This window comes from Antiquaquibacter metalliresistens (assembly GCF_029211225.1).
Lineage (GTDB): Bacteria > Actinomycetota > Actinomycetes > Actinomycetales > Microbacteriaceae > Rhodoglobus > Rhodoglobus metalliresistens.
In genome coordinates, this window is sequence record NZ_JARGEM010000002.1 from 57,672 (window position 1) to 115,342 (window position 57,671).

Annotated in this window: 43 protein-coding genes, 2 tRNA genes and 1 pseudogene (1 of these 46 only partly in view); 18 read left to right on the forward strand and 28 right to left on the reverse strand. The window is 70.4% G+C overall.

Annotation, left to right across the window (positions count from 1 at the left end; translation table 11 throughout):
* Together PYV02_RS03175 and PYV02_RS03180 are read left to right on the forward strand one after the other, a co-directional pair.
* Positions 1-531, forward strand: partial view of a 3-oxoacid CoA-transferase subunit B gene (locus tag PYV02_RS03175; RefSeq protein WP_275756135.1) — the 3' portion only. Its footprint begins 120 nt before the window's first position; 531 of the gene's 651 nt are visible here — the last part of the coding sequence; its start codon lies off the left edge, out of view; it ends in the stop codon at positions 529-531.
* Positions 528-1,697 (forward strand): acetyl-CoA C-acyltransferase, encoded by a 1,170-nt coding sequence (locus PYV02_RS03180; RefSeq protein WP_275756137.1) that lies wholly within the window; start codon positions 528-530, stop codon positions 1,695-1,697. Before PYV02_RS03175 ends, PYV02_RS03180 begins: the two co-directional genes overlap by 4 nt.
* A 250-nt stretch (positions 1,698-1,947) precedes the next feature.
* On the opposite strand, the gene PYV02_RS03185 is transcribed toward PYV02_RS03180, so the two are convergent.
* The 7 genes from PYV02_RS03185 to PYV02_RS03215 all read right to left on the reverse strand — a co-directional run bounded on the left by PYV02_RS03185 (position 1,948) and on the right by PYV02_RS03215 (position 11,108).
* Positions 1,948-2,979 carry an LLM class flavin-dependent oxidoreductase gene (locus PYV02_RS03185; RefSeq protein ID WP_275756139.1) on the reverse strand — a complete coding sequence of 344 codons (1,032 nt, stop codon included), beginning with the start codon at positions 2,977-2,979 and terminating at the stop codon, positions 1,948-1,950.
* A gap of 125 nt (positions 2,980-3,104) precedes the next feature.
* Positions 3,105-3,821 (reverse strand): DNA alkylation repair protein, encoded by a 717-nt coding sequence (locus tag PYV02_RS03190; protein ID WP_275756141.1) that lies wholly within the window; start codon positions 3,819-3,821, stop codon positions 3,105-3,107.
* Positions 3,818-4,513: an ABC transporter ATP-binding protein gene (locus tag PYV02_RS03195; protein WP_275756143.1), complete on the reverse strand. Its 696-nt coding sequence runs from the start codon at positions 4,511-4,513 to the stop codon at positions 3,818-3,820. The genes PYV02_RS03190 and PYV02_RS03195 overlap by 4 nt, the downstream gene beginning before the upstream one ends.
* On the reverse strand, positions 4,510-5,382 hold the full coding sequence (locus tag PYV02_RS03200; protein WP_275756145.1) for an ABC transporter ATP-binding protein: 873 nt from the start codon (positions 5,380-5,382) through the stop codon (positions 4,510-4,512). The genes PYV02_RS03195 and PYV02_RS03200 overlap by 4 nt, the downstream gene beginning before the upstream one ends.
* Positions 5,382-8,072, reverse strand: a complete 2,691-nt coding sequence (locus PYV02_RS03205) for an FtsX-like permease family protein (RefSeq protein ID WP_275756146.1) — start codon at positions 8,070-8,072, stop codon at positions 5,382-5,384. The genes PYV02_RS03200 and PYV02_RS03205 overlap by 1 nt, the downstream gene beginning before the upstream one ends.
* Positions 8,069-10,864 carry a hypothetical protein gene (locus PYV02_RS03210; protein ID WP_275756149.1) on the reverse strand — a complete coding sequence of 932 codons (2,796 nt, stop codon included), beginning with the start codon at positions 10,862-10,864 and terminating at the stop codon, positions 8,069-8,071. The genes PYV02_RS03205 and PYV02_RS03210 overlap by 4 nt, the downstream gene beginning before the upstream one ends.
* Positions 10,865-10,913: 49 nt before the next feature.
* Positions 10,914-11,108 carry a hypothetical protein gene (locus PYV02_RS03215; protein WP_275756151.1) on the reverse strand — a complete coding sequence of 65 codons (195 nt, stop codon included), beginning with the start codon at positions 11,106-11,108 and terminating at the stop codon, positions 10,914-10,916.
* Between the two features lie 127 nt (positions 11,109-11,235).
* Between PYV02_RS03215 and PYV02_RS03220 the strand changes: the two genes are divergently transcribed.
* Positions 11,236-12,438, forward strand: a complete 1,203-nt coding sequence (locus PYV02_RS03220) for a GAF domain-containing protein (RefSeq protein WP_275756153.1) — start codon at positions 11,236-11,238, stop codon at positions 12,436-12,438.
* Positions 12,439-12,574: 136 nt separating this feature from the next.
* Here the strand turns inward: PYV02_RS03220 and PYV02_RS03225 are convergent.
* From PYV02_RS03225 to galU, 4 genes are all read right to left on the reverse strand, one after another.
* Positions 12,575-12,647, reverse strand: a tRNA-Ala gene (locus tag PYV02_RS03225).
* Positions 12,648-12,677: 30 nt separating this feature from the next.
* A complete protein-coding gene (locus PYV02_RS03230) occupies positions 12,678-13,484 on the reverse strand; it encodes a hypothetical protein (protein ID WP_275756155.1) in 807 nt (268 codons plus the stop codon).
* A 49-nt stretch (positions 13,485-13,533) separates the two neighbouring features.
* Positions 13,534-14,178, reverse strand: coding sequence for a GNAT family N-acetyltransferase (locus tag PYV02_RS03235; RefSeq protein WP_275756157.1), 645 nt, complete (start codon positions 14,176-14,178; stop codon positions 13,534-13,536).
* A gap of 1 nt (position 14,179) precedes the next feature.
* On the reverse strand, positions 14,180-15,070 hold the full coding sequence (galU, locus tag PYV02_RS03240) for a UTP--glucose-1-phosphate uridylyltransferase GalU (RefSeq protein ID WP_275756158.1): 891 nt from the start codon (positions 15,068-15,070) through the stop codon (positions 14,180-14,182).
* Positions 15,071-15,110: 40 nt separating this feature from the next.
* Between galU and PYV02_RS03245 the strand changes: the two genes are divergently transcribed.
* Genes PYV02_RS03245 through mscL form a run of 3 tightly spaced genes read left to right on the forward strand, consistent with a single transcriptional unit; the run spans position 15,111 to position 16,479 of the window.
* Entirely contained in the window at positions 15,111-15,689 is a 579-nt protein-coding gene (locus PYV02_RS03245) for a 5-formyltetrahydrofolate cyclo-ligase (RefSeq protein WP_275756160.1), read from the forward strand.
* Positions 15,690-15,708: 19 nt separating this feature from the next.
* Positions 15,709-16,020, forward strand: a complete 312-nt coding sequence (locus PYV02_RS03250) for an FmdB family zinc ribbon protein (RefSeq protein WP_275756161.1) — start codon at positions 15,709-15,711, stop codon at positions 16,018-16,020.
* Positions 16,021-16,029: 9 nt separating this feature from the next.
* Positions 16,030-16,479: a large conductance mechanosensitive channel protein MscL gene (mscL, locus tag PYV02_RS03255; protein ID WP_275756163.1), complete on the forward strand. Its 450-nt coding sequence runs from the start codon at positions 16,030-16,032 to the stop codon at positions 16,477-16,479.
* A gap of 11 nt (positions 16,480-16,490) precedes the next feature.
* Here the strand turns inward: mscL and PYV02_RS03260 are convergent, their stop codons facing one another.
* From PYV02_RS03260 to PYV02_RS03295, 8 genes are all read right to left on the reverse strand, one after another.
* Positions 16,491-17,726, reverse strand: coding sequence for an ROK family transcriptional regulator (locus PYV02_RS03260; RefSeq protein WP_275756165.1), 1,236 nt, complete (start codon positions 17,724-17,726; stop codon positions 16,491-16,493).
* Positions 17,727-17,737: 11 nt separating this feature from the next.
* On the reverse strand, positions 17,738-19,291 hold the full coding sequence (locus PYV02_RS03265) for a glycoside hydrolase family 5 protein (RefSeq protein ID WP_275756167.1): 1,554 nt from the start codon (positions 19,289-19,291) through the stop codon (positions 17,738-17,740).
* Between the two features lie 8 nt (positions 19,292-19,299).
* On the reverse strand, positions 19,300-20,139 hold the full coding sequence (locus tag PYV02_RS03270) for a carbohydrate ABC transporter permease (protein ID WP_275756169.1): 840 nt from the start codon (positions 20,137-20,139) through the stop codon (positions 19,300-19,302).
* Positions 20,129-21,007, reverse strand: a complete 879-nt coding sequence (locus PYV02_RS03275; protein ID WP_275756171.1) for a carbohydrate ABC transporter permease — start codon at positions 21,005-21,007, stop codon at positions 20,129-20,131. Before PYV02_RS03275 ends, PYV02_RS03270 begins: the two co-directional genes overlap by 11 nt.
* 77 nt (positions 21,008-21,084) lie before the next feature.
* On the reverse strand, positions 21,085-22,317 hold the full coding sequence (locus PYV02_RS03280; protein WP_275756174.1) for an extracellular solute-binding protein: 1,233 nt from the start codon (positions 22,315-22,317) through the stop codon (positions 21,085-21,087).
* A gap of 71 nt (positions 22,318-22,388) precedes the next feature.
* Complete coding sequence (locus PYV02_RS03285; RefSeq protein WP_275756176.1) at positions 22,389-23,789, reverse strand: GH1 family beta-glucosidase; 1,401 nt, start codon at positions 23,787-23,789, stop codon at positions 22,389-22,391.
* A 243-nt stretch (positions 23,790-24,032) separates the two neighbouring features.
* Positions 24,033-24,236: a hypothetical protein gene (locus PYV02_RS03290; RefSeq protein ID WP_275756177.1), complete on the reverse strand. Its 204-nt coding sequence runs from the start codon at positions 24,234-24,236 to the stop codon at positions 24,033-24,035.
* Complete coding sequence (locus PYV02_RS03295) at positions 24,229-28,011, reverse strand: DEAD/DEAH box helicase (RefSeq protein WP_275756179.1); 3,783 nt, start codon at positions 28,009-28,011, stop codon at positions 24,229-24,231. The genes PYV02_RS03290 and PYV02_RS03295 overlap by 8 nt, the downstream gene beginning before the upstream one ends.
* Positions 28,012-28,087: 76 nt before the next feature.
* On the opposite strand from PYV02_RS03295, the gene PYV02_RS03300 reads away from it, so the two are divergent.
* Positions 28,088-29,347 (forward strand): coiled-coil domain-containing protein, encoded by a 1,260-nt coding sequence (locus tag PYV02_RS03300; protein WP_275756181.1) that lies wholly within the window; start codon positions 28,088-28,090, stop codon positions 29,345-29,347.
* On the opposite strand, the gene PYV02_RS03305 is transcribed toward PYV02_RS03300, so the two are convergent.
* A complete protein-coding gene (locus PYV02_RS03305; RefSeq protein WP_275756183.1) occupies positions 29,332-30,207 on the reverse strand; it encodes a ribokinase in 876 nt (291 codons plus the stop codon). The two genes, PYV02_RS03300 and PYV02_RS03305, sit on opposite strands and share 16 nt — an antisense overlap.
* A 47-nt stretch (positions 30,208-30,254) precedes the next feature.
* Positions 30,255-31,583 (reverse strand): hypothetical protein, encoded by a 1,329-nt coding sequence (locus tag PYV02_RS03310; protein WP_275756185.1) that lies wholly within the window; start codon positions 31,581-31,583, stop codon positions 30,255-30,257.
* A gap of 239 nt (positions 31,584-31,822) precedes the next feature.
* Here PYV02_RS03310 and PYV02_RS03315 point away from each other — a divergent pair, with 239 nt between their 5' ends.
* Positions 31,823-31,966: a hypothetical protein gene (locus PYV02_RS03315; protein ID WP_275756187.1), complete on the forward strand. Its 144-nt coding sequence runs from the start codon at positions 31,823-31,825 to the stop codon at positions 31,964-31,966.
* Between the two features lie 61 nt (positions 31,967-32,027).
* On the opposite strand, the gene PYV02_RS03320 is transcribed toward PYV02_RS03315, so the two are convergent.
* Positions 32,028-32,933 carry an AraC family transcriptional regulator gene (locus tag PYV02_RS03320; protein ID WP_275756189.1) on the reverse strand — a complete coding sequence of 302 codons (906 nt, stop codon included), beginning with the start codon at positions 32,931-32,933 and terminating at the stop codon, positions 32,028-32,030.
* 123 nt (positions 32,934-33,056) lie between these two features.
* Here PYV02_RS03320 and PYV02_RS03325 point away from each other — a divergent pair, with 123 nt between their 5' ends.
* The 7 genes from PYV02_RS03325 to PYV02_RS03355 all read left to right on the forward strand — a co-directional run bounded on the left by PYV02_RS03325 (position 33,057) and on the right by PYV02_RS03355 (position 39,940).
* A complete protein-coding gene (locus PYV02_RS03325) occupies positions 33,057-33,839 on the forward strand; it encodes an SDR family NAD(P)-dependent oxidoreductase (protein WP_275756191.1) in 783 nt (260 codons plus the stop codon).
* Positions 33,836-34,669, forward strand: a complete 834-nt coding sequence (locus tag PYV02_RS03330) for an SDR family NAD(P)-dependent oxidoreductase (protein WP_275756193.1) — start codon at positions 33,836-33,838, stop codon at positions 34,667-34,669. The genes PYV02_RS03325 and PYV02_RS03330 overlap by 4 nt, the downstream gene beginning before the upstream one ends.
* Positions 34,666-35,391: an SDR family oxidoreductase gene (locus PYV02_RS03335; RefSeq protein WP_275756195.1), complete on the forward strand. Its 726-nt coding sequence runs from the start codon at positions 34,666-34,668 to the stop codon at positions 35,389-35,391. The genes PYV02_RS03330 and PYV02_RS03335 overlap by 4 nt, the downstream gene beginning before the upstream one ends.
* 2 nt (positions 35,392-35,393) lie before the next feature.
* Complete coding sequence (gene nhaA / locus PYV02_RS03340) at positions 35,394-37,256, forward strand: Na+/H+ antiporter NhaA (RefSeq protein ID WP_275756196.1); 1,863 nt, start codon at positions 35,394-35,396, stop codon at positions 37,254-37,256.
* Positions 37,257-37,288: 32 nt separating this feature from the next.
* Positions 37,289-37,645, forward strand: a complete 357-nt coding sequence (locus tag PYV02_RS03345) for a hypothetical protein (RefSeq protein ID WP_275756198.1) — start codon at positions 37,289-37,291, stop codon at positions 37,643-37,645.
* Between the two features lie 77 nt (positions 37,646-37,722).
* A complete protein-coding gene (locus PYV02_RS03350; protein WP_275756200.1) occupies positions 37,723-38,247 on the forward strand; it encodes a PadR family transcriptional regulator in 525 nt (174 codons plus the stop codon).
* A gap of 4 nt (positions 38,248-38,251) precedes the next feature.
* The gene (locus PYV02_RS03355; protein WP_275756202.1) at positions 38,252-39,940 is read left to right on the forward strand and encodes an ABC1 kinase family protein; all 1,689 of its coding nucleotides are present in this window, start codon (positions 38,252-38,254) and stop codon (positions 39,938-39,940) included.
* Between the two features lie 6 nt (positions 39,941-39,946).
* Here the strand turns inward: PYV02_RS03355 and PYV02_RS03360 are convergent, their stop codons facing one another.
* The gene (locus PYV02_RS03360; RefSeq protein ID WP_275756204.1) at positions 39,947-40,741 is read right to left on the reverse strand and encodes a CE1 family esterase; all 795 of its coding nucleotides are present in this window, start codon (positions 40,739-40,741) and stop codon (positions 39,947-39,949) included.
* Positions 40,742-40,815: 74 nt separating this feature from the next.
* On the opposite strand from PYV02_RS03360, the gene PYV02_RS03365 reads away from it, so the two are divergent.
* The 3 genes from PYV02_RS03365 to PYV02_RS03375 all read left to right on the forward strand — a co-directional run bounded on the left by PYV02_RS03365 (position 40,816) and on the right by PYV02_RS03375 (position 43,252).
* Entirely contained in the window at positions 40,816-41,373 is a 558-nt protein-coding gene (locus PYV02_RS03365) for a TetR/AcrR family transcriptional regulator (RefSeq protein ID WP_275756206.1), read from the forward strand.
* A gap of 107 nt (positions 41,374-41,480) precedes the next feature.
* Positions 41,481-41,765 (forward strand): hypothetical protein, encoded by a 285-nt coding sequence (locus PYV02_RS03370; protein WP_275756208.1) that lies wholly within the window; start codon positions 41,481-41,483, stop codon positions 41,763-41,765.
* 269 nt (positions 41,766-42,034) lie between these two features.
* A complete protein-coding gene (locus tag PYV02_RS03375; RefSeq protein ID WP_275756210.1) occupies positions 42,035-43,252 on the forward strand; it encodes a Fic family protein in 1,218 nt (405 codons plus the stop codon).
* A gap of 571 nt (positions 43,253-43,823) precedes the next feature.
* Here the strand turns inward: PYV02_RS03375 and PYV02_RS03380 are convergent.
* The 5 genes and pseudogenes from PYV02_RS03380 to PYV02_RS03400 form a co-directional block, all read right to left on the reverse strand.
* Positions 43,824-43,895: transfer RNA gene (locus PYV02_RS03380), tRNA-Arg, on the reverse strand.
* 1,775 nt (positions 43,896-45,670) lie between these two features.
* Positions 45,671-46,090 (reverse strand): annotated as a pseudogene (locus PYV02_RS15370) (relaxase domain-containing protein); the annotation flags it as partial.
* A 110-nt stretch (positions 46,091-46,200) separates the two neighbouring features.
* A complete protein-coding gene (locus PYV02_RS03390) occupies positions 46,201-46,512 on the reverse strand; it encodes a hypothetical protein (protein WP_275756212.1) in 312 nt (103 codons plus the stop codon).
* A 460-nt stretch (positions 46,513-46,972) separates the two neighbouring features.
* Positions 46,973-55,543: a DUF7927 domain-containing protein gene (locus PYV02_RS03395; RefSeq protein WP_275756214.1), complete on the reverse strand. Its 8,571-nt coding sequence runs from the start codon at positions 55,541-55,543 to the stop codon at positions 46,973-46,975.
* A 183-nt stretch (positions 55,544-55,726) separates the two neighbouring features.
* Positions 55,727-57,568: a putative Ig domain-containing protein gene (locus PYV02_RS03400; protein ID WP_275756216.1), complete on the reverse strand. Its 1,842-nt coding sequence runs from the start codon at positions 57,566-57,568 to the stop codon at positions 55,727-55,729.
* Positions 57,569-57,671: the final 103 nt, after the last annotated feature.

Here is a 57,671-nt window from a genome sequence, read left to right on the forward strand (position 1 = left end):
AACGTCACGCTGCAGTCCGAGAACGGGCTGCTGGGCATGGGTCCGTTCCCCTACGAGGGCGAGGAGGACGCCGACCTCATCAACGCCGGCAAGCAGACCGTGACCATCCTGCCCGGCGGCAGCATCTTCGACTCCGCGACCTCGTTCGGGATGATCCGGGGCGGCCACGTGGCGATCGCGATCCTCGGGGCGCTCGAGGTCGCGGGCAACGGCGACCTCGCCAACTGGACCATCCCGGGCAAGCTCGTCAAGGGCATGGGCGGGGCGATGGACCTCGTCGCGGGCACCCCCCGGGTGGTCGTGCTCACCGACCACGTGTCGAAAGACGGCACCCCCAAGATCGTCGAACGCTGCACCCTGCCGCTGACCGGCGTGGGGGTCGTCGACCGCATCATCAGCGATCAGGCGGTCTTCGACGTCATGCCTGAGGGCCTGGTGCTGCGCCGCCACGCGGATGATGTGACCATCGATCAGCTGCGCGCCAACACCGGCGCGAGCTTCACGGTAGGACTCGAGGAGGTCGCCGCATGACCACCGTCATCGTCGGGTACGCCCGCACGCCGTTCGTCAAGTTCAACGGGGCGTTCGCCACCATCCCCGCCACGGTGCTCGGCGCGCACGCGATCCGCGCCGCGCTCACCAGGGCCCAGATCAGCCCGGATGCCGTGCAGCACGTGATCGCCGGGCAGGTGCTGCAGGCGGGGGCGGGCCAGAACCCGGCGCGCCAGTCGGCCGTCGGCGCGGGCATCCCGATGAGCGTGCCCGCCATCACCGTCAATGCCGTGTGCCTCTCGGGGCTCGAGGCGATCGTCGCAGGCACGCGCCTCATCGAGGCTGGCGAGGCCGAGATCGTCGTCGCCGTCGGTCAGGAGTCGATGTCGCTCGCGCCGCACGCATGGTCGGCGCGCGCCGGCAGGAAGTACGGCGCCATCGAGTTTCTCGACACCCTCGAGCACGATGGCCTCACCGACGCCTTCGAGCACACATCGATGGGCTCCTCGACGGAGGCGCGCAACGCGGGCCTCGGGCTCACCCGTGAGGAGCAGGACGCCTGGGCCGCCGCGTCGCACCAGCGGCTCGCGGCATCCGTCGACTTCATCGCCGACGAGATCGAGCCGTTCCCGGTGCCGGGACGCGGCGAGCCGGTGATCGTGAGCGCCGACGACGGCGGTCGGCCAGACACGACGGTCGAGACCCTCGCGAGGCTGAAGGGGTCGTTCGGCGGCGACGGCACGATCACCGCCGGCAACTCCTCGCAGATCACGGATGGTGCGGCGGCCGTCGTGCTCATGGACGAGTCGGCCGCGCGCTCGGCCGGCGTGCCCATCATCGCCCGTGTCGTCTCGCACGCCCTGGTCGCCGGTCCCGACGTGTCGCTGCACCGTCAGCCGTCCAACGCGATCGCGGCGGCGCTCGCGAAGACGCCACATGGGGCGTCGGACCTCGCCGCGGTCGAGATCAACGAGGCGTTCGCCGCGGTGTCCGTGCAGTCCGTGCGCGATCTGGGGATCGACCCGGCGATCGTCAACGCGCACGGCGGCGGCATCGCGCTGGGGCACCCGATCGGCGCGTCGGGTGCCCGGATCGTCGGCCACCTGGCGCGCACGCTCGCCCAGTCTGGGCCGGGCTCGCTCGGTGCGGCTGCGCTGTGCGGCGGCGGCGGGCAGGGCTCGGCGATCGTCATCGAAGCGGTCTAGGCGGGCCGGCGCGGCCGGGCTCGGGCGGCGCGACTGGGTCGGCGCGGCCGGGTCGGCGCGGCCGGGTCGGCGCGGCTTTGAGCTTCCACGGCGGAGTTCCGCGACACCCGCGGTCGGCCGTTCGACAGACTCCCGTTCTGAAGGAACTCCTTCACAACGGGAGTGTCCGACGACCGCACGCCTAGACCACGCCCTGCGCAGCGCGAACCCCGGACGCGCCGGGCTCGGGTCGGCCGGCGCGGCCTCGCCCTCAGGCGATCATGTCCTTGACCATCGGCACGACCTCGGAGCCGTAGAGCTCGATCGAGCGCATCATGCGCTCGTGCGGCAGGGTACCCGCGCTGTACTTGAGGTCGAAGCGCTGGATGCCGAGCGTCGTGATGGTGTTCGCGAGCTTCTTCGCCACCGTCTCCACCGAGCCGAGGTACAACGATCCGTTCTCGATCTCGTGTCGGTACTCGTCCTCGGTCGACGGCGGCCAGCCGCGCTCCGCGCCGATCCGGTCGCGCATCGCGCTGTAGTGCGGCCAGAACTGCTCGGCGGCCTGCTCGTCGGTGTCCGCGACATACCCGGGCGAATGCACCGCGACCGGCAGGTCGGGCTGCTCGAGCTGGGTGAGCGCACGATGGAACAGGTCCACGTACGGCGCGAAGCGCTCGGGCGCGCCGCCGATGATCGCGAGCACGAGGGGCAGACCGTAGCGCGCCGCGCGCACCACCGACTCGGGGCTGCCGCCGACGCCGATCCAGGTGGGGATGCGACCACCCTCGGTGTGCGGATAGACGCTCTGCTGCGTCAGCGGCGAGCGCAGCGCGCCCTGCCAGGTCACCGGCTGCTCCTTGAGCAGTTGGGCGAACAGATCGAGCTTCTCCTCGAACAGCTGCTCGTACTGGGCCAGATCGAGCCCGAAGAGCGGGAACGACTCGGTGAACGAGCCGCGCCCGAGGATCACCTCGGCGCGGCCGTTGGAGAGGGCATCCACCGTCGCGAAACGTTGGAACACGCGCACGGGCTCGTCCGAACTCAGCACCGTGACCGCGGAACCCAGGTGGATGCGCTTGGTCGCCGTCGCCAGTCCCGCGAGCACCACCTCCGGTGCGGAGACGGCGAAGTCCTCACGATGGTGCTCCCCGACCCCGAAGAAGTCGAGGCCGAGCTCGTCGGCGAGCACACCCTCGGCCACGAGGTTGCGAATCACCTGCGCCTGGGTCACCGGCGAGCCGTCTAGACCGACGGTGACGTCGCCGAAGGTGTCGAGTCCGAATTCGACCTGCTGTGTCATGGTGCCCTCTCAGTCCATGTGAACGCATGGTTCAACCGGGCAGCGTCGGACCCTATTCCCCGGATGCCGCGAACAGCCGACTCGACTGCCGCAGCACCAGCGCCGCCGAGGCCGTGGCATCCCCTTCAACGAGCGGCCTTCAACCCGAGGTAGTGCCGCCGGGTCTCGGGGTCGAACTTCTCGATCGCGTAGCGCAGGGCGGTGCGCGGCATGGTCGCGGCGTGGGCGTCGAGGAAGGCCGCCAGCCGGGCGGGATCCGCGGTGCCGACGTCGCGCAGCATCCAGCCGACCGCCTTGTGGATGAGGTCGTGCTTGTCGCCCAGGAGCAGCTCGGCGATCGCGATGGCGTCGTCGGTCTGCCCGGCCCGGATGAAGGTCCAGCAGCTGACCATGGCGGTGCGCCGTTCCCACAGGTTCTGCGAACGCGCGAGGCGGTAGAGGATGTCGCGCGGCTTGTCGAGCAGGTAGCCGCCGATCACCGAGCGGCACGCGATGTCCACCAGATCCCAGTTGTTGATGCGGTCGTGGCGACGCAGGTACAGCTCGTAGAGCTCGGTGCGTCGCGCCTCGGTGGTCGTCTTGCGGCGCGCCTCCTGATGCATGATGGCCAGCGCCGTCGTGCGCGCCTCGTGGTACTCGCTCTCGAGCAGTCGCTCGAGCTCGGACACCGGCATGCCGAGGTTGCGCTTGGCGAGGCTCGTCACAGTCGTGAGGTTCAGCCCCAAGAAACGGTCGCCCTCGCCATACTCCCCCGGTCCCGTCTTGAAGTAGCGCGCCGACTTCGCGGCCTCCTCGGGGGATGCCGCGGCCACCAGCTCGGCGAGCACCTCGTCCGCGGTCACGACGCATCCGCAACGTGTCGGCCGTGGCGGCTGAGGTGTCCATCGTGGATTTCCAGCACCCGATCGGCTCGCTCGGCCATCCGAGGATCATGGGTGGAGACGATGGCGCCGACCCCCTCGGTGTGCACGAGGGAGGCGATCAGGTCCATCATCGTCGCCGCCGTGCCGCTGTCGAGCTGCCCGGTCGGCTCGTCGGCGATGAGCAGCCCGGGTCGGTTCGCGAGTGCACGAGCGATGCCCACCCGCTGCTGCTGGCCGCCGGAGAGCTCATAGGGTCGCTGCTCGGCGTGCTTGGCGAGCCCGACCAGTTCCAGCAGTGCCCGCACGCGTTCGTCGCGTGCGGCCGGATCCATGCCGACGATGCGCATGGGCACCTCCACGTTCTCGGCCGCCGAGAGCACCGGGATCAGCCCGAAGGACTGGAAGACGTAGCCGAGCTCGACCTGGCGTACGCGCGCGAGTTCGTCCTCACCCATCTCGGTGAGATCGCGGTCGCCCAGCAGCACCCGCCCGGCGGTCGGACGGTCGAGTCCCCCGAGCAGGTTCAGCAGCGTCGTCTTGCCGGAGCCGGACGGGCCCCGCAGCACGACCAGCTCACCGGCTGCGACCTCGAGCGTGGCATCCGTGAGCGCGTGTACGGCCGTCTCGCCGGAGCCGAAGACGCGACTCAGTCCCTCCGCGCGAATGATCACGACTCGCTCCCTTCCGTCGGGTAGACCTCGACGCGATCGTCCTCGAGCGCGAGGCGCACACGGTCCTTCATGGCCAGGCTCGTGATGTAGTCCTGCGGCAGCTGCAGGCGACCGACGCGGTCGAGCACCGCGAACTCCTCGGCCACGTGCTGCTCCCGGCCGTGCTCGTCGAGCTCGGTGCGCCGCAGCACCTCGGTGGAGGTGCGACCGTCTCGGATCTGCACGGTGCGGCGCACGTGACCGGAGACGCTCGGATCGTGGGTGACGATGAGTGTGGTGACCCCGAGCTCTTCGTTGACGGCCCGCATCACCTCGAGCACGCTCGCCGAGGTCGCCTCGTCGAGCTCGCCCGTCGGCTCGTCGGCGAGCAGCACCTCCGGCTCGTTGGCGAGGGCGACCGCGATCGCGACGCGCTGCTGCTCTCCCCCCGACATCGCGGCCGGCACGCGATCGCGCACGTGCGCGACGCCGAGCAGGTCGAGCAGGCCTGCGATGCGCGGGGTTCTGCCCTTGGTGCCGGCAACCGACATGGCCAGCTCGAGGTTCTCGGCGGCGGTCAAGTAGGGCAGCAGGTTCCGGGTGGTCTGCTGCCACACGAATCCGACGGTGTGACGTCGATAGCGGATGCGTTCGCGCCCGGTCATCGTCAGCAGATCATGCCCGGCCACCGAGGCCGCGCCCGCCGTGGGCACGTCGAGTCCGGAAAGGATGGTCAGCAGCGTCGACTTGCCCGAGCCGCTCGCCCCGACGAGCGCGATGAGCTCGCCGCGGTCGACGCGCAGATCGAGTCCCTGCAGCGCTTGCACCTCGACGCCCTGCGCGACGAAGATGCGCACCAGATCGGTGCAGAGGATGTGCGGTGTCGCCATCAGTCGGCTCCCATTCGCAAGGTGGTGGTCGGGTTGGTGCGGCGCGCGGACACGATCGCGATGGCGATGGCGGCGAGCACTGCGAGCAGCACCGCGCCGAGCACGGCGGCCACGCTGAGGGGGTCCACGGCCGGCGCGGGCTGACCCACACCGCCGGTGAAGGGTGTCAGGTCGACGGCCGCCGTGACGATGAAGGGCAGGCCAAGTCCCAGCATCGTGCCCGCGATCCAGGCGGCGATCACCGGCGGCACGAGCTCCCACGCGACCATCGCGCCGGACTGGCGTTCGGTCACCCCGAGCGTGCGCAGCAGCCCGAGCAGGCGCTGTCGCGACGCCGCGCCGATCGCCGCCGAGAGCACCACGGCGAGCGCCGCCAGCACCGCCGCGACCACCACCGCGATCAGCAGGGCCGAACGCAGTCCGGCGGTGGCCGGCGCCGATCGGGCGTCATCGATCGCCTCCGCGAGACTCGTGACCGCGGTGGTGGGGCCGCCGAGCTCGGTCAGCGCCGTGGCGATGGCCGCGTCATCCGCCGACGGAGCCGTGTCGACGAGCAGCAGTCGCGGCTGATAGTCGGTGCCCGCAAGCCGATCCGCGAACGCGCGGTCCACGATCGCCCACGGGCCGGACACCCCGTAGCCGCTCGAGCGCGGCGCGGAGCCGACGATCACGACCGGCTCCCCCTCGATGAGCAACTCGGCGTCGGGACCGACCGTGTCGGCCACGTCGCCCGAGAGCACGATCGGCACCGCATCGCCCTGCGCGTCGGCGAGGCCCGCGGGAAGCTCCCGGAACGCGTTCAGCGTCTCCGCGTCGACCACGAGCAGCCGCAGATCCGTGCGCACCTGGTCGACGCGCAGCGCGACCGGTGCCGAGACGTCGATGCCCGAGACCGCGTCGACGCCGTCGAGATCGGATGCCGCGGCAACCGTCGACGCGTCGAACACCGGCCCGGAGACCCGCACATCGGCCCCGACGGTGTCGAGTGCCCCGTTGTCGATACCGCGGTCGATCGTGGAGAGCAGCACGCTCGAGAACACCCCAACGGCGACCGCGACCACGAGGGCGAGCACGGCCTCGAGGGCGAGGGAACGATCCCGCATCGCCCTGGTCGCGCCCAGGAAGCCGACGAGCCCCCGGCGCGGGCGAAGGCGCGCGGCGATCCAGCCGATGGGCACCGGGTAGAGCCGCAGCACGAGCACGCAGACCGCGAGGCACAGCAACAGCGGGGTCGCGGCGAGCAGTGGATCGATCGTGGTCGCCGACGTCGTGAGCCCGCGTCGCAGCAGCAGCACCAGCGCGGTCGCCGCCAGCAGCACCGTGAGCGCCTCGACGATCCACCGCACCCTGCCGACGCCACCCGAACCCAGGTCGACGCGCGTGGATCGAAGGCCGCCCGGTGCGGCCGCGGCCGCGAAGATCACCGCCGGGGCGAGGCCGAGCACCGCAGGCGCGACGATCTCCGGCAGCGTCACCGGCGCGGGCAGCAGCACGGCAGCGAGCACCACCGCGACGGCCGCCGGCACGATGCCGAGCACCGCGCCCTCGAGCGCCATCGCGCCGCGCAACTGCAGCCCCGAGGCCCCACGCGCGGCGGCCAGCGACAGCACGGCACGACGGCGTTCGACCACCGTCCGCGCGCCGAGCGCCAGCACCGCGAGCACGACGCCGAGCGGCCCGGAGGCGAGCATGGCCAACAGCGCCGTCGTCGTCGCGGCGCGATCGAGCACGGCGCCGAGGGCGGGTTCGACGGCGGAATCGAATCCGAGGCTCAGTCCGGGGCGGTCGCCGAGGCCCGGGATGAGCTGCGGCTGGTCGGTGAACGAGCGCAGTTCGGGGGCGAGGGCCGCGGCATCCCCCACGTCGAGTCCGTCGACCTCGAGCGGGTACCACACGGTCGTGCGCACACCGGTGGAGCCGAGCGCCGTGAGCGGGTTGACGTAGGCGATGCCCGTGATCTGCGGCGTGCTGTTGCCGTCGTCGAAGCGCTGCGGTTCGAGCGCGGATGGCGCGTGCCGCCAGTACGGCGCGTCCTCATCGGCGGCGACGAAGGTGCCCGAGAGCACCACGGGCAGGCCGACGCGATCGCGCACTTCGCCGACCGCCCAGCGCAGCGCATCCGCCGTTTCGACGGAGACCATCACCTGCACGGGCCCGTCGAACCGGTCGAGGCGGGCGCGTTGCGGAAAGGCACCGTCCACCAGCTCGACGCGCTCGGCGATCCACGGGTCGGCGGCCAGCCGGGTGAGCATGATCGGTGCATCGCGTTCGGGTTCGTCCGCGTTCGTCGCGAAGGCCTCCGACCGGCTGTAGTAGTCGGCTTCACCGAGTGCGTCCCGCAGCACGGGGGCCTGGGCCTCGCGCAGCCCGGCCAGCGCCTCATCGGTCGGCGCGTAGAGCTCGTCGACGCTCAGCTCGTGCCATGCCTCGAGCTGCTCGAACTGCTGCTGCTCACCGACACCGAGCTCCCCCCAGGGCGGCGGCACCGTGACCGCGGCGCCGACCCCGACGGCGGTGAGATCCCGCGCCTCGGGCGGGATGCCGGCGAGTTGGGTGTGCAGCTCCTGGCCGGTCACCACCGTGAGCGCGCGCGGCGCGAGGGCGGCGATGAGCACGACGAACAGCACGATGACCGCGACGAGCGTCGAGGCCCGCCACGAGGCGGCGAAGTGGCGCGGCAGAAGCCTCATCGTGCGTCCTCCCGCACCGAGAGCGTGCGGGCCTGCGCCGTCACCCGTGCGCCGTAGACAACGACGAGCACCGCGAGCACGAGCGCGAAGCCCCCGAGCACGACTCCGACGATGCCCGCATCCAGGGCGAGGGTCGTCGGCAGCGCCTCCGGTGCCCCGAGCACCGCGGAACGGGCGAGCCCGGCGACGGTGAGCACGCTCACGATCGTCCCGACACCGGCGCCGCCGAGCGCCGACCAGCCGAGCACCAGCGCGAGCTCCCTGCGACGCGAGGCGGCCTGCCCCCGCGCTGTGGTGCCGATCACCCGGAGCACGACCACCTCGCCCGCTCGGTCGCGCAGCATCGCACCCGCGATCGCACTCACGGCCGCGGCGGCGAGCACGAGGGCACCGACCGCCCCGATCCAGAGGGCGCCGCGGCCGGCGGCGAGCAGCAGGTCGCCGGGACGGGAGGCGATCGTGGTCACGAGGATGCCGGGCCCGGCGAGCGCTGCGCCGACCTCCGCCGGGTGGGCGGTCGCGATCCACACCTCGTCGGCCGCCGGCACGGATGACGCGAGTGCGAGCTGCTGCGCCGCGAAGCCCGGCAGATCGACGGCCACGGCGAACCCGTCCGGCGTGCCGGGAACCACGGCAACGACGGCCGCGATCGTGCCGACCACGTGACGCCCGGTGCCCGCGAAGCGCAGGGTGACCTCGTCGCCGAGGTCGAGCGCACCGCGGTCGGCGAAGGACTGCGAGACGGCGATCGGCAGTTCGAGGGCGCCCGACGGTACGAGCCGCAACGGCTGCGCGTCGACGCCCGGGGCGACGACCCAGTCGTCGAGGTCGAGCGCGGCGACGCCGCCGGGAGTGACCGCCGCGACTTCCAACGGCTGCGGCGCGCCGTCGGGGAACTCGACGCCGCCGAGACTCCAGGCGCCCTCCGGCACGGCGAACGGCGCCTCGATGCGCTGCACCGCTCCGAGCGCGTCGACGAGCCAGAACGAGACCTCGGCGTCCGCCTCCAACGCGGTCGTGCCCTCGGGCAGTTCGAGGGCCGGGGCCGTCGCAATGGCCGCGGCGAGGGCTGCGGCGTCGACGGTGCCGCCCGCCGGTTCCACGACGGCGGGCAGCAACTCGGCGGGCAGGGCGAGCAACTGCACGGCGTCGTCGCCGACCTGGAGGGTCGCGGTGAGGGCCGGGGATGCGGCATCCACGTCCGGCAGATCGGCGATCGGCCAGGCGGTCGCGACGCGCACGGCGGCACCGTTGCCGGCCTCGCGGGCGATCGTCGTGGCGCGCTCCCAGGTGGCCGAGTAGGTGCCGGCGACCACGACCCCGCCCACGGCGAGACTGACGAGCAGCACTGGGGTGGCGAACACCGTCACACGTCGGGCGAGCTGCCACCCGGCGAGCGCCCAGCCGAGGCCGCCGCGACGGGTGAGCGCCTGCAGACCGGCGGAGGCCGGCGCGAGCGCCACCACGACGAGCAGCGCGCCCGCGACCAGGGCGAGCGTCGGCGCGAGCACGGCGATCGGGTCGACGTTCGAGCGCCCGTCCGCCCCCCGCACGATCGGCGAACCGTAGAGACGGAATTGCCAGACCGACACCGCCGCCGCAGCGAGCGCGAGCACGACAAGGCCGTAGCCGGCGACGCGACGACCGCGGCCGGAATCCTGTGCGCTCTCGCGGCTGAGTGGGCGCCGGGCGTCGAGCAGGGCGACGGCGCAGAACACGATCACGGTGGCGAGCGCGACGGCCGCAGCGATCGCCCACACTGCGGCGCCCGTCACGAGTTGCGCGAGCGCGGCGCCCAGGGCCGCAGCCGGAACGGCGACCACCGCGGCCTCGACCGCGCTCCCCGCCATGATGCGCGAGGGCGAGGCTCCGCGCGAGCGCAGCAGGGCGGTCTCGACGACGCGCACCCGCACGAGCAGACGCGCCAGCTCTACCAGCGCGACGAGTCCGATGGCGCCGAGCAGCACCGCGGGCACCGGCGCGACACCGGCGAGCGCGTCCACGCTGCCCGCGAGTTCGCCCGCGAACGCCTCGAGCCCCCCGCTGGTGAGCACATTGCCGGTCGCGAACGTCTCCGATTCGCTGAGCGCCTCGCGCAGCCCAGCGGCGCCGGTCGCGATCGGCCCGAGGTCACCGGCCGTGACGAGGGCCGGATCCGGGGTGATCACCCAGCGCGCGAACGGTCGCAACCGGTCATAGCCGCCCTCGGCGACCACGAGCGGGCCGAAGGCATCCCCGTCGACCCCCGCCGCCGCGAACGGCTCGCCGAACCAGACCGGGTCGAGCGCATCCAGCGCGGACCAGGTGCCCGTGATCGTGATCGCCGCGCCGTCATCGAGCTCGACCACGTCGCCCGGGACGAGTCCCAGCAGCGTCGCCGCGGCATCCTGCAGCACGCCTTCATCCGCACCGGTCGACCACGCGCCGCTGACGAGCGCGGCGCGATCCTGCACCGGCAGGGATGCCAGCACCACCCGCACCTCGCGACCGTCGACGCTCGCGGGCACCGGCTCCGACTGCACCGTGCGGTCGATGCGCAACGGCGCACCGGCGAACCGCGCGGCCGCGGTCTCGCGCAGTTCGGCATCCTGGGTGGCGCCCGCGGAACGCACCTCCACCCGCAGCGCCGCCTCGGAGCCGGTCGCCGCGGAGAAGGCGGCACGCACGCCCGAGTCGGTATCGCTGCTCAGATACCCCGCAAGCCCTCCGGATGCGGCAGCGATGACCGCGACCACACCGAACAGCGCAGCGAACAACGCGAGGTGTGCGCGAAGGCGTTTCGCGGCGAGCATCCCTCGATTCTAAGCCGTCTACCCCTCGCCGCTCGTTGTCCGGTGGCCCCTAGGCGCCGAGCACCAGCAGCACGTGGTAGACCACGTACACCGGCCAGACCGCTGCCTGCAGCAGGCCGAGCACCACCGCCCAGAAGCTGCCGTCCGAGACGGAGATGAAATAGATCGCCGCCCCGATGTAGGCCAACAGGAACACGAAGCCCCAGGGCCCGTTGCGCTCCACGAATCTCACACGCTCGGTCATGAATCCTCCTCGGTTGGTGAGGCCAGACTATGAGGTGCGGGCACTGCCGACGAGGGACGAAGGGCCCACGCAAGGGCTACACTCGCGTACCGCACCGTTTCGGTGCGCGCAACAGGGCGGGGTCGCCATGCTCGCTTCACCGACGCACCTGCTGTTCGCGCCGTTGATCGCTTGGTGGCTGGCCTCCGCGACGAAGTCCTGGCGGCAGATGCCGACGCCCGGCGAACGTCCGGTGTCGTTCGCCGCCGGCTCGAACGCGGATCGTGTACTGCTCGTGGGCGGAGGCATCGCCGTCGGTTACGGCGTGAGTTCCGCCGACCTCGCTCTCGGCGGGTATCTCGCGCGAGGGCTCACGCCGCTGACCGGCCGGGGCGCGTCCGTCCACACCGTGGCGCGGGGGACGTTGCGGGCCGCCGACGTCGAAGGGGTGCTCGCGAACCTCGACTTGGGACGCTTCGATGCTCTGATGATCAACCTCGGCTCCGACGAGGCCCTGCGCCTGGTGTCACCGCGTGCGTTCGCCCAGCAGGTCTCCGGCCTGCTCGACTGGCTCCACGAACACGTGAGCTCGCGCCTGGGAGTGATCGTCGTCGGCGTGCCCGACGTCACGTCGGTGATGAGGATGCCGCGCCCGCTGGCCCGCGTCGTGCGGCACCAGTGCGCGCGATTGGATGCCGTGCTCAAGTCCCTCTGCGGCGAACGTGACTGGGTGACCTACCTGCCGTTCGAACCCGCCGTGGCCGACCTCGAACGGGACGGGGACCGCCGCCTCTACGCGGCGTGGTCGGCGCTCATCGTGCCGACCCTGGCCCGAGTGCTCGACGCCCAGATCGCGAACCCGCGGGACCCCGCGACGATCCAAGAACTCCGACGTCAGCAGGCGCTCGACGATCTCCGCATCCTCGACACCGGCCCCGAGGAGCGCTTCGATCGCATCGTCAAGTCCGCGCGCGACCTGTTCGGCATCCGCGGCGCGTCGATCACCTTCATCGACCGGGACCGGCAATGGACGAAGGCCTCCGTCGGCGGCGATGTGCAAGACTCCCCCCGGGGAAGTGCTCTCGGCGACGCGACCGTGCACAACGGCAAGCTGCTGGTGATCGAGGATGCCAGCACCCACGAACTCTTCCGCGGTCACCCCTGGGTGGCCAACGGCGGGGTGCGCTTCTTCGCCGGGTTCCCGATCGAGGCCGCGAACGGGGAGCGGATCGGCGCACTCTGCCTGACCGATCCGAATCCGCGCGGATTCAGTGCCGCGGACGACTCCCTGCTCGGCATGCTCGCGAGGCAGGTTCAGGTGGAGTTGTGGGGTATTCCCGAACACGGTTGACGTGGGCGTTGGCTCGGGTCGTGTCGACGACGCGTCGGAACCGGCGCGATGGGGACCCCGGTGATTCAAGGTGCTGCGTGGGTCCACAGACAGCAAAGAACCCCGCCCAATCCCGGGCGGGGTTCTTTGCTGTCTGTGGACCCTAGGGGATTTGAACCCCTGACCTCCTCGATGCGAACGAGGCGCGCTACCAACTGCGCCAAGGGCCCCAGTGCGTTGACAAGGGTATCAGACCGAGGTCACCCCGCGGCGCGGCGGCGGGCCAGTGCGGCGTCGAGGTCGACGGGTGCGGGCGTGTCATCCACGATTCCCATGCGCGCGAAGCGGCTGGTCCCCGGGGCCGCCGCGGCGGGACGGATCGAGGTCGCCTCGCGCTCCGCGGCGCGGCGGGCCTCTTCCGCGAGCCGTGCTGCGGCCTCGAGGTCGACATGCTGCACGACCGCCGGAGCGTTCGGCTTGTCGAGGTAGAGCGGCTTGGGCACCGCCACCGGGCTCCAGCCGCGGCTGCGCTCGGCGGCGGGGGCGGCGACCGGTGCCGCACCGAGCGTGGTGCGGCGGGCCGGGCGAGCGACGCTCGTGGTGCTCGACCTCGAGCGTTCGGCGAGACGACCGAGCAGGGCGAGCGCCGAGACGGCGGCGAGCGCCGAGACGCCGAGCACCAGCCAGGAGCCGGATGCCGCACCGGTCGACACCATCAGCGAGACCTGCACCACCCCCAGCAGCACCGCGGAGCCCAGCACGAGGGTCGTGAGCGCGCGAGTGCGGCGGATGCGGCGCGCCGTGAGTGCGCGCGGGTCCGGCGCCGACTGCTGCGGGATCGCGGGCCGCCCGACGGCCACCGGGAACGGCGCGGAGCGAGCGGCCTTGACGACATCCGGCACCTGCGCGGTCTCCGCGAGCACCCGGATGGTCTGCTGCAGGCGCACCGCGTTGCGTTCGGTCGCGAGGTACTCGCGCCGCTTAAGCCAGTTCGGCAGCAGGTAGGCCAGCCACAGCGCGGCGGCGATCGCGAGCATGATGCCGCCGCCGACGCCCGTGATCTCCATGGCCTCTACGGTACGAGCGGCGCGCCCCGGAGTGCGGGAGCCGCGCCGGTCAGAGCAGCGGTTTGGCCGCCTTGGCTCGATCCGCGGCGGGCACGGCGGCCGCGGACTCGGGCGCCTTGCCGTCGAGCCACCGTCGCAGCACGCCCTGCGGCAGCTCATCGACCGTCAGCGCGAAACAGAAGTGGTCGCGCCAATCGCCGTTGATATGGATGTACCGCCGCCGCAGCCCCTCGTAGCGGAACCCGAGCTTCTCCACCACGCGCAGGCTCGGGCCGTTCTCGGGCCGGATGCAGATCTCCATGCGGTGCAGGCCGACGGAGAAGAAGCAGTGGTCGGTGGCGAGCGCGACCGCGGTCGGTGTGGCGCCGAGTCCGGCGAATCGCTCCGAGACCCAGTAGCCGATCGTCGCCGACGAGAGCGAGCCGTAGGCGATACCGGAGACGTTGAGCTGGCCGGCGAGCTGCCCATCCACCTCGATCACGAAGGGCATGCCCAGGCCCGCCCTGGCGTGCTGCTGCAGCGCGCGGATGCTGGAGCGCACGTCGAAGTTCATCGGGCCGTGCGGATTCGTCGCCTCCCATTTGCGCAGCCACCCGCGGTTCTCCGCAAGCTCGCGTTCGAGGGTCCGCGCGTCGCGGAGCCGGATCGGTCGAATCGTGATCCGGCCCTCGGTGAGGGTCGGGATGGTCGCCATATCAGTCCAGTGCGCTCGCGAACTGCTTCAGCCACGGACGAAGGTCCGGGCCCAGGTCGGGCCGCTCCACCGCGAGCTGCACGATCGCCTTGATGTAGTCGAGTCGGTCGCCGGTGTCGTAGCGGCGGCCGCGGAACACGACGCCGTACACGCCGCCGGCGATGTTCTCCCGCGCCATGGTCTGCAGCGCGTCTGTAAGCTGAATTTCGTCGCCCTTGCCCGGTGCCGTGCGCTCGAGTACGCCGAAGACCTCGGGCTTGAGCACGTAGCGACCGATGACGGCATAGTTGCTCGGGGCGGTGCCGGGCGCGGGCTTCTCGACGAGGCCGGTCACGCGCACCACGTCGTCCTCCTCGGTGGCTTCGACCGTCGCGACGCCGTACATGTGCACGGATGCCGGGTCGACTTCGAGCAGGGCGATGACCGTGGCATCCCGCGCGCTCGCCTGCTCGATCATGCGGGCGAGCAGCACGTCGCGCTCGTCGATGAGGTCGTCGCCGAGCAGCACGGCGAAAGGTTCGTTGCCGACGTGCATCTTGGCGCGCAGCACCGCGTGGCCGAGTCCGCGCGGGTCCCCCTGGCGCACGTAGTGCATGTCGGCGAGGTCGTTCGAGTACTCGACCTTCTCGAGCTTGTCGACGTCGCCCTTCTCCTCGAGCGTCGCCTCCAACTCGTACATACGGTCGAAGTGGTTCTCGAGTGCGGTCTTGTTGCGCCCCGTGACCATGAGCACGTCGGTGAGCCCGGCGGCGACCGCCTCTTCCACGACGTACTGGATGGCCGGCTTGTCGACGACTGGGAGCATCTCCTTCGGCATCGCCTTCGTCGCCGGGAGGAATCGCGTGCCAAGGCCTGCAGCGGGGATGACCGCCTTGCTGATCTGATACGCCATGCTCACCAGGGTACTGGTGAGCGCGCCTTAGGATTGGCCCATGGCAGATGAGGTCGCGCTGGCGAAGCGGGCTCTGCGTGCCGAGTTACGGGAGCGTCGACGCATCACGACGGCGAAGGAACGCGAGGCCGCGGATGCCGCACTCACCCAGAACCTCATCGATCTGACCAGCGGCCTCGGGGCCAGGTCCATCTCCGCCTACCTGTCTCTGCCGGAGGAGCCGGCGACCCGCGAGTTCCTCGACTGGGCGTGCGAGCAGGGTATCCGGGTGCTCCTACCGGTGTCCCGCGCCGATGGTCTGCTCGACTGGGCCCCGTACGACGGCAGCGACGAAGCGATCGATGACTTCGGGATGCCGATGCCGACGAGCGAGATTCTGGGCCCGATCGCGATCAACGAGGTCGACCTCATCCTCGTGCCCGCGGCATCCGTCGACCGCACCGGGATGCGCCTGGGCTGGGGTCGCGGCTACTTCGACAAGACCCTCGGATCGATGGAGAACTGCCCGCCGGTCTATGCTGTGATCTTCGACCACGAGCTCGTGGACAGCGTGCCGACCGAACGGCACGACCAGCGCGTGAACGGCGTGGTCACCCCCTCAGGCATCATCGCCTTCTAAGTTCTCGCAAGGATTCCACGTGCCCACCTATTCGTACCGCTGCACCGAGTGCGGCACCGCGTTCGACATTCAGCAGGCCTTCACCGACGACACGCTCACCGAGTGCCCCACCTGTCACGGACCGCTGCGCAAGCTCTTCAACACCGTCGGTGTGACCTTCAACGGCTCCGGCTTCTACCGCACCGACTCGCGCGCCAAACCGAGCGACTCGTCGTCCGCGTCGTCTTCCTCTTCGTCGTCGGAGAGGTCATCATCGAAGAAGAAGGAGTCGGCGCCCGCGCCGGCCGCATCCAGCTCCTCGAGCTCGTCGGGGAGCGCGAGCAGCAGTTAGGAGTCGCCGATGCTCAAGGGCTTCAAGGAGTTCATCCTCCGCGGCAACGTGATCGATCTCGCGGTCGCGGTGGTGATCGGTGCGGCATTCACCGGCATCGTCAACGCGCTCGTGAACAGCGTCTTCAACCCGCTGCTCGGGGCCTTGTTCAACGCGGAGAGTCTCGCGCAGGCGCTGCCGGTCGCGATCCCGACCACCTCCGGCGGCAGCACGACCCTGTACTTCGGTGCGGTGATCGCCGCGGTCATCCAGTTCCTGCTCATCGCCGTCGTCGTCTACTTCGCGCTGATCGTGCCCATCAACTACCTCAAGCGGGTGTCGTTCCGAAAGCGCAAGCAGCCGGATGCCGCGGCCGAGCCCGCGCCGCCGACCGAGCTCGAGCTGCTCGCCGAGATCCGCGACCTGCTCGCGGCGGCGCCGGAGTCGCATCCCCGGCACGTGGACCAGCCGCCCGCCTGACGGCGGCGGTACTAGACGGTGCGCGCCGCCCGCGGGGCGCTCATGAGTGCCTCCAGCGGCATGATCGCGGCCCCGAGCGCGACCGTGTCTCCCCCGAATCGGCACGCGAAGAGTTCGAACTGTCCGCCCGGGCGGTTCAGCGCCTCGGCGCGAATGGCGGCCTCCATGCGCTCGGCGAGCGACTCCATGAGACGCAAGCCCACCCATCCGCCGATGATCACCCGGGCGGGATTGGTGAGGTTCACCAGGCCCCCGAGCGCGGAACCGAGGGTCGCCACGAGTTCGGAGACGACGTGCGAGGCGACCGGATCGCCGTCGCGGTCGGCATCGAGCAGCTCGCCGAGCGCCCGCCAGCCGGAACCCTCGAACCGCCCGCCGGCCTCGCGCCAGGACTGAAGGATCGCGTCGGCGCCCACGTACGCCTCCACGCAGCCGTGTCCGCCGCACCGGCAACGCCGCCCGCCGCGCTCGATCTTCAGATGCCCCCACTCGCCCGCGCTGCTGGTCAACCCGTGCGCGAGCTCGCCGTTGCTCACGATCCCAAGCCCGACGCCGCGCCCGAGCAGCACGACGAGCGCCTCCTCCACGCCGCGAGCGGCGCCGTCCCAGAGTTCGGCCATCGCCTGGGTCTTGGCGCCGTTCTCGGCGAACACCGGGATGTCCCGCGAGATCAGATCCGCGATCGGCACCGGATCCCAGCCGAGACTCTGGGCATAGAGCACCTGCGACCCACTGGGGTCGGACTCCACGATGCCCGGTAGCCCTAGCCCGATGCCGACGATGCGCTCCCACGCCGCCGGGTTTCGGTCCCGAAGCGCGTCCATGGCCTCGTCGAGGTCGGTGGCGATCGTCGCCGGCGTCTCGCCCTCCCGACCGCCGCGGAACTCGCGGTCGACCCGAGCCATCGACAGGTCGAACAGCTCGACGGCCACCCCGCGCTCGCCGACGTCGGCCCCGAGGAAGTAGGCGCCCGCGGGGTTCGGCGCCAGCAGCGTCACGGGCCGACCGCCGCTGGAGGCGACCGAGCCCGCCTCGATGACGAGGCCCTCGGAGATCAGCTCGGAGACGAGATTGGTGACCGAGGCGACCGACAGGCCCGACTCCCGCGCGAGCACCGCGCGCGACGTCTGCCCGGAGAGGATGATGCTGCGCAGCGCCTGCGCGCGGTTGCGCTGTCGCACCTCGCTCACGGTCGCGGGCGCGGCGGTGACCGCAGCCTTGCGACCAGGCGACGTGCGAACGGTCATGGCCACTGAACCTACCAAGTCCCGCCCGGTCTCGTCGGAAGGATGCGCGCAACGCTCGTCGGCGCCGTCGCCGTGACGCGGATGCCGCGGGCCGACGGTTCGACGCGCACTCCGGCATCCCTGCCCGACGCGTCGAGCACGCGCGCGGACTCGACGCCGGACATCTCGAACTCCAGCCAGTCCCCCGCTGCCAGGTCGACGACGAGCTCCTCGTTCGGGCGGTAGGCCCGCCCGTCGGACTGCTCGAACGGGTTCGGCGGGTTATCGCCCTCGCGCGCCCAACGCAGGTGCACCGCGTCATCCACTCGGATGCCCTCGATCGTGCCCGCGGTCGCGCTCGAGTACGACTGCCCGGCCCCGCGATAGCCGAACCCCCAGGCCGGGACGACGATGGGCCGCTCGGCCAACAGCGCGGCGACCACCTCGGGCTGCCACCGGCAGTGCTCGATGCGCATCGCCTCGAGCAGGTCGTCGAACACCCGCTGGGCCTCGCCGCGGCCGATCGCCTCCGGATCGTCGATGGCCGCCACGACCCGGTCCCAGCCCTCGGGCGGGATGATCGACGCCGGCGAGGTGCGCGTGTCGATCTTCTTCCACGGCCAGAAGTTCCAGCCGATGTCGTGGGCCTCGTAGAGCCGGAAGGCCGTGTAGATCCACTCCAGGGTGTTCTCGCCGCCCTCCCCCATGTAGATCGGCAGGCCGAGCCGCTCGCGCGCGTCGAGGAACTGCTGGATGCTCGCGCGGTCCGGCGACGACCAGTACTTGTGGAACTGCAGCAGCGAGTTCGGGTCCCACACCTCGGTGAAGACGCTCCAGTTCGTGGCCCAGTGCGATCCCTCGTAGACGATGAGATGGTCGGCGTCGACCGCCCGGACCACCGCCGTGAGGTCGCGGTAGAGCACCGCGAGGTCGTCCGCATAGATGTGCTGCCATTCGTTCGGCAGCGGCTCGTTGAGCAGGTCGTACCCGAGTACGACCGTCTCGCCCGCGTAGCGCGTGGCGAGATCGCGCCACAGGCGCAGCGTGAGTTCCCGGTAGCGCGGCTCCATGAACAGTTCGGGCTTGCCAGCCGGCGAGTCGTCGATGTTCGTGCCGGTCTGGCCGCCGGGCGCGCCGTGCAGATCGAGCAGCACCCAGAGCTTGTGCGTGCGGCACCACTGAATGAGCCGGTCGATCATGGCGTAGCCGGTCTCGATCGGCTCGCCGTCGGCATCCTGGATGACGCGGGAGTTGATCGGCAGTCGCACGTGATCGAAACCGCTGGCCGCGATCAGCGCGATGTCCGCCTCCGTGATGAACGTCGTCGCGAAGGCCTCCCAGAATCCCTGCGCCCCCTCGGCGCCGAGCAGCCGCTCGGTGAGCCGTTCGATCTCGCGCGGGGATTCGGCGCCAGGGCCGAAGCGCCACATGTAGCCCTCGGGCAGCATCCAGTTGCCGAGTCCGACCCCGCGCAGCAGCAACTCGCGGCCGGAGCCATCGAAGAGCCGCGCGTCGCGGGCGTGCACGAAGCCGTCGAAGCTCGCGGGGCGTCGCGCGAACACGGGGGTGGGGTGGAGGTCGGTCACAGTGGCCTTCATTTCAGTCCGGAGAGGGCGAAGCCCTGGATGACGTAGCGCTGGAAGACGATGAACACGATGAGGATCGGCACGACCATCACCGAGGCCGCCGCCATCTGCAGCGAGGGGTTCACCGCGAGCTGCTGGTTGAGCAGCGCGAGTCCGACCGAGAGCGTGTAGAGCTTCTGGTCGCTGGCGATGATGAGCGGCCAGAGGAAGCTGTTCCAGCCGGAGATAAACGTCAGCACGACCTGCACCGCGAGGATCGGACGCGACATCGGCAGCACGATCTGCCAGAAGGTGCGGAACTCCCCCGCGCCGTCGAGTCGCGCCGCCTCGAGCATCTCGGTGGGGATCGTGGACATGAACTGGCGGAACAGGAAGATGCTGAAGCCGCTCACGAGCGTCGGCAACGCGATGCCGATGAGGGTGTTCGTGAGCTTCATGCCGTTGAGGATCAGGTAGGTCGGGATCATGGTGACCTGGATCGGGATCATCATCGTCGCGAGCACAAGGAAGAACATCCACTTGCGCCCGCGGAACTCGAACTTCGCGAACGCATAGCCGGCCATCGCCATGAGCAGCAGACCGATGAATCCGAACGCGACGACGATGAGGGTGTTGACCAGGTAGCGACCGAAGTCCAGCTCCATGAAGAGCCTGAGATACCACTCGAGCGTCGGCTGGGCGGGCAGGATCGTCGGCGGGTAGTCGACCGATTCGCGCTGCGGTTTGAGGGAGGTCGTCAGCATCCAGATGAAGGGGAATGCCGTGATGAGCGCGCCGACGCCGAGCGCGGCACCGATCGCGATGGTCAGCGACCGCCGCCTGCGGGCATGGGATCGATCAGTAGTCATCGTCCGCCCTTCTGACCCGCAATTGCACGAGCGTGATCACGGCGATGATCGCGAACAGCACAATGGAACCGGCGCTCGCGTAGCCGAACTGGTTGAGCCGGAACCCCTCCTTGTACAGGAAGATCGACACCGAGGTCGTGGCCCCCAGCGGGCCGCCGTCGGTGAGCACGAACGGTTCGTCGAAGAACTGCAGCCAGGAGATCGTCGTGGTCACGGTGACGAAGAAGATGGCGAACCGCAGCAGCGGGATGGTGATCGAGAATGTCTTGCGCCACTCGCCGGCGCCATCGATGGATGCCGCCTCGAGGTACTCCTTCGGCACACCCTGCAGCGCCGCGAGGAAGATGATGATGTTCAAGCCCGTGCCGCGCCAGATCGCGACGAGCGCAACGGAGAATTTGGCGACCACCGGGTCGGAGAGCCACTGCACGGGTGGCAGTCCCCCGAGCGAGAACAGATAGTTGAGCAGGCCGAACTGCGTGTTGTAGAGGTATCCCCATACGAGTGAGATCGCGACGATCGCGGTGATCGCGGGGATGAAGTAGAAGGCCCGCAGCGAGCGGAAGAACCAGCTCTGGCTGCGGTTGAGCAGCAGCGCGACGCCGAGAGAGAGGAAGACGATCGCGGGCACACCGACGATCGCGAACAGGCCGGTGTTGCCGAGTGCCTGCCAGAAGGACGGGTCGGCGAAGAGCGCCGTGTAGTTGTCGATGCCGATGAAGTTGACGTTGCCCCAGTTGGCGAACGCCGAGATGTTCATGTCGGTCGTGCTGATGACGGCCGCGACGAGGATCGGGAAGATGCCGAAGGTGACCAGCAGCAGCATCGCCGGCGACACGAAGAGGTACGGCGTGAGGCGATTTCGCACCGGGTGACCTTTCGTGTCGGCTGGCATCGAAGCGATGGGATGCGGGGGCCGCCGCACGGCGGCCCCCGCGGGTACTACTACTGAACCTTGAGGCCGTCGACCGCAGCGTAGAACGTTGCGAGGGACTCGTCGCGGTCCGCGCCGGTGAGCACGATCGCGTTGAGCGCGTCGAGCAGCCCGGTGCCCACGATGCCGTCCCAGCCCGCCACGATCGGCAGCACCTTCGCGGTCGCGAGCTGATCGGTGTAGACCTTCACGTTCGGGTCGGCGTTGAGACCCTCGTCTTCGAGCGCCGAGGTCACGGTCGGCAGTTCGCCGGTGAGCCCGTACCAGGCGAGCTGCTGCTCGGGCTGGGACACGTACTCGAGCAGCTTGAGCGACTGCTCCTGCTGGTCGGTGTTGAACCACACTCCGAGGTTCGAGCCCGCGAAGAGCGAGATCGAGCCGCCGTCGCCTGCCGGCAGGGGGCTCGCCTGCCACTTGCCGTCGAGCTCGGGGGCGGCATCCTGGATGCCCTTGCCAAGGTACGGGCCGCTGACGAGCATCGGCGCGATCCCGGAGATGAAGCCCTGGGTCTGGTCGAAGTCGCTGTTGGTCGGCACGCTGCCATCGGCGTAGAGGCCGGTGTAGACGTCGACCGCGGCGTTGAACTCGGGGGTGTCGAAGTTCACGTTGCCGTCGGCATCGACGACCTCGCCACCCATGCTCCAGGTCATCTCGATCGGCAGCGGCGCATCCCACTGCGGGATGTAGTAGCCGTACTGTCCCTCGCCGCGTGCCGCGAGCACCTTGGCATCGGCACGGAGTTCATCCCAGGTCGCGGGCGGAGCGTCGATGCCGTTCTCGGCGAGGATGTCGGTGCGGGTGAAGAGCACGCGCGTGTCACTGACCCACGGGATGCTCACCATCTGACCGCCGACCGCGGTCGCGTTGCCCGCGACACCGGCCGGGAAGTTCTCGGGCGCGAGCCCCGGGTAGTCGGCGATGAGGTCGTCGAGCGGCAGCAGCGCTCCGGCCTCGGCGAAGGTGGCGAGCTTCGAGAGACCGATCTGCAGCACGTCCGGGCCCGAGCCCGAGGCGACCGCGGTGGTGAGCTTCTCGTCGATAGCGTCCCACGGGATCGCGACAACCTCGACCTCGATGCCGCTGTCGGCGACGAGGGTCTCGAAGTTGGCGCCCGAGTCGCCCATCACCCAGACGGTGAGGGGTCCGTCGGCCTCGGACGGGGCCGACGGCGAACACGCGCTGACGCCGAACGTGACGCCGGCGACCGCGATCGCGGCCAGCACGGTCTTTGCTGTTCTCTTCATTGAGGTTCCTTCTCTCGATACTGCGGTTGCGGGGGTGCGTCGGCGCGAGACCTACAGCCTCGCACCGTGGGTCAGGACGGCGCGCTGGCACCAGCCTGATGTTCTGCGATGAGCCGGCGGTACCACCGCGCGCTCAGTTTGGGGATCCGCTCCTGGGTGCGGTAGTCCACATAGACGAGACCGAAGCGCTTGCTGTAGCCCTCGGCCCACTCGAAGTTGTCGAGGAACGACCAGGCGTAGTACCCGCGAAGATCGACGCCCTGCTCGATCGCGTCGGCCGCGGCCGACAGGTAGCCGTCGAGGTACTCGACGCGCTCGGTGTCGACGACCTCGCCGTTCGGGTCCACGTAGTCGTGGAAGCTCGCCCCGTTCTCGGTGACGTAGAGCGGCAGCGCGGTGAACTCGCGCGCAACCCTGGTGAGCACCGCCGTGAGCGAGGCCGGGATGACCGACCAGCCGAACGATGTCGTCGCGGGCTCCGCGGGTCGTTCGCCGACCTGGAACGCTCCCGCGCCCTCGTCGTGCCAGGCGATCACGCGCTGATAGTGGTTGATGCCGGCGAAGTCCGTCGGCGCCGCGATGATCGCCTCATCGCCGGGCTGCACGACCTGGCGCAGCCCGAACTCCCCGAGCGTCTCCCACACCGACTCCGAGTAGGCGCCGAGGTAGACGGGGTCGAGGAAGAGCCGGTTGCTGGTGGCGTCGAGCCGAGCGGCGGCTGCGGCATCCGCCGCCGAATCCGATGCCGCGCGGATGTCGGTGACGATGTTCGTGATGCCCACGCGAACCTCGGGACGCTCGGCACGGATCGCGGCGACGGCGAGCCCGTGTGCGAGGTTCAGGTGGTGGGCGGCGGCCACGGCATCCCGCGTGTTCGAGCGACCGGGCGCGTGCGCCCCGCTGCCGTAGCCGAGGAAGGAGCTGCACCAGGGCTCGTTGAGCGTGATCCAGTCCTCGGCCAGGTCACCGAGGGCCGCCACGACCAGGCGGGCGTAGTCGGCGAAGCGGTACGCGGTCTCCCGTGCCGGCCAGCCGCCGGCATCCTCGAGCGGCTGCGGCAAGTCCCAGTGGTAGAGCGTGACGAGCGGGCGGATGCCGCGGGCCGTCAGCCCGGCGAGCAGGTCGCGGTAGAACGCCACGGCCTCACCATTGAGCTCGCCGGCGCCGCTCGGCTGCAGCCGCGACCACGACACCGAGAGCCGATAGTCGGTTGCCCCGAGGTTCGCGAGCAGGTCGAGGTCGGCCTCCCAGCGGTGGAAGTGGTCGCACGCGATGTCACCGGTGTCGCCGTGGTGGCTGAGGCCCGGGGTGTGCGAAAAGGTGTCCCAGATGCTGGGGCCGCGGCCCCCTTCACGAGCGCCGCCCTCGATCTGGTAGGCGGCGGTGGCCAGGCCCCAGCGGAAGTCGGCGGGAAAGCGCCGAGCGTCGGTCGCGGTGGAGTCCCACGCTGCGGCAAGGCGGAGGTCGGTCATCGTTGATCGTGTGCTCTCGTTCGAATGGCTTATTTCAAGTTTTATAATAACCATTGGCGAAAGCGTGTCAAGCCGGGACCACCGCCGCGAGCGCGTGGGCGAGACTCGTCGGCCGCGCGTTATCGAGACTCGTTTACCCGCGCGTTCGGGAGCCTCAGTCTGGCGCAGCCTCCCGCCGCCACGCCGGCCGAGTGCGAGCTCCGTGCAGGTGCGGCGCTCCGGGACGTGCCTCGCGGCTCGCGCTCAATAATGCGGCGGCTTGTCGCCCTTGAGCCGTTCGTCGTTCTCGGTGGAGCTGTGGCGAGGCGGCTCGGGCTGCGGCGTCGGGTCCGAGCCCTCGGGCGGCGTCGTGCGCACGCGTCGACCGCGGCGGCGACCGTCGTCCCGGTGCACGGGCTCGGTCGGCGCGCCCGACGGTCCGTCGGCGTGGCGAGGCGCCTCAGCCACGGGGCAGCGCGTCGGCGGGGGTCTGCACGACCGCGATCGGTTCCGTCACCGCCTGCGGCTCGACTCCGAGCATGAGCGCGACCTTGGCGGCGACGGCTTCGGGATCGCTGAACAGTTCGAAAGCGTGTACGCGCAGGTAGTGCCATCCGAGTCGCCGCAGCAGTTCGGGCCGCAGGCGCAGCGACTCGCGCAGGCTCGCGCGGTGCAGCACCGTGTCGGTCTCGATCGCCACGCAGATGCCGCCCCGGGATGCCACCAGCCCGAGCTTGCCGCGATGCCCGAGCGCGACGTGCACGCCGCGCAGCTCGAGGCGACGCGCCAGGTCCACGAGCATCGGCTCGCTGTCGTCCGGCACGGGCTCCATCGTCTGGCGGGCATCGACCTCGGCCAGGATCTCGGCGAGCGCGACGGCGCCGTGCTGCATGCGACCGTCGTCGAGGTCGGCCGGCTCGAACGAGGTGACGATCACCATGGAGCGGCGCGCCCGCGTCATGGCCACCGCGAGCAGACGCTCGCCGCCGGGCTCCCCCAGCGCGCCGAAGTCGGAGAGCACCCGGCCGTGCGGGGTGCGGCCGTAGCCGACCGAGAAGATCACGCGGTCGCGGCTCTGGGCCACCGCCTCGTCGATGGTCGAGACGGCGAACGGCTCGGGTGAGTCGCGGATCACGAAGTCGGCGAGCTCCGGGCGGGCGGCGGCGAGATCGAGCACGGCCTGCATCACGCGGACCGCGTGCTTCGGGCTCGCCGTGATGACCATCAGCGACTCCTGCGGACGGCGCGTGACGTGGTCGAGCACGAGATCGACCACGCGCTCGACCTCGGCGTCGGGGCTCTCGACCGCGCCGGAGTCTGGGTCGGGCATCCCGGTGCCGTCGGCGACGGTGGAGATCGCGAGGCTGCCGTGCCCGAGGAAGGTGCCCGCCCAGGGCAGCGACACGATGCGGCCGCCGTAGAAGCGTCGGTTCACGAGCTCCGCGAGGTCCTCGCCGCCGGGCCGGTAGCTGCGGGTGAGCGTGAGCGTCGGCAGGATCTCGCCGAGCTTGGTGAGCGCCGAGTTCTCGTGCAGTTCGTCCGGGTCGACCGGGGGCTCGGCGTGATCCGTGCCAGGTTCGGTCGCCGCGATCGTGAACGGTGTCGGCGTCTGCGTCACCGGGTCGCCGACGGCGATGACCTGCTTGGCGCGCCGGATGGCGCCGATGCTCTCGGCGACGGTCAACGCTCCCGCATCGACGAGCACCACCGTGTCGAAGGGCATGGTGTCCACTATCGCGGGCACCTCGTAGGGCGAGGCCAGCCACACCGGGGCGACGGTGCGGGAGAGGTGGGGTGCCGCCGACTGCAGGTCCTGGGCGGTGAGCGTCTCGGCAAGCAGGGCGCGCTTGAGGGCGGTCGCCTCATCCGGCCAGTCGACCAGGCCGATCTTCCAGTTCTCGGCGAGCTGCCAGGTGAGCAACTGCGCGTTGCCCGCGGCGTGCGCCTCGTCGACGAGGCGGAAGTCGGCCTCGAGGCGATCGAGCACGGAGGTGTTCGCGGCCAGCAGCGCGCGATCGGCTTCGAGCAGCGACTCGAGGGCGGACGTCCACCACGCCTGCTCGAGCTCCACGGCGACGACCTGCTCGGGCGCGTGGCGTCGCGCGAGGTCTTCGATGAGCGGGTCGAGCTGCAGTTCGCGCAGCGACGAGGTGAGCGCGGTGCGCTCCTGCAGGTTGTGCAGCACGTCGGATTCGGCGGCGAGCGCGGCGATGCGCTCGACGAGCGCCGGCACGGGCATGCCTGCGAGCTGCTGCTCACGGGTGACCAGGCCGAGCGGGCCGTCGAGCGCCGCGAGATCCTGCACGAGCGGCTGGAAGAGACGCTCGACCTCGCCGAGACCGACCGGAACCTGGGGGGTCGCGCCCTCGGCGACATAGCGGTGCCAGAGCACGCGCTGCTGCTGGATGCGCACGAGCGCGCCGTGCAGGTCGCCGACCCGCACACCGGGACGTACGTACTCCAGCGCGAGCTTCTTCAGACGCCGGCGGTTGCCGCCGGTCATCTCGGGGAAGTCCTTGCGCGGCGCCGTGGCGGCGATCAGCTCGGTGATGGAGCGATCGAAGACCATGGGCAGGAACTTGTCCAGGCTGTCGCGCAGGTCGACGAGCAGCCGCAGGTAGACGCCGAGCTCGTTGATGGTCTGGAAGCCCCGCATGTGCGTGCCCGAGATCAGGCGGTTCGCGGCATCCAGCAGCGCGGGCAGCGTGGCGTGCACGCGCTTGGCGAGATCGTGCGCGCGCAGGGCCTCGTCGCCGCCCGAGAACTGCGCCCCGTACCAGGGCGAGTCGCCCGGGCCGTACTTGAACTCGCCGAGTTCGGCGGCGGCGACCATGAGCTCGGCCGCACGGCTGCGGTCCTGCGCCAGCCGCTCCACCGAGGCACGGCTCAGCCGCGCCGTCGTCGCGGGCGGGGTGGGCAGCAGGGCGAGCCGACTGAGCTCGGTGACGCAGTCCAGCACCGAGACGCCGAGCGCCGGGTCTTTGCGTGAGAGCGCACCGCGGTAGTCGAGCAGCACCTTGCGCAGACGCAGGAGCGCGTCATCCACCTCGCCGACATTCGGCTGCTTGGCCTTCTCGCTTCTCGAGATCGACCGGATCACGTCGCGGCGCAGCGAACGCGGCGAGACCGCGAGCCCCGGCAGGCCGATGTCGGCGAGCCGGTCGGCGATCGAGAGCAGGGATGCCCGCCGCGGCGAGACGACGAGCACCCGCTTGTTCTGCGAGACCAGGGTGCCGATCGCGTTGACTATCGTCTGCGTGCCGCCGGTTCCCGGCAGGGTCTTGACCACGAGCGAGTTGCCGGCGGTCACCTGCGCGATCACGTTCTCCTGCTCCGCGTCGGCGTCGAGCAGCAAGCTGTCGGTCTGCGGGGTGCGCTCGTCGGAGGGCACCGGGTGCACGGGAGCGTAGGACTCCTCCACGGTCCACTTCGCGGAGGCGTTGCCCGCGAGGGCGTCGAGCACGGGGTGGTCGAGCGAGGTCGCGTCCGCGACGAGGGCGGGCGCGACATCCGCGAAGCTCGAGACGACCAGGCGCGGGCTCACGCTGAACCACTCCAGATGACTGGTGAGGCCACGGAGGCGGTCGATGACCGGATTGGGCTTGAACGTGCCGTCGTCGTCGGTCAGCGCGACGAACGCCTCGGCGTCGAGCCCGATGCCGAACTGCTGCCACAGGGCGCTGGCGAACGCGGGGTTGAGGAACGCGGAGCCGCGCAGCTTCACCTCGAAGTCGCGGCCGTGTCGGCGGATCGCCAGCGGTCGCAGCAACACCGGCGCGCGATACTCGGTGATGCCGTCGCGCCACTGGGCGATGCCGATGCCGAGGTGGATGGCGTCGATGCCGCGGGCGGTCGCGAGCTCGAGCCCCTTCTGGGCGACCGCACCGGCGGCGACCTTGGCCGCCCGGAGCGCGACGTCGTCGCGGATGAGGTTCGAGAGCAGGGTCGGCTGCCCGGTGATGAACTGCGCGAGTCCCCCGGGATGCGTCGTGGAGAGCTCGATGCGGGTGCGGGGCGAATCGACGAAGTGCAGCAGCGGCGAACGGCCGCCGACCGTCTCCAGTTCCGCGCGCCAGCGGTCGCGCTCCGGCTCGGCCGCATTGCCCGCGGCGACCCCGGGCTCGCCGAGGCTGAGGTCGTGCGGGGCGGTCACCTGGACGTGGGTCGGCACCGGGGGCTCCTCGAGCTCCTGGTCCTCCGGATCGACCGTGAAGTCGTCGGACGGTCTACTGGCACGCCACACACGGCAACTGTAGGTCGCGCGGGTGTGGAATCCGGGGAGATACTGCGGGTTTTCGCATCCTCGTAGAATTGCCGCCATGGATGGCGCCGAACTGCTGCGCGGCGGTGCCGTCGCGATCACGACGCTCGTGGTGCTCGTCGCGGTGCTCGTGATCGGCGGCTTCGTGGTGCTCTTCCGGCGGCGGGGGGATCGCGGCATCCGTGCGTCCGGACCGGCCGGCATCGAGGCCCTCACCACCCGCGCCGGGGTGCTGCTGGTGCGTCTCGACGACCAACTGCGCGAGGCCGACGAGGAGCTGGGCTTCGCGATCGCGCAGTTCGGCCCCGATCGCGCCAGGGCGTTCGGCGCGACGCTGTCGCGAGCCCGGGCCGATGTGGCCGAGGCGTTCCGGCTGAAGCAGCGGCTCGACGATGCCTATCCCGACAGCGACCGCGAACGGCGCGAATGGACGAACCAGATCATCGTGCTGTGCGAGCGTGCCCAGACCGAGCTCGCGACCCAGGATGCGACGTTCGCCGCCCTGCGCCGCGATGAGGTCAACGCCAGCACGACCCTGGGCGAACTGCGCTCCGGCATCGCCGCGACACAGGCGCGACTGGAGTCCGCACGCGCGACGCTCGCCGCCCTGGGCGAGGACTACGCCACCGAGCAGCTGACCGCGGTCGCCGGCAACCCGGACGCTGCCGCCACCGCGCTGACCGAGGCGACCGCCATCGCCGAAGCCGCAGCGCCGGCGATCTCGGCGACCGGCGTGAACAGCGTCGCCGACGACCTCCACGCGGCGGCACAGGCGGTGCACCGCGCCGACCGACTGCTCGATGACGTGGACGCGATGGCACAGGAGCTGCGTGCCGCGAGCGACGCCCTCGCGACGCGACGCGCTGCCGCGCGCACCGACCTCACCGAGGCGAAGGCGCAGCGCGACGCCGCCCCCGACCCGGAGTCCGCGCGCGCGGTCATCGAGGCGATCGCCGGCGTCGAGGCCGTGCTGAGGAGCGAACGAGCCCGCGACCCGATCGCGGCGCTCGACGAACTGGGGCGTGCCACCGATGCCCTCGACCTCGCCCTCGCGAGCGCCCGCAACCAGACCCAACGCCTGGCGCACGCGCGCGCCGCCTACGAGGGCACGCTCGTGCTCGCCAACAGCCAGATCGCCGCGGCGCGCGCGGTGATCGGCGGTGCCAGCGTCACAGCCCGCACGCGTCTCGCCGAGGCGGAGCGGCAGCTCGCGCTCGCGCAGGCGGCGACCGACCCCGTCGAGGCGCTCGACACGGTGCGCCGCGCGGTCACCCACGCCCGCGACGCGGAAGACCTCGCGCGCTACGACGCGCGATAGACCGCGTCGACCTCGGCCGCGCTCGGAATCGAGCTCGTCGCTCCGACCCGTGACACGGTGATGGATGCCGCGGCCACCGCCCAGGCGATCGCCCCCTCGAGCGCCGCCCCCGCCGCGAGCCTCGCCACGAGGGCGCCGACGAAGGTGTCCCCCGCCGCGGTCGTGTCGACGACGTCGACGCGACGCGCCGGCAGGCTGCCGGCGAGCACGCCGTCGATCGCCCACCGCACGCCGTCGCCGCCGAGGGTCTCGATCACCAGCGGCACCCCGATGGCCTCGAACCCGCCGAGCTCGGCGATCTCGAGCTCGTTGCCGACGAGCATGGACACCCCGTCGGGCACCGTGCCGCCCAGGGCTGCGACCGGTGCCGGCGTCAGCACCGCGTAGGCGCCCTCGGCGATCGCCGCCGCGATGAGTTCCAGCGGCACCTCGCACTGCAGCACCAGATACGCGGACTCCCGAACCGCTGCCGCTCGCTGCGGCGACAGGCTCGTGGCCGAGGCGTTCGCTCCCGGCACCACCACGATCGTGTTCTCGCCGTCGTCGGCGACCTGGATGTGGGCGGTGCCGGTCGGTACGGTCGCGGTCGCGAGGTGCTCGGTGCCGATGCCCTCCGCGGTGGCAAGCGCTCGCAGCTGGGAGCCGAAGGCGTCGTCGCCGACCACGCCGATCATCCGCACCCGCGCGCCCGCCCGCGCGGCGGCGACCGCCTGATTGAGGCCCTTGCCCCCCGGGATCGTCTCGAAGCTGCGCCCGGCGATCGTCTCGCCGGGTCGCGGAAAGCGCTCGACGGCGACGACGAGGTCCATGTTGAGGCTGCCGAGCACGGTGACGGCGCCGGTGGGGAACGCGGGAGGCATGACGCCCAGCGTAAGGGCGCTCAGACCGTGCCGGACATCCCTTTCGTTCAGGCGGAGTGACGCCCGCGACGTGCTCGCACGGCGATCACGAGGCACAGCGCGCCCACGGCGAGCGCGCCGAGGCCGAGGCCGAGGTACGGGCCGACGTCGACACCCGTCGCGGCCAGCGCGCGGATCGTGATCGCCGAGGTCGCGACGTTGCCGGAGGAGACTCCGGTCGCCACGATCGTGTGCGCACCGAGCGCGAGGCTCGCGGGGGGCGTGAAGCTCAGCGTCGCCACGCCGCTGCCGTCCGCCACCGCATAGCCGAGGAAGGTGGGCGTCGAGTAGGCGGTGAAGCCGACGAGCTCGCCCGGCTCCATACCGGTCGCGACCGCCTCGACGGTGCTGCTCGGGCTCACGCTGGCCGCGCTGAGATCCAGCGCGGTGCCGGTGCTGGGTGCCGGCGGCGTGGCGGGCGTCTGCGGCGGGGTCGCGGGGATCTGGTTGTAGGTCTTGTAGCTCACGTCGGTGATCAGGAAGCCCTTCCCCTTCAGCGCCGCGAGCTGCGGGCCGGTGGGGTCGGTGCCGTTGATGAGTCCCGCGTAGGAACCCGGCGCCATCGCCGTGGCCCGGTTGGCGCGGAACAGCAGAGCCGCGCTCCAGTAGCTGCCGGCGGGCGAGGAGACCGCGTCGTGATATCCCTCGTAGGTGGCGCCGGTCAGCGCGGGCGTCGTGGCGCCATCCACGTAGAGGTCGATGACATCCGGGCCGTCGGTGACATAGGTGGTGACGATGCGCACGGTGTGCGGAACCGTCAGATCGAAGTACTCGGAGTATTGGGTGGTCCAGTCCGCGTCCCCGGGCGCAATGCCCGCCATGAGGAACTGCAGCCCGTCCGGCGTGTGCAGGAAGCCGACCGGGCCGCCGCCGCGGCCTCCGTCGCCGTTGTCGAGCGCGACCGAGACCGAGAGCCGCTCCTGATATGCACCGGTTGCTGAGGCGAGCCGGAACGTGGTCTCGAAGGTGTTGTTGACCGGGTTGCCGGTCGCGCCCGCGATCGGCTCCCCCGCCGGCTCGATCACCGGACTGATGAGCTGCTTGATGTTGCCGTACTGACCGAGCACGGAGACCCAGTTGCTGAAGCGCAGACTCGTGCCCGCCGAGTCGAGACCAGAGGTGAAGGCCGAGTTGTCGACGATGCCCCAGTCGTAGCTCGTCGTGCTGAAGCCCGCCCAGCCGTGCTGGCCGGCCGGTGCATAGGCCTGCGTCGCGTCGTAGTCCGCGAAGTCGATGGTCGTGGCATCCTCGGCGTGCACCGCCGAACTGGTGACGACCACGCCGGCCAGGGCGAGCACCGCGAGCGCGGCGAGTCGAACGGGGGTTGTTGCGGGCATGCGGGCACCTCGGGTTCAGTCGGGCGGCGGTGGAGGGACCACCGTCGCCTCACCGTACGGACGCATCATCCCCAGGTCACCGTGAACGAGTGATTCTCACCCGCACGTTCACCCGTGCGCCGCCGCGGCCGCACGACGGAGCCCGACGGACCAAGGTCCCATGCCAGCGAATACCCACATGGGTATGTTGAAGGCGATCGATGGCGTCCGGCTCCCGCTCCCACGCGATTGGACCCAGCATGGACACCGGTCAGACCCTCATCGACGCCGCACCGCTGCCCAATGCGCGCGAGCTGCGCCGTCGCCGCAACCTCGTCGTGCAGTTCTTCCACTTCCTGTCACTGAACTGGAACATGTACCGGCTGGCGAAGCGGCACCACTAGGGGTCACTTGACCGCGCCGAGCGCTCACCCTGCAGGTGCGCTGGAGCGTACCCTGAGGCCCTCAGCCGTGCACGCGCCCGACGGTCTCGAGCAGTTGCGCGACATCGCGTGTGGGCGGGGCGCCGAACTGGCGGCGATACTCGCGACTGAACTGGGACGCGCTCTCGTAGCCGACGGCGAACGCGGTCGATGCGACATCGCTCGGGTTCGCCAGCAGCCGCAGGCGCGCCTCCTGCAGCCGGATGTTCTTCTGGTACTGGATCGGACTCATCGCGGTCACGGCCTGAAAGGCGCGATGGAAGGCCGACGGGCTCATCCGTGCGAGCTGCGCGAGCTCGTCGACCCGCATGGGTTCGGCGTACCGCTCGCGCATCCAGTGCACCACGTGCCGCACCCGGCTGAGGCTGCTGTCGGCCAGTCCCAGTTGCCGCACGGTGGCCCCCTGCTCGCCGGACATGATCAGCCAGAGGATCTCGCGCTCGATGAGCGGGGCGAGCACCGGGATGTCGCGCGGGTGATCCAGCAGGCGCAGCATCCGAACCGTCGCATCGAGCAAGCGAGCGGATGTCTGCCCCACCGCGATCGCCGGCGGCGACGCGTCGCCGCGGGTCGGGCGCGTGAACTCGGCGGCGGCCGGGTTCAGCATGAGCTCGGCGACGACCTCGGGCCGCAGCTCGAGACCGAAGCCGAGCGCGGGTTGCTCGGGCGAGGCATCCAGGAACTGGCCCGTCACCGGGAGATCGACCGAGGCGACCAGGTACTGGCCGGGCCCGTAGTCGTGCACTGTGCCGCCGACCGAGAGTCGCTTCGTGCCCTGCGCGATGACGGCGAGCACCGTTCCGGTGGTGGACTCCTGCTGGGGTCCGACCCGATCCGCGCGGGCGAGCATGACGCCAGGGATCGGGGTGCGGATGACTCCCGCCCCCGCGTGACGCTCGATGAGGGTGCCGAGCTCGCTGCTGTCCATGCGCCGATTCAAGCAGTCGGCACCGCGCCGCGCTACCGGATCCTGCCGAATCGAGCAGGATCGGGCAAGAGACGCGGCGGATTCCCCTACCCCCATGCGGGCGCATCCGGCTTGTCTTGAATCATGAACACTCAGCAGACCCACCAGCATCCCGTCGCCGTCGTCACGGGGGCGAGCGCCGGCATCGGCCGCAGCGCCGCCATCGAGATCGCCCGGCGCGGAACGGGCGTCGTCGCCACCTACCGATCGCGTCCCGAGGAGGCGGAGGAGACCGTGGCCTTGGTCCGCGAGGGCGGCGGACGGGCGCGCGCGCTGCGCCTCGATGTCGGACTGAGCTCGACCTTCCCCGACTTCCGGGCCGAACTGGCCGACGTGCTCGAAGCCGAATGGGGCACCGACCACATCACCGCCCTCGTCAACAACGCGGGATTCGGCGGCGGTCGCGCGTTCGAGGAGATGACCGAGGAGGACTTCGATCGGTACTTCCGGGTGCTGCTGCACGGACCGTACTTTCTGGCGCAGAGCCTGCTGCCGATGATCGCCGACGGCGGCTCCGTGGTGAGCGTGTCGAGCAGCTCGGTGCGCTCCGGCGAGACGGAAGCCGGATACTCGGGCTACGCCGGCATGAAGGCCGGGCTCATCGTGGCGAGCCGGTATCTCGCCAAGGAGCTGAGCCCACGCGGCATCCGGGTGAACACCATCGCACCGGGGCCGACGCGCACCCGGATCAGCGACGACGCGTTCGAGAAGTACCCCGAGATCATCGACGGCATCGCCGCGAAGACGGCGCTCGGCCGCATCGGCGAGCCCGACGACATCGGCAAGGTGATCGCGTTCCTCACCTCCGACGATGCCGCCTGGATCACCGGGCAGGACATCCAGGTCGCCGGCGGGTACGCGCTGTGAGCGCCGCGGCCGCGGGGTTCGGCACCGTCGTGCTCACCGGTGCGACGAGCGGCATCGGCGAGGCGACCGCGCGTCGACTCGCCGACCGCACGCGCACGCTGATCCTGCACGGGCCAGAACAGTCCGACGCCGTCGAGCCCCTGCTGCGCGAGCTGCGCAGCGCAGGCACGGCGGCGGTGCACTACGTGTCCGCCGACTTCGCCCGGCTGAACGAGGTCGCGGCGGCGGCACGAGCGATCCGCACGCACGCCCCGCACGGCATCGACCTGCTCATCAACGACGCTGGCGTTCCCGGGGCGCCGCGACGCATCCTCACCGCCGACGGGTTCGAACGCACCCTGCAGGTGAACGCGCTCGCCCCCGCCCTGCTCACCCGTCTGTTGGTGCCGTCCCTGGCGACGCCGGCGAGGATCGTGAACGTCGCGTCATCCGCGCACCGTGTGGAGCGCTTCCACTTCGTCGATGTCGATCTCGATCACGGCTACACCCCCGTCGCGGCCTACGCGCGGGCGAAGCTCGCCATGCTCACGTGGTCCACCCTGCTGGCGGAGGAGGAGGCCGGGATGCCCACCACGGTGGTCGCGCTCTGCCCGGGCCTCAACGACACCCCGCTGAGCGCGGCGATGATGGGACGCATCGGCGGCCCGCCGACGAACGGCGCCGCCCGCGTGCTGCACGCCGCGGTCGCCGACGTACCCTCCGGCGCGTACCTCGAAGAGGATGCCGTGGTCGCCCCGAGCCCCGAGGTCACCGACCCCGAGAACCGGCGGCGTCTGACCGAGCTCTTCCGGCATCGGCTGAGCCCCGTCGCGATCGGCGCCGGGGCATGAGCGCCTCGGGTGCGCTGCACGGCCGCGTCGCGGTCGTCGTGGGTGCGACCGGGTGGATGGGCCGCGCGATCTGCCGCGAGTTCGTCGAGTCCGGTGCGAGTCTCGTGATGGTCGCTCGTGACGAGCAGCGCCTCGACGATCTGGAACGCGAGCTCGCGGCCGGAGATCGGGTGCTCGCGGTAGCGGCCGACGTCACCTCCCAGCTCGCCATCGACGACGTGCGAGTCGCCGCCATCGCCAGATTCGGGCACATCGACCTGGTCGCGGTGCTCTCGGGGGTGATCACCGGGTCCGCGTTCGACGACGGCATCCCCGCCGACTGGGCGCAGATGATCGACGTCAACCTGCGGGGCTTGCTGCACGCATCCCAGACCTTCGCCGACCCGCTGTTGCAGTCGGCTCGGCGCGGGCTGCCCGCCGACCTGTTCCTGCTCGGGTCGGTCAGCAAAGAGACCCACACGCCGCGATTCGCCGTGTTCAATGCGATCTCCTCGGCGATCAAACAGCTCTCCCAGACATTGCGCTACGAGTACGGGCCGCAGGGCCTTCGCGTGCACCTGCTGCAACCCGGCTTTCCCCAGCCGGCCGAGGATCCCCGTGGCGGCCGGTCGGATTCGCCACTGCAACCGGAGGCGATCGCCGCCGTCGTGGGCCTCGCCGCCGCCCTGCCGCGCAGCGCGAACCTCGCTGAGTTGCTCATCATCCCCACCGTCACGGAGTGACCATGCCCTCGTTGACTCGCGCGCTCGACCGAGTGCGCCGCACCCCCGAGGCACTGCGCGGCGCCGTCGTGCTCATCGCGGGCACGATCGCCGCACTGGTCTGGGCGAACCTCCCCGGCGAGAGCTATACCGCCTTCTGGCACCTGCCGCTCGGGTTCGGACTCGGTGACCTGCGGTTCGAACTCGATCTGCGCCACTGGGTCAACGATGCACTGATGGCGCTGTTCTTCGCGCACGTCACGCTGGAGGTGCGCCGCGAGCTCGAGCTCGGCGAACTGCGCGACTGGCGACGGGCGAGCGCACCGCTGATCGCCGCGGCGGCCGGACTCATCATCCCGGCCCTGATCTTCGTCGCGATCACCTGGGGCACTGACGTGGTCGGCGGATGGGGCATCGTCGTCTCCACGGACACCGCGTTCGTGCTCGGCATGCTGGCCCTGGTCGGTCGCGCGATGCCACCGCAGTTGCGGGTCTTCCTCGTGACACTGGCGGTCGCCGATGACGTGGGCGCCCTCGGGGTCATCGCCTTCGCCTACGCCGATGACTTCGATCCCCTGCCCCTGCTGATCGCTGGCGCGGGGCTCGCCGCGATCGTGGGGATGCGCGTGCTCGGCGTGTGGCGCGGCACGCTCTATCTGGCGCCGTCCGTCGTCGTCTGGGTCGGCTTCCTGCTCTCCGGGGTGCACGCGACCCTCGCCGGGGTGGCGATCGCCCTGCTGCTGCCGATCTTCCGCACGCGACGCACCGACCTGGATCGCGCCCAGGAGCACGTGCGCGCGTTCCAGATGTCGCCGAGCGCCGACTACGCCCGCAGCGCCGAGGACTCGCTGGCGCGCGCGGTGTCGGTCAACGAACGCGCCTACCGCACGCTCAGCCCCTACATCACCTGGCTGATCCTGCCGATCTTCGCGCTGGCCAACGCGGGCGTGCGTGTGACCGGCGACTCGCTCGCGGATGCGTTCTCGTCGCGTCTGACCTGGGGCATCATCGCAGGGCTCGTGATCGGCAAGATCGTCGCCATCACGGCATCGACATGGATCGTCGCGCGGGTTCGGCCGGGCGCCATCAGCCCGGCGGTGCGCATGTCGCACGTTCTCGGGCTCAGCATGCTCGCCGGCATGGGATTCACCATCTCGCTCTTCGTGGCCGAGCTCGCGTTCGACGATCCGCTCGACATCGGTCGGGCCCAGATCGGGGTCATCAGCGCGTCCGCGATCGCGGCTCTGCTCGGCGCGATCGCGTTCGCGGTGCTGAGCGCACGGGAACGGCGGAACGCGCCGGACCGACGGCGGCTCGTGCGCCCGCTGGACGCCGGTCGCGATCCCGTGATCGGGGATGCCGACCGGGCATTCGTCACCGTGGTCGAGTACGGCGACTTCTCCTCCCCGTTCGCCCCGAGCGCCGCCGAGATGGGCAGCGAGATGGCTGGTCGGTTCGGGCACGATGTCGTCTACACCTTCCGGCATCTGCCGCTCGAGACGCCGCTCGGTCGCACGGTGGCGGCGGCCACCGAGGCGGCAGCAGCACAGGGCCGATTCTGGGAGATGCGCGACCAGCTGCTGCTGGATGCGCCCATCGAGACCGAGCGTCAGATCCGTCGCGCCGCGGCGGCGGCCGGACTCAACCTGCGACGCTTCGAGCACGACCTCGCGAACGGCGTGGGACTCCAGCGGGTGGATGACGACGTGATCGACGCCGAGTCGATGCACCTCGATCGGGCACCGACGTTCTTCATCGACGGCATGCGCTACGACGGACCGATCGATGCGGCATCCGTGAACGCGGCCGTGGGCGTCGTGCGCGACGCCAGGTCGGCGGGTCTGGGCGAACGACCGAGTGTCGCGTCGCGGGACTTCCAGCCCTAGCCGCCGGTCGCCGACGCGCGTAGCGTCGCAGCATGACGACCCTCATCGAGAAACTGGCCCAGTCCGTGCCCTCCTGGGGCGCGAAGCTGGCATACGGCGACAAGAGCAGCGTGAACGGGCAGGATGTCATCCCGGTCGCGTTCGTGATCTTCGGTTTCGGCGGCGGCGAAGGCTCCGGCGAGATGCCGGAGGGGCAGAACGGCCCGGCGGGCAAGGGCGAAGGCAGCGGAGGCGGCGGTGGCGGCTATGCGCTGCCGATCGGCGCCTACGTCGGCACCTCCGAGGGGCTGAGGTTCCAGCCCAACCCGGTGGCGCTCGCCGTCGTCGCGGTGCCGCTCGTGTCGGCGATCGGCTGGGCGTTGTCGCGCATCATCCGCGCCAGCCACTGAGCCGCCACTTAACGATGTATCGTTGACTATCGCTGACAGTCGCCAGCGAGAGTCACATCGTCCGAGGAGGACACGCCATGCGCACCTCATCATCCGCCGGCTTCGACCTGTGGGAGGCCGTCGACGGCCTCCGCGAAGCGTTCGCCCCCCGCGCCGCGGGCCGCATGGGACGCGGCGACATCCGCGCCGCCATCCTCGTCGCGCTCACCGAGAAGCCGATGCACGGCTACCAGATCATCCAGTCCATCGAGGCGAGCACGCACGGTAGCTGGAAGCCGAGCCCCGGCTCGATCTACCCCACGCTGCAGCTGCTCTCCGACGAGGGCCTCGTCACCGCCGAGCAGGTCGGCGAACGCAAGGTCTACTCGCTCACCGAGGCGGGCCGCGAGGCCGCAGCCGAGTTCGCGAGCGGACCCGAACCGTGGGAGCCGCGCCGCTCCTGGCGCGCCGAGCACAACACCGCCCTGCCGAAGGCCGGCGCGAAGCTCGCCCAGGCCGTTGCCCAGGTCGCGCACAGCGGCAGCCCCGAGCAGACCGAACGCGCCGTCGCCGTGATCGACGAGGCGCGCCGCAAGCTCTACGCCATCCTCGCCGAGGACTGAGGGGATGCCGCCCGCCCGCGGCGCACTCACCGCACCGCCCACGGGCCGCGTGTTCCAGGCGCGCTACCGACGCATCATGCGCTTCGCCGCCCGGGCGATGCTGCAGGCCTGGTGGTACGAGCTCGTGCTGCCGCGCATCGGCCTCGGCCGGCTCTCCGCGCACGGACGGGTGGCACGCCTGCGCAAACTCGCCCGCCGCTTCCATGACCTCGCCGTCGACCTCGGCGGGCTGATGATCAAGGTCGGGCAGTTCATGTCCTCGCGCCTCGACGTGCTGCCGCCCGAGATCACCAGCGAGCTCGAGGGGCTGCAAGACGAGGTGGCGGCGGAGAGCTTCGAGTCCATCCGCGCCCAGACCGAGACCGAGCTGGGGATGCCGCTGGAGGCCGCCTATGCGGCGTTCGAGCCGGTGGCGATCGCCGCGGCATCCCTCGGCCAGGCCCACCGCGCGCGGCTCTCCCCCGCGATCGCCGCGGACCTCGGGTTCGAGCACGTGGTGGTGAAGGTGCAGCGACCCGGCATCGAGTCGGTGGTCGCCGTGGACCTCGCCGCGCTGCGGCGGGTGGCCGGCTGGCTGTCGCGGGTGCGGCTCGTGTCGTCGCGCGTGGACGCGCCCGCCCTCGTCGAGGAGTTCGCCACCACGAGCCTCGAGGAGATCGACTACCTGCACGAGGCCGGCAACGCGGAGCGGTTCGCCGACGACTTCGCGGGCGACGACACCGTCGCCGCCCCGGTGGTCGTGTGGGATCGCACCAGCCTGCGCGTGCTGACGCTCTCCGACGTCACCGCGATCAAGATCACCGACGTCGAGGCGCTCACCGCGGCGGGCATCGACCCGGCCGCGGTCGCGCAGGCGCTCGCGCGCGCCACCTTCCAGCAGATCTTCGTCGCCGGGTTCTTCCACGCCGACCCGCACCCCGGCAACATCTTCGTCACCCCCACCGACGGGGGCTGGCGGCTCACCTACATCGACTTCGGCATGATGGGCGAGATCACCGACAGCCTGCGCTCGGGGCTGCGCGACTTCATCCTCGCCGCCCTCGCCCGCGACGGGCGCGCCCTGATCCACTCGATGGAGCGGCTCGGCGTGCTGCTGAAGTCCGCCGACACCGAGGAACTCGAACGCGCGATGACCGCCCTCTTCGACCGCTTCGGCGGCATGGGCGTCGCCGAGCTGCAGCAGGTGGACCCGCGTGAGCTGCGCACGTTCGCCCTGCAGTTCGGCGAGACCGTCCGCTCGCTGCCGTTCCAGCTGCCGGAGAGCTTCCTGCTACTGATCCGCACCATCTCGCTGATCTCGGGCGTCACGAGCGCCCTCGACCGCGACTTCAACATGTGGGATGCCGTCGACCCCTTCGCGCGCACCGTGCTCACCCCCACGAGCGGCACGCTGCGCGACCTCGGCCAGCGCGCCCTCGGCTACGCCGGCACGCTCGCCCGGCTTCCGGGCCGCCTCGACGAGCTCGCTGCCCGCATCGACCGCGGCCAGGTGGCCGTGCGCACCCCCGACCTCGAGCGCCGCATCCGCTCGCTCGAACGCACCGTCGGCCGCGCGGTCTCCGCGATCGTCTTCGCCGCCCTGCTCTTCGCCGGGGTGTTGCTGCGGCCCACGGATGAGGTGCTCGGCTGGGTGCTCATGGGTGCGTCCGCGGTGCCACTGCTGCACGTGGTCGTGACGTGGCGGGGGCGGTAGGGGCCTCTACGACCGGCGAACGCGGGCGGCGAGGAACTCCTCGATCTCCTCGCCGGCGTCGAGATCGGCGTGCGACGGCCCGACGAACCGCGGCGCGGTGACGCGGTTCGGGATGACGTGCCCGACGCCGAACTGCGTCACCAGTCGCACGGTCCCCCAGTCCACCCGCTCGATGTCACCGTCGGCCGTGACGCGAGGAGCGCCACCCGTCGCGTAGCGCTCGGCGGTCTCCCGCGCCGACAGCACGCTGCCGAGCGGGCGACCGAGCAGGCGAGTCGGGCCGCCCGCGTAGGGGACAACCGGGTCGGCGGTGCCGTGCAGCAACAACACGGGCACCCGATCCGGCGCGAGCTCGGACAGCGAGTAGTCGGCGTCGACGGGGAGCCCCGCCGCGATCACCACGGCACCGTCGAGCAAGCCGTGGGCCTCGCGGAGCAGCCGATGCACCAGCTGTCCGCCGTTGGAGTACCCGACGGCGATGGTCGGCCGACCATGGCGGGCCACGACCGCGCGAACGAAGCCGACATCGTCCACGTTCCTCTTCTGTGCCGCCGAGACCGCCCGGCGGCGGCCGTCGTTCCAGGCGCGACCGTGGCCGTTGAGGTAGACCAGCGGCGCGCCGAGTCGGTCGGCGAGGGCATCCAGCGTGCGACCGCTGAATGACCGCATGACGCGAGCGTTCTGCGTTCGGCCGTGCAACGCGACGATCAGCGGGGCACTCTCGCGCGGCGTGCGCGGCTCGACCAGGAGGTAGCTGCGTCGGCGGTCGCCGACCATGATCGTCTCTCTCGTGCTGCTCATGTCGCCGACAGTACCATAAACGGATAGTTCATCCGAATTGATGAACCATCCGCTTGAGCGCCTACCATGGAGCCATGTCGACCCTTCGCCGTGATGCCGCGAAGAATCGCGAACGCATCCTGAACGCCGCGCGAGCACTCGTCGTGGCCGGCGAACCGCTGCAATTGAACGCCGTCGCGCGGTACGCCGAGGTCGGCATCGGCACCGTCTACCGGCACTTCGGCTCCCCCGAGGCACTCGCCGAAGGGCTCGTCGACGACCGCTTCGTCGAGCTCATCGCCATCGCCCGCTCGGCAGAGGCGCGCACGGATGCCGTGCCGGCCCTGCGGGAGTTCCTCACCCAGGCCGTGCGCGCCTTCGCGGCCGACCCGGAGTTCGCTGCCGCATCCGTGAACACGAACCTCGTGAGGGATGAGACCCGGGCGCTGCGCGCGGAGCTCATCGGCGTGTTCGCCGCGCTCGTGCGCCGCTCGGAGGATCACCTGCGACCGGGGCTGGATGCGCTCGACCTCATGATCCTCGCCTGCGGTCTCGGATACTCCATCCGGCTTCGCCCCGAGAAGGCGCCGCTCTACCTGCAGGCCCTGCTCGACCACATCGAGCCGGGGTCGGGCGGCCGCAGCTCGGGCTAGGTTCGCGTCATCCGGCGATCGTGAAGCGGACTCACGAAAGTCTTGCGATCGGCGCACCGGCGTGCCAAGGTGTGCTCACCCATCGATCGAACCCCAGGAGAACGCACATGGACCCGAAAACCATTGCCTCATGGTTGATCATCGCCGGCCTCGTCTTGGTGCTGGCCCAGATCGTCGTGTCGCTCGTCACCGCCCTCAAAGCCAAGCGAGAGAAGGACAACCCCTCCACCCGCGGCCTTGGAGACGTGCTCTCCGAGATCCTCAAAGCCCTCGCCACCGCCGTGCCCCTCGGCGTGCTGGGCGTGGTGCTCATCATCGTGGGCGCCTTCATCGGCGGGTACATCGACGTGGGTGCGCTGTTCCCAGCGCCGGCCTCGACGTCGGGCGGGTAGGACGCTGCAAGTAGGCGACGACCTCGGAGGGACTCGAACCCGATATGCGGCCTTGTACTAGTGTGGCTGCAGCCAAAGTCCCTGTGACTTTCTGGGATCTGTGAGTGCTCGGCATCACTGTGATCAAGTGGGTTCCGACTCAAGCGCTGTCAAGATGCCGTGAAAAATGATCTCAGCGAAGCATTAATAGCGAATCGCAGTATTTACACTTAGCCTGTTAAGTGTAAATAACCACCAGCGGCGATTGCGCTGAGAAGGCGAGGCGCGGTATGTCCGACTCTACGTCGAACACGTCAGAATCACTGAGCTGGCCAGCCCTCGGGAGCGAACAGCATCAGTGGGCCTCGCGAATCAACAGCGACCATCTCACCCGTGCCCAACGCGAGCGCATTCGCCAGCCCTACTCGTCGGCCATCGTTCCGCCGATCGCCAACCTCTCCATCGACATCCCGGGCGACCTCGCCGCAGAGATCGACGAAGCCACCCAACTCCTTACGCGATTCGATGCGGAAGTCGGACCGGGCGGGCTGCCGTTCGCCTCGATCCTCCTACGCACCGAGTCGGCCTCCTCATCTGAGATCGAGAACCTCACCAGCGGGGCGCGAGCGATCGCCGAGGCCGAGCTCGGCGAACGCGAGACCGGCAACGCCGCCCTGATCGTGCGCAACGTCCGGACGATGGAGGCGGCGCTCGCGCTTGCCGACAAGATCGACGGCGAGAGCATCATCGCGATGCAAACCGCCCTACTCGGTTCGCACGCACCCGACCTCACGGGCCGTTGGCGCGATGAGCAGGTGTGGGTTGGCGGGGACTCGCTCAGCCCGCACCTAGCCGACTTCGTTCCTCCCCACCACAACCGCGTGCCCGCAGCAATAGATGACCTGGTCGCATTCATCGATCGGACCGACATCCCCGCATTGGCCCAAGTCGCGATCGCCCACGCGCAGTTCGAGACCATTCACCCCTTCCCGGACGGCAACGGCAGGACGGGCCGTGCGATTGTTCAGGCGATGCTGCGCCAGGCGCGGGTCACGACGAACATCACAGTTCCTGTTTCCGCGGGACTCCTCCACGACGTGAAGGACTACTACAACGCCCTCAGTGCCTATCGTCGCGGTGAGCTTCGACCCATCGTCACGGCTTTCACCCGCGCGACAGGGTACGCGGTCGTCAACGGCCGTCAACTCGTTGGCGACATCAAGGCCATCGAGGCCGAGTGGGAAGTCAAGATGAGCGGCCTCCGCTCCGACGCGACCGCACGTCGAGTCGGCGCCCTCGCCATCGCTCACCCCGTGCTCAACTCAGACATCGTCGTTCGCGAACTTGGTGTCGCGCCGCCTACAGCCTTCCGCGCCCTGGATGCTCTCATTGAGCGAGGCCTACTTGCATCAGCGAACTCACAACGACGCAACCGGATCTGGCTCGCAGAGTCCGTGCTACGCACGCTCGATGATTTTGCCTCGCGAGCTGGACGGCGAGGCAGATAGTAGTGATCTGCCACTGAACCGCGCAACGAACCACTCGATGCGGCCTTGAAACCCCCCTCTTGTCCAGGCCCACGGAGCGGCCTGTACTTGGCGAAAAGTCCAGATAGTCAAGGGGATCATCTTCAACGGGGTCGATCAGCGCGCGCTTCGCAGTCAAGTTACAGTCGAATCCTCCTGCCGGGGAGGTCCCGAGGCCCAACCTCCGCCTATTCACCGGGGAATTTGGCACTGATCGAGGGTGCCCCTGGAGGGACTCGACGCCCCACCGGCACGGCCGCCAAGCCGCGCGGTCACCACCCTGCCGGAAGAGCACCTCGGGGTGCGCAGCTCGTCGGAACCGGCGCGGCGGGGACCCCCGCGGTGCGAGTCCGCATCTAGGGGCCGGTATGCGAGAAGTCCCGCAGCGATGCCGCGGGACTTCTCGCATACGTGCCCCTGGCGGGACTCGAACCCCCAACCCTTTCCTTAGGACGGAGAGGAGACGATGTCCAAGATCATCCTACCGCCCAATGAAACACTAGGAAGTTGGCTGTGGATAACCGCTCGCGTATCAACACTTGTATCAACTAGGTGCCCCCGATAGGACTCGAACCTACAACCGACCGCTTAGGACGCGGGCGCTCTTCCATTGAGCTACGGAGGCTGGCGTCTCCAAGCTTAGTTCCCGCGCCCCGACGCCCGCCCCGGGGTGGACTCGGCGCGCCCACCGCTCGCGGATCGTTAGCCGGCGCGGGTGATTCACCCGAGCCGGCGCGGCGCGCCCATCACCTATCCCCTGTCAAAGGTCTCTGACGCCGAGTCCTCGCGCGCACCTCTCCTCCTGGCGGCATGTGGCCGCCCTCACACACAGGAGGAGACTCAATGTCGTCTGCAATCTTGCCCACTCCCCCGGAGGTCGGGGATCCGCCGAGAAGGGGCCGACTCCGGGGAGCCCTGTCGCTGGCCGTCGCACTGCTGCTCGCCTTCGGCGGGCTGTTCGTCGCCGCCGGTCCCGCGTACGCCGGCGGCCACGGCGTCGGCTACGACATCGGCCAGGGCTGGCTGGGCGCCTACCGCGCCGACGACGGGCGTCAGGCGTACTGCATCGACCTCGGTGCCGCGGTCCCGTTCTCTCCGACGTCGGGTCCGAACACGGTCACCTCTCTGGACGGCCTGTCGCGGCCGCAGCTAGCGCAGCTGAACTACGTGCTGGCGAAGTGGGGGCAGTCGGGTGATCCGAACCTCACGTCGGCCGTCGCGATGTTCGTCTGGTCCATCGCCGACCCTGGCATCTACAACGGCAACGGCGGCGACAGCTACTACATCGCCCGCGCGCCGAGCGGGGCAAGGCCTTCGATCCTCGCCAACCTCGCTTCCATGCGGGCCGAGGCTTCCGCGTTCGCGGTGACCGACCCGTCGCTGTCGCTGTCGATCGAGATGGCCGACCAGTATGCGGGCACCCTGACCGTGACGGCCAACCCGGCGCACCTGCAGGGCACCGCGAACCTGTCCAGGGCGGTGTTCAGCAACGGCGCCACCTCGCGCGTGCTGGGCGCCGGCCAGTTCGGGATCACCGGCACCCCGGCCGACGGCGCCCCCTGGTACGAGATCGGCGCGTCGATGTCGGTGGCGGCCGAGGGCTACGGGGCCAAACTCGACCTGTACACGGCTGGGGCCGGCGAGCAGCGAATCATCGCCTCGGTCGCCGGGGCACCCGGCAACCTGTCCGCATCTGCCCAGACGCCTCGGATCGATCTGGACTTCCAGCCGGTGATCGGCACCCAGGTCGCATCCCGCTACGTCCAGGAGGGCGATGCGTTCGTCGACCAGCTGGCCGTGTCGGTGACCAAGGGCACCTGGACGATCCTCGACGGGGAGCGCATCCCGATCACCGCGACCGGGACGTTGTACGGCCCGTTCGACCAGCAGCCGGTCGAGGCGGACTCCCCGCCGATCGGCGCGCCGATCGCGGGGGTCGAGGAGCTTACTCTTGCCGGTGCCGGCGACTACTCGTCGGCCGGTTCGATCAGCGCGCCCTCGTCGGGGTTCTACACCTGGGTGTGGGCGATCGACAAGGACGCCCAAGGCGAGCTCGGCCGCTACCTCATCGGCGGCTACACCGACCGGTTCGGGCAGGTGACCGAGACCAGCGTGGTGCCGTTCCAGCCCCGCGCCATCTCGACGGCGATGCAGCACCTCGTGGTCCCCGGCGACCCGCTGACCGACCGGCTCGTGGTCTCGAGCACGAACGGCCCGTGGCTGAAGGTCGACGGGCAGCCGATCCCGGTGATCTTCGAGGGCACGCTGTACCAGGTGCCGGGCACCCGCCCGCCCGCCGGCGCCGGTCCTCTCCCGACGCTCGAGGCCGCCACGGTTCAGGCGGTCGGCGCTGCGGTGGATCCGCATGCGGTGCCGGTCGGGACGGTGACGATCACGGCCATGCGCCCGCGCGATGAGCGACTGCGTGCCCGCATCCGCGACAGCCCAGATCGTGGACAGCGACTTGGGGATCGAGAAGGTGTGGTCATAGCCGGCGACCGCCCGCCGCCGAGGGGAACCGTCGAGGCGCGGAGCGAATGAATGGTGCGTGCGGCCAAGCGGCATCCCCGTGTCCGGGTCGCGACCTTCTCCCAGCAACCGGCGCAGCTGCGTTTCGGTCACTTCCTCGCCGTCATGGATACGACCGGCGGCGAGCCCCTCCACCCCCGAGCCGAACCAGCGGCCCGGGGGTGCGCCCTTCTCGGTGTAGTAGCGGATCAGCGGGGCTGTCATATCGCGGCTGCCGTCGCCGACCACGACTGACTTCAGCAGGTACCGGTAGGCCGCCCCAGCCGACATCACCCGCATCGCCACCGTCATGGTGCACCTCCAATTGGGGAGGTGTCCACGCCATCCCGAGGCCGAAGCCACCGAGGTCACGTCTCGTCGTGGTGGTCAGCGGCGAGACGCTGACGCCAAGACCCGGGCCGCTACGTGTCAACGTTCACGGCGTGCGCGGCAACAGTTGCTACCGGCAGCAATCCGACCGCGACGGTTGCGGCTTGCAGGGCGTCCTCCCGGTTGGAGTAGGGCTCGGGTGAGAAGACGACTGGTAACCCGGCCCGCTCGCCGAACCAGGCGACACCGCCGGTATGGGCATCAGAGACGATGTGGAGCATGAGCTGATCGACGAACTCCTGAATGGTTCGGGCGTCGCGCTCAGCCATCAAGATCGCGGGAAACGCCCAAGCACTCACTGCCGTCTGTGTCCCGACATGGTCGTGCAGCGCCCAGGTGAACACGGTTGGTCGGGATGCGCGTCCGAACCATTTGGTCGCGTCGGATGTAGTTGCGAAGCGAATGTCCGGTGGGCCGGCCTGCGATGCGGCTCTGCGTGGCCCCTCCGGTTCCGTGCCGGGCTCGATCGTAAGACGCCGTCTGACCGCCCAGGAGGCCAGCACCGGCGACTCCCCCACCTGATGGACGAGAATTGAAACGTGCGGCCCGCTTCGGCGAACATTCGGGGTCATGGCTCGTTTGAATTCGGGATAAGGGGATTCAGGCGGTCAATCCCCAAGAGGGAGTCGTCGACATGGTCTCCGTCAGATGTGTGAGGCACGTCATTCACCTCGAGACCTGCTCAAAACCTGGCCCTCGCACAACGTGAAGCTGCTCGCCTGCAACAGGGTGATCGCGTCGATGATCAGGGCGGACCGGGGGCGGCGCGACCGGGGTCCGCCACCCCCGTGCTGTTCCGGTCCACTACTGCCGGTCGCCGGTGCGGACCCGCTCCGCTCGGCGCCTGCGGATCAGCACCAGAATGGCGCCCCCAAGGAGCAGCAGGACGGCGGCGAGCAGGGGGAGCAAGCTCGTCGTGCGCCCGGTGTACGCCAACGGCGACATTAGGACGCTGACGACGCAGTGCGTCTGGGCGTTGTCCACCGGCGCGGGCGAGCATTGCGGGAACGAGGCTGGCGCTGCGGCGGTCCCGTTGATTCCGATCACGTTATCCAGGCGGCCGTCTCCCGTGGCGCTGTTGCGGACCGTGACCGTGTAGCGAATAGTCACCGTCTGTCCCGCGTCGATCGGCCCGGTCCAGGCCAACTCGGAGCCGATGTAGTTGACGGTGCCGGCGGATGCCGACGCATCGCCGTTGTAGGCGGCGTCATCGAGCACGCCGGACAGCGTGTCGACCACTGTCGCCGGGTCACCACTTGTGTAGTCCGCACCTCCGATGTTCATGACGGTCGCGGTGTAGGCGATCGTCTGGCCGTAGGTAGTCAGCCTCACGTCTGCGACCTTCGAGAAGGCGAGGGAGCGCACGCCGGTCTCGGCGATGGCGACGCGGTCAGGTGGCGCACACGGCCCGGGAGCCGTCGGGCAGACTCCTCCCGGCCAGCGGGTCGCGAAGTCCGCGTCCGCTGTCGCCTCGTTGACGAGGAGGTTGTCACCGGCGAGTGGTGAGTTGACGACCGCCGTGTAGCTGACGGTGACCGACGCGCCCGCGGCGAGCGAGCCCTGCCAGGTGAAGCCGTCGGCTGTCGGTGTCACCGTTCCCGTGGTCGCGGAGATCGCACCATCTAGAGCGGCATCGTCCAGCACGTCGCGCAGGTCGTCGGTGAAAGTCGCATCCGGTACGTCGACGAAACCCGTGTTGGTGTACACGATCTGGTAGTCCACCGCACCCCCGGCCGTGACGACGCCGGTGCTCGCGGTCTTCTCGAGCAGGAAGCCAGGCAGAGGCGTGGATGTCGCCGAGCAGCCGTCGCCTGCGCACGGGTCGGGGACGGGAGGTGTCGTGCCCGGGATGCCGGCGAAGGCGACGTTGTCGAGTAACTGGTCGCCGGCGGCGGTCACCACGGCCGAGTACACCAGCTGGATCGACTGTCCGGACGCGAGCGCACCCGACCAGTGGATCCGATTCGCCGGTGTGGTCAGGGCGCCGGTCGACGGCGTGACGGTCACGCTGCCGAGGGTAGCGTCGTCGAGGAGGCCGGAGAGGTCGTCCCAGACCTCGGCCGGGTAGGTCGAGGTGAAGTCTCCCGCTCCGGTGTTCTCGACCAGGACGGTGTACCCGACGGTGTCGCCGATGCGGATGACCCCGGTGGCGCCGGTCGTCTTGACGATCCGTAGCTCGGGCAGCTCGATGTCGGCCTCCGCGGTGGCCTCCGACTCGATCACGCCCCCGGTTCCCGAGGACACCGTTGCGGCGTTAGCCCAGCCGTCCGCGACGGATGCTTGCCCGTTCGGGAGGGTCGCCGTCACCACGACGTCGAAGACGTGGCTCGCTCCGGCCGGGAGGGCGGTTCCCGCCGCGACCACGATCGGATCAGCCGTCCCGTCCCAGCTTCCGGAAGTCGCCGGTCCCCCGACGCGGGCGGTCACGGTCGCCACGTCGATCGTCGTACCTGTCGGGAAGTCCAGCTCGTCCGACATCCCGTAGGTCAGGTCGACGGTCGCGGACGGGTTGGTCACGGTGATGACGTACCGGACCGTCCAGGAGCCGTCGGCGTTCAGCACAGGGGTGCCATCGACGGTCTTGGCGATGGCAGGATCGTGCGCGGTCGCGCAAGCGGTCGCGTCGCGCGTAGCGCCGCCGGTGCCGATGCTCGCGGTGTTGCGGAACCCGGTGCCGGTCTCGCCGCCGCCGAGGACGCAATCACCCGCGGGATCCGTCCCGCGTACCGAGCCGGCGTCGATCACGGCGCTCACGGTGTAGCGGTGCGTTGCACCGCCGCCGAGCAGGACGTCCTCGGTGAGCGTGGTGTTCGCCTGCCCGTCCCAGGCCGGGTCGATGGTCGCCTCGATCGGCCGGGCAACGATCGTCGGCGTGCCGACCAGCGAGACGCCGGCGCCCAGCTCGAAGCCGTCCTCGACGTCGTAGCGTCCGGCGATCGTCGGGCTCGGGTTGGCGACCGTGACCCGGTAGAGCACCGACCAGGTGCCGTCGGGCAGCTGCTCCTGCGACAGGATCTCCTTGGCCACCCCGAACACCGGAGCCTCCGGTGCTTCGACGCAGGCGATGTCCGCGGTGGCGCGGCCGCCGACGGTGATCTCCGCTTCGTTGAGCAACCCGCCCGGACCCTGGGCGGGGTCGCACGCCCGCGCCCCGGCCGAGAGAGCCGCAGCCGCGTCGAAGACGACGGTGACCGTGTAGACGTGCCGGGCCGGGGTGTCCTCGTCGGCGGCTGCCCCGATGGAGCCGGTCGCGAGGGCCGTCTGAGTCGAGCCGTCGAATCCGGGGTTGAGGGTGCCGGGTCCGGTGATGTCGACCGAGTCGATCGTCGTTCCGGCCGGGAACCCGAAGGTGTCGCTCAAGGTGTACGGGATGCCGCCGGGGACGGTCGTCGTGGAACGGTTGGTGACCGTGATCTGGTATTCGACCTCCCACAGCCCGGTGAGCGGATCCTGCACCGGAGGCTGCGTCGTCGTCTTGACGACGCTCGGGTCGGTCGCGGACTCGCAGCCGGCGGCGACGGCGCTCAGCGCACCGCTGGTCAGCGTCGCGACATTGCGGAATCCGGTGCCGGTCTCGCCCAGATCAACCCGGCAGTCCATGTCGGCCCAGTTGTCGTCGTCGATGACGGACGGCGGGGTCGCCACCACGGTCACCTGGTAGGTGTGGGTCGCGCCGCCCGCGAGCTCGATGCCGCTTGCGACCACGGGATCGGCGTCGCCGTCCCAGGTGCCCGAGACGGTGGCGTCGGACGAGGCGATCTGCGCGTCGACGATGGCGATCCCGTCACCGAATCCGAGCTCGTCGCTCAGGTCGTACGCGGTGGCGTGCGCCGGGTCGGGGTTCGTGACCGTGATCTCGTAACCGATCGTCCAGTCGCCGGTCGTGCCGTCGATGGCGCTACTCGTCACCGTCTTCGTGATCTGCGGCATCGGCTGCGCGACGATCGCCGTGCACGCCGCGGCCTCGCCGATCGCGACGGAGCTCTCCCCCGAGAGCAGGGTCACGGCGTTGACGTAGCCTCCGGTGCCGGCGGGCGCGCAGGCCAGGGCGGATCCGGTCACGGCTCCCGCCGGGACGTCGGTCACCAGGGTCACGGTGTACGACCGCGTCGCGCCTGCGCCCACGCGATCCGCGGCGGTCAGCAGCGCGGTCTGAGCGGCACCGTCGAACGAGGGATCGACCACCGCACCGCCCGGACCGGCGACCGTCACCTGCTGCACGGTCACGCCCGCGGGCAGGCCGAAGGCATCCTCGAGGGTGTAGGCCAAGCCGCCGGCCGGCGCCCCGGCCGGCGCCGAGACGCCGATCGTGTAGACCGTCGTCCAGCTGCGGTCGGGGTTCTGGGTCGTCGCCACGACTGCCTTCGTCACGGTCGGCTCGACCGGTTCGGCACAGCTCTCCGAGTCCATCAGGCGGCCACTCGGCAGTTCGATCGAAGCGCGGTTGGCGAAGCCCCCGCCCACGCCGTCGACGCACTCCGCGGCGGCCGTGCCCGCGAGGTCGCCCGCGTCGGCGACAACGGTCACGAGGTACTCGTGGGTCGCCCCGGCGGGGAGGGTCACCGTGCCGGTGACCGCTCCGGACCCTGTCCAGGGCTCGAGCGCGACCCCTGCCGGGCCGCTGGTCACGGTCGCGGAGTCCGCGTCGATCCCCGCTCCGAACCGGAGTTCGTCGGAGAGGGCGTAGTCGACGGGTGCGTCGTCGTTCCGGTTCGTCACGTCGATCCCGTACACGATGGTCCAGGTGCCGTCGTCGTTCTGCTCCAGCGATTGCACGTTCTTCGACACCAGCGGCCCGAGGCGGGTCGTGGTGGTCGCGCAGGGGGCGTCGTCGTCAGCGATCCCGGTCGCGGGGTCGCAGGTATCGGCAGCCGAGGTGAAGGCGGTGTTCGTCAGGTCACCGTCGCCTCCGGAGCCGACGGTGACCCGATAGCTCAGCACGACGGTCCCGCTGTCCGGCAGCGTCCCGCTCCAGCTCAGCTCCCCGCCCGACGGGTCGGCGAGCGGGGACGGGCTTCCGCCGCCGATGGCGACCGTGCCTGAACCGGGGATGTAGGCCGCGTCATCGAGCAGGTCGTCGAGCACGTCGCGGACGGCGGCGCCGGGGAAAGGGGCCGTGCCGTCGTTGCTGAGGGTGATCGTGTACGTGAGCTCATCGCCGTCGTAGACGCCCTCGGCGGGTGCGTTCACCGTCTTCTCGATCGAGTAGAGCAGCAGATCATCGGTGTCGGTCGCCTCGCCGGTGAGCGTCCGGCCCGGATCGGCCGGGTCGATCGCCGTCGCCTCCGCCGTGTTCTCGATCGTGCCGGTCGCGCCGGTTGCGACGCGCACCGTGACCGTGCGGGTCACCGAAGAACCGGCTGCGCCGCTCGGGTCGTCGCCGTCCGGGCCGGGTTCGCCCGCCGCGGCGAGGTCGATGCCGGTCCAGGTGACGACTCCGGACGCGAAGGCGCCGCCGTCCGAGGCGGACACGAACTCGAGTCCGGGCGGCAGGGTGTCGGTGATCGTCGCGCCGGTGATCGGCTCGCCGACCAGCCCGTTGGCGACCGTGATGGTGTAGCCGTACTCGTCACCACGGAGCACGGTGGTGCGGCCGTCGTCCTTGGTCACCAGCAGCTCGGGCACGCCGGGGGCGATGACGAAACAGGCTTCGGCGTCGTTGTTGCCCGGCACCGGATCCGACATGGCGCCGTGCACCAGACCCTCGACGCAGACGGTCGAGCCGCTCGTCGGGACGACCGTGATGTCGAGCGCGTCCGGCACGTCGGCGACGAGCAGGCGCGGGCCGCCGACGCTCGTCACGGCGGTGCAGGTCAGCACGAGCGGGCCGGTCTGAGTGCCGCCGTCGATCGAGCACGACCAGCCCGCGGGGGCGAGGTCCGCGACGCGCAATCCGGCCGGGATCTGCACGTCCACGGTCGCGGGGGCGAGTGCGGAGCCGCCGTTGTTGGTCACGGTAAACGGCAGGATGCCGGGGCGCCCGGTCTGCAACGGCAGCCGGTCGGGGACCTCGAGCTCGAGGTCGGCCTCCTGCGTCGTCGCGCAGACCGGGAGCGGCTCTGCCGGCACACCCATCTGGTCGGCCTTCGCGGCGACCGAGTTGCAGGCGATCGCGTCCGCCGCGGCGCCGGGCACGACCTCGGCGTCGTACTGGAACGAGACCTCGGCGCCGGGGGCGAGCGAGCCGGTCGAGGTGGCGCGGATCGCCTGTGCACCCGCCTCCGCCGCCGATCCGGTCGCCCAGTCCCCGACGCAGCCCGCCGGGCCACCGGGGTAGACCTCGGCGCGACACGGGTTGACGCTGTCCGAGAAAGCCAGGGTCACACCGCTTGAGGCCGCGATCCCGCTGAGCAGCTCCTGGAAGGTGGAGCCGCGCGGCGTGGAGGCGAGTGACGAGCTCGTGCCCACGTCGCCCAGGTAGGGCAGCACGTCGTAGGCGACGATGTTCGTGAGCGCGGTGTTGCCGCTGTTGACGATGCGCACCCGGTAGGAGATGTCGGTCGCGTCGGGGTTGACGCCGACGAGGGCGCCGGGTTCGGAGATCCAGTCGCAGCCGTCCGGCGCCCCGGTGTCGGGGAAGCAGATCTCCTTGATGACGGTCATCCCCGCCGTCGCGCCGACCCCGACGGCTGCGGCGTTGAGGGTCGCGAAGCCCTCGGTGGTCACGCCGTCGGCGTCGATGTCAGTGGTGTCGGTGACCGGACCGGTGTAGACGGCCTGAGTGGTATCCCAGTCGTGGCTGGCCTCGCCCGCCCAGGCGACGGCGACGCCGCTGCTGCCCGCGGCTGCGGCGAAAGTCGGCTGGGCCGCGACCGTCATCGTCGGCCAGGTCGCGTTGGCGCCGAAGCTGGTGCCGATCGGCCAGTTCGCGACGACGACGCTCCGCGGCACGCCGGCGATCGTCACCGTCCGGTAGGAGAACTCGACGCCCGGCGGCACCGTGCCCGCGACGAACGACGCCGAGCCGGGCCCGACGACCCAGTTCACCGGTGCGACGAACACGTACTGCGGAGTGAAGGTCTCCCCGGTCGGGATGAACGAGCTGGTCCCGCGCACCGAATAGGTCACATCGCGGCCCGGGACGGCGAGTCCGCCGCCCTCGACGACCGGGCTGCCCACGAACTGCGCCGCGATGCGCGGACGGGTGTCGGCCGAGCCGAACGAGACGCTGCCGGTCGCCGACAGCGCCACGTCAGCGACGCCCATCCCAGGGTAGGTCAGCATCACGTCGGCGGTGTTGGTCCACAGCCCGGACTCGGTGTCCGGGGGCACCGCGAAGACGAGCCGCAGCTCGTAATAGGAGGTCGTCGTGTTCTGGCTCGTCACCGCGTTGACGGGCTGGATGACCGAGGAGGTGACGTGCGCGGCGGTGATCCAGGTACCGGCCGGAGCGGTGAACGGGACCGCAGCGGTACCCGTCGCCCCCGTGTTGAGGGTGTACTGCACGGTCGCGCCGGTGGCCGTGTTGTTGGTGCTCACGGTATGGGTGATCTGGGTGACCCGGGCCTGATGGCCGCCGAGGTCGGGTTCGTCGATCACCGCGACGGCGGGCACGTTGCCGGTATTGCGCGCGACGATGCTCCAGTAGTGGGTCGCCGACCCGGTCGACGGAGGCACGATGACCCCGGCCGTGCCGCTGTTGGTGCTGCTCTTGGTCACGGTTCCGCGGCCGAACGGGGCGACGAAGTTGATGCTGTGGGTGCGGTCGCCCAGCAGGACCGGGGCCAGTCCCGGGCTGTCCGGGTAGGTCATCGTGGCCGTCGCCGTGTTGCTGCGGTTCTGCCCGACCGGAGCGTCGGCCGTCACCGCGTAGAAGGCGCGCACGGTGAAGGTCGTCTGTGCGGTGCCCGTGCTCAGCTGATTGGGTCCAGGCATCGAGCCGGAGGTCACCCGCATGTTCGTGAACCAGTGGCCGGCGGGTGCCGTGGCGATGCCCATCGACATCCCGGTGCTGCCATCGTCGAGTGTCCATTCGATCGTCGCCTCGGCCCACGGCGTCGATGTGCCCGACGCGTAGGCGATGATCTGGTCGGTGCGGGTGCCCTGCACGTCGAGGTCGTCCTCGATCACTGCCACTCCTGGCACGTTGGCCTGGTTGCCGACCGAGATATCCCAGTTGTGGCGGTTGAGGTCGGGCGCCGGCTGAACCGCGACCGGGGACACCCCGCCGATCCGCGCCGGACCGTCAAAGGTCGAGGTCTTGCCGTTGTAGATCGCCTTCGCGAACGGTTCGATGCAGGCGATGTTGTGCGTCCGGGGGGCCGAGATCGTGCGCACGTTGCTGTCGTCGGGCATCCCGCCCGCGCCGAGGTAGATCATCGTCATGCTCACCGTGGTCGTGACCGCCTGCGTGAAATTGCAGTAGTCCGGGTCATCGCCACCGGGCGAGAACGCCTCGGCCGGGTAGTTGACCACCACAGTGCGCGGGATCTGGGTGTTCGAGTTGCCCGCGCGGTACCAGCCGATCGCCGGCTCGCCGACACCGGCACCGGGGGCCGCCGTCCAGGTGACGGTATGCGCGCCCGAGTCGTAGACCCCGCCGTTACTGGCGCTTACGAACACCGCGCGCGGGTCCAGCTGCTGGGTGACGACATAGCTCTTGGCGCAGGTGAAGCGTGCATCGCCCTTCGGGGCGGTATCCCGGATCGGGAGGCATCCGCTGTTCATGTTGATCGAATAGGTGACGTTGGTATCGGAGTCCTGGGATCCCGGGTTGGAGATCGCGAGCGCGGGGTCGCGGATCGTGGAGCGCCACTCCACCGCCGCGGCGGTCGCAGCGGGCACGTTCGAGATCGTGCTCGACTCGCCGGTGACCGACATGACGATCGGGAACCCGTTCGGGAAGAACTGCGCCGCCCGCACGGTCGTGGTCGACGCGTTGCCGATCATCGACCAGGTGTAGTTGACCTGGAAACTGCCGACCGATCCGGCGGCGAGGTCGCCGAGGTTGATCGTGAGCCCGCTGGGGCCATCGCCGGAGATCGTCGCGCCGAGGAACGGCGCCGTCCAGTTCTGGTAGGTCAGGTGCTGCCAGACCCCGTACGTCGGGTCGAACGGGGCAGGTGACACGCGCACGACGGAGCCAGCGCAGTCGGCGTTGCTGCACGAGTAGCTGATCCGGTAGCCGAGATTCGTGCCGACACCGGCCGCGGTGCTACCCGCCCACGTCTGCGGGGCGCCGGTCGCGACGTCGACCGGCTCGATCGAGATGGTCAGCACACCATCGCCGGCGGCGGATGCGGCTGCCGGCGTCAGCAGCGGAACGATGAGCGCCAGAAGCGCGGCGAACGCCGCGGCAACGATCCGGCCTCGCCGGCTTCCCCGACCAGACTCCCCGCTGACCAACCGGACACGAAACTTCCGACGCGTGTTCACGTTACTTCCCCCTCGTCCGCTCCCCTGATCGGAGCCGCCCGAATCGCGCACCAGTGCGCTTAAGGGAATAGACGAGAAGCCGACCGGATCCTTACATGCCGGCCGTCGGGCGTACGGCGACACCCGGGCGGGTCTACGAGACGAGGGGGGGTCGACCCGCTCCCGCCCGGGTGCGCGTCCCCCTTAGCCCGTCCGCTTCCGCAGCACGGACCGGAGGGTCCAGAAACCGGCGCCGAACGCCGCGAGGGCACCGCCGAGCAGCGCCGCCAGTGGTGCACTGCTCGACATGCCCGAGTAGGCGAGGGTCGTCTCGCCGGAGATGCTGCGCGGGCCCGGAGCACCGGGCGTGGGGCCCGCCGAGGCAGCCAAGATGCTGATCGTGTAGACGCCCGAAGCCTCTCCCGCCGAGTTGGTCGCCGTTATGGTCGCAAGGTAGTTCCCGACCGCGGTGGGCGTTCCCGAGAGAGTTCCCGACGTCGGGTCGAACGACAGGCCAGGCGGCAGCACACCAGCGACCGTCAGCGCGATCGGACCGGTCCCCGTGGTCGTGACAGTGTGGGTGTACGGCTCCCCGACCTGCCCGTCCGGGGGGTCACCCGAGGTGATGACCGGGGGCACGGCAGGGGTGAGATACGTGAAGCCGTCGACCTCGAAGTGCGTCGGTCCCGCGCCACCTGTCCTGGTCTGCGTCAAGACCGTCACGCCCACCGGACCCGCCGGGTGAGCGGGTGTCGTCGCTTCGACGGTCGTGCCGAAGTCCGCGAATGCGGTCGCCAGGATGCCGTCGAAGGTCACGCCGGTCGCCACGAGGGGCGAGAGCACCGACACGAATGACGTTCGCTGAATCGCCGTGCCGTCGCCGAGCTCGCCTTGGAAGTTCCTCCCCGCCGCGAGCAGTGAACCGTCGGAAAGTCGGATCGCCGTCGCGTACTGCCCGGCCGACAGCTGCACGACGCGGCGGCCCGTCGGCACGGGGACCGTCAACGAACCCGGCACCGATCTGGGGTCCGTCGTGCCGTCACCGAACTGGCCGTAGCCGTTCTGCCCCCAGGCGAACGCGGTGCCGTCCGAGGAGAGGAAGTAGGAGCTGTCGTTGTACGCCACGATCGACGCCGCCGACACCCCGGGAGGCATGCTCACCGGAACGGCGAGCGCGGATGAGCCCGATGTCGTGCCGATGCCGAGCCGCCCGAGCGCGTTGTTCCCCCAGCTGTAGAGCAGCCCATCGGTGCCCAGAGCGAGCCCGTGCTGCCGTCCGGCAGCCACGGCCGTGAACGTGACGCCGACCGGGACGCTCGTCGTCACGACGGATGCCCAGGACTGCGCGGTGCCGCCCCGACCGAGGATGCCGAGGACGGTGGTCGCACCCGCGCTGTAGACCATGCCGTCGGCCCCGAGCACGTACCCGCCGGTCTGACTCGTGGCCGCATCCAGCGCGGCTACGCCACCTGGCAGCGTGAGCAGCACAGGGGTGGGACTCGCCGCCGTCGTTCCGTTGCCGAACTTGCCGTTGTTGTAGCCCCAGCCGTAGAGTCCCCCCGTCGTGGTGATCGCGAATACGGTCGCCGTGAGCACGATATCCTGGTCGTAGTCGGCGTGCACCGAGCTGACCGTTGCGCCGCTCGGCAACGCGACCGGCACCGGCAGCGACCTGCCGATCGTCGTTCCATCGCCGAGCTCTCCGACGGCGTTGCCTCCCCAGGAGTACACCGCGCCGGTGCTCGTGACCGCGTAGGAGGAATGCGCACCACCTTCGATCTGCGTGACGACGGTTCCCGCAGGAAGCTGCACCCGCACCGGGACCAGGCTGTCGGTCATCGTTCCATCGCCAAGCTGGCCGTAGTCGTTGTCCCCCCAGGCCCAGACGGCGCCGTCCTCGGTCAACCCGAGGGTGTGGTAGTTGCCCTCCGTCACCTGCACAAACCGGTTGGGCGGGAGATCGATCGTCACGCTCGTGCCGCCCGCGGTCGGGCCGGACGGCGGCGTGACCGTCGCCCAAGCTCCGGCCGCCCCTGTGACAAGCACGGCAACCCCCGCGGCCGCAATCGCCATCAGAACCCGGAACCGTCTCCGTGCGCTCATCCCCAATGCCCCCTCGTCCGAATAGACGAGATAGGGCGCCGATCCT

What these genes read in the sequence shown, in the direction of transcription:
- PYV02_RS03180 (WP_275756137.1), top strand. Translation starts at nt 528, where the DNA reads ATGACCACCGTCATCGTCGGGTACGCCCGCACGCCGTTCGTCAAGTTC.
- PYV02_RS03185 (WP_275756139.1), bottom strand. Translation starts at nt 2,979, where the DNA reads ATGACACAGCAGGTCGAATTCGGACTCGACACCTTCGGCGACGTCACC.
- PYV02_RS03200 (WP_275756145.1), bottom strand. Translation starts at nt 5,382, where the DNA reads ATGGCGACACCGCACATCCTCTGCACCGATCTGGTGCGCATCTTCGTC.
- PYV02_RS03205 (WP_275756146.1), bottom strand. Translation starts at nt 8,072, where the DNA reads ATGAGGCTTCTGCCGCGCCACTTCGCCGCCTCGTGGCGGGCCTCGACG.
- PYV02_RS03210 (WP_275756149.1), bottom strand. Translation starts at nt 10,864, where the DNA reads ATGCTCGCCGCGAAACGCCTTCGCGCACACCTCGCGTTGTTCGCTGCG.
- PYV02_RS03215 (WP_275756151.1), bottom strand. Translation starts at nt 11,108, where the DNA reads ATGACCGAGCGTGTGAGATTCGTGGAGCGCAACGGGCCCTGGGGCTTC.
- PYV02_RS03220 (WP_275756153.1), top strand. Translation starts at nt 11,236, where the DNA reads ATGCTCGCTTCACCGACGCACCTGCTGTTCGCGCCGTTGATCGCTTGG.
- PYV02_RS03230 (WP_275756155.1), bottom strand. Translation starts at nt 13,484, where the DNA reads ATGGAGATCACGGGCGTCGGCGGCGGCATCATGCTCGCGATCGCCGCC.
- PYV02_RS03235 (WP_275756157.1), bottom strand. Translation starts at nt 14,178, where the DNA reads ATGGCGACCATCCCGACCCTCACCGAGGGCCGGATCACGATTCGACCG.
- galU (WP_275756158.1), bottom strand. Translation starts at nt 15,070, where the DNA reads ATGGCGTATCAGATCAGCAAGGCGGTCATCCCCGCTGCAGGCCTTGGC.
- PYV02_RS03245 (WP_275756160.1), top strand. Translation starts at nt 15,111, where the DNA reads ATGGCAGATGAGGTCGCGCTGGCGAAGCGGGCTCTGCGTGCCGAGTTA.
- mscL (WP_275756163.1), top strand. Translation starts at nt 16,030, where the DNA reads ATGCTCAAGGGCTTCAAGGAGTTCATCCTCCGCGGCAACGTGATCGAT.
- PYV02_RS03260 (WP_275756165.1), bottom strand. Translation starts at nt 17,726, where the DNA reads ATGACCGTTCGCACGTCGCCTGGTCGCAAGGCTGCGGTCACCGCCGCG.
- PYV02_RS03270 (WP_275756169.1), bottom strand. Translation starts at nt 20,139, where the DNA reads ATGACTACTGATCGATCCCATGCCCGCAGGCGGCGGTCGCTGACCATC.
- PYV02_RS03280 (WP_275756174.1), bottom strand. Translation starts at nt 22,317, where the DNA reads ATGAAGAGAACAGCAAAGACCGTGCTGGCCGCGATCGCGGTCGCCGGC.
- PYV02_RS03285 (WP_275756176.1), bottom strand. Translation starts at nt 23,789, where the DNA reads ATGACCGACCTCCGCCTTGCCGCAGCGTGGGACTCCACCGCGACCGAC.
- PYV02_RS03300 (WP_275756181.1), top strand. Translation starts at nt 28,088, where the DNA reads ATGGATGGCGCCGAACTGCTGCGCGGCGGTGCCGTCGCGATCACGACG.
- PYV02_RS03305 (WP_275756183.1), bottom strand. Translation starts at nt 30,207, where the DNA reads ATGCCTCCCGCGTTCCCCACCGGCGCCGTCACCGTGCTCGGCAGCCTC.
- PYV02_RS03310 (WP_275756185.1), bottom strand. Translation starts at nt 31,583, where the DNA reads ATGCCCGCAACAACCCCCGTTCGACTCGCCGCGCTCGCGGTGCTCGCC.
- PYV02_RS03315 (WP_275756187.1), top strand. Translation starts at nt 31,823, where the DNA reads ATGGACACCGGTCAGACCCTCATCGACGCCGCACCGCTGCCCAATGCG.
- PYV02_RS03320 (WP_275756189.1), bottom strand. Translation starts at nt 32,933, where the DNA reads ATGGACAGCAGCGAGCTCGGCACCCTCATCGAGCGTCACGCGGGGGCG.
- PYV02_RS03325 (WP_275756191.1), top strand. Translation starts at nt 33,057, where the DNA reads ATGAACACTCAGCAGACCCACCAGCATCCCGTCGCCGTCGTCACGGGG.
- PYV02_RS03335 (WP_275756195.1), top strand. Translation starts at nt 34,666, where the DNA reads ATGAGCGCCTCGGGTGCGCTGCACGGCCGCGTCGCGGTCGTCGTGGGT.
- nhaA (WP_275756196.1), top strand. Translation starts at nt 35,394, where the DNA reads ATGCCCTCGTTGACTCGCGCGCTCGACCGAGTGCGCCGCACCCCCGAG.
- PYV02_RS03345 (WP_275756198.1), top strand. Translation starts at nt 37,289, where the DNA reads ATGACGACCCTCATCGAGAAACTGGCCCAGTCCGTGCCCTCCTGGGGC.
- PYV02_RS03350 (WP_275756200.1), top strand. Translation starts at nt 37,723, where the DNA reads ATGCGCACCTCATCATCCGCCGGCTTCGACCTGTGGGAGGCCGTCGAC.
- PYV02_RS03355 (WP_275756202.1), top strand. Translation starts at nt 38,252, where the DNA reads ATGCCGCCCGCCCGCGGCGCACTCACCGCACCGCCCACGGGCCGCGTG.
- PYV02_RS03360 (WP_275756204.1), bottom strand. Translation starts at nt 40,741, where the DNA reads ATGAGCAGCACGAGAGAGACGATCATGGTCGGCGACCGCCGACGCAGC.
- PYV02_RS03365 (WP_275756206.1), top strand. Translation starts at nt 40,816, where the DNA reads ATGTCGACCCTTCGCCGTGATGCCGCGAAGAATCGCGAACGCATCCTG.
- PYV02_RS03370 (WP_275756208.1), top strand. Translation starts at nt 41,481, where the DNA reads ATGGACCCGAAAACCATTGCCTCATGGTTGATCATCGCCGGCCTCGTC.
- PYV02_RS03375 (WP_275756210.1), top strand. Translation starts at nt 42,035, where the DNA reads ATGTCCGACTCTACGTCGAACACGTCAGAATCACTGAGCTGGCCAGCC.